This is a genomic window from Variovorax sp. V15 (assembly GCF_041154425.1).
Taxonomy (GTDB): Bacteria; Pseudomonadota; Gammaproteobacteria; order Burkholderiales; family Burkholderiaceae_C; genus Variovorax; species Variovorax guangxiensis.
This window is the reverse complement of sequence record NZ_AP028659.1, coordinates 551,458-607,280: the sequence shown is the minus strand read 5'-3', so window position 1 is coordinate 607,280 and position 55,823 is coordinate 551,458. Positions and strand designations below refer to the sequence as shown.

53 protein-coding genes (2 of these 53 only partly in view) are annotated in these 55,823 nt (G+C 69.0%); 19 read left to right on the top strand and 34 right to left on the bottom strand.

The window, feature by feature from the left end; all coding sequences use genetic code 11:
* A protein-coding gene (locus tag ACAM57_RS03015; protein WP_184642031.1) for a DUF2946 family protein crosses the window boundary here: on the bottom strand, positions 1-289 show its 5' portion. It extends 83 nt beyond the left edge of the window; 289 of the gene's 372 nt are visible here — the first part of the coding sequence; it begins with the start codon at positions 287-289; its stop codon lies beyond the left edge, outside the window.
* Positions 290-300: 11 nt separating this feature from the next.
* Positions 301-1,503, bottom strand: coding sequence for a TraB/GumN family protein (locus ACAM57_RS03010; RefSeq protein WP_369660661.1), 1,203 nt, complete (start codon positions 1,501-1,503; stop codon positions 301-303).
* Between the two features lie 64 nt (positions 1,504-1,567).
* Between ACAM57_RS03010 and ACAM57_RS03005 the strand changes: the two genes are divergently transcribed.
* On the top strand, positions 1,568-1,981 hold the full coding sequence (locus ACAM57_RS03005; protein ID WP_126025831.1) for a VOC family protein: 414 nt from the start codon (positions 1,568-1,570) through the stop codon (positions 1,979-1,981).
* A gap of 4 nt (positions 1,982-1,985) precedes the next feature.
* Entirely contained in the window at positions 1,986-3,158 is a 1,173-nt protein-coding gene (locus ACAM57_RS03000; protein WP_369660660.1) for a toxin-antitoxin system YwqK family antitoxin, read from the top strand.
* Positions 3,159-3,275: 117 nt separating this feature from the next.
* Here ACAM57_RS03000 and ACAM57_RS02995 read toward each other — a convergent pair whose 3' ends face one another.
* The 3 genes from ACAM57_RS02995 to ACAM57_RS02985 are packed head-to-tail and all read right to left on the bottom strand — an operon-like array spanning position 3,276 to position 6,262.
* A complete protein-coding gene (locus ACAM57_RS02995) occupies positions 3,276-4,250 on the bottom strand; it encodes a Bug family tripartite tricarboxylate transporter substrate binding protein (RefSeq protein ID WP_369660659.1) in 975 nt (324 codons plus the stop codon).
* A gap of 42 nt (positions 4,251-4,292) precedes the next feature.
* Positions 4,293-4,514, bottom strand: a complete 222-nt coding sequence (locus tag ACAM57_RS02990; protein ID WP_184642036.1) for a hypothetical protein — start codon at positions 4,512-4,514, stop codon at positions 4,293-4,295.
* Complete coding sequence (locus ACAM57_RS02985; protein ID WP_369660658.1) at positions 4,511-6,262, bottom strand: FAD-dependent monooxygenase; 1,752 nt, start codon at positions 6,260-6,262, stop codon at positions 4,511-4,513. Before ACAM57_RS02985 ends, ACAM57_RS02990 begins: the two co-directional genes overlap by 4 nt.
* A 98-nt stretch (positions 6,263-6,360) precedes the next feature.
* Between ACAM57_RS02985 and ACAM57_RS02980 the strand changes: the two genes are divergently transcribed.
* Positions 6,361-7,143, top strand: coding sequence for a LuxR C-terminal-related transcriptional regulator (locus tag ACAM57_RS02980; protein WP_369660657.1), 783 nt, complete (start codon positions 6,361-6,363; stop codon positions 7,141-7,143).
* A gap of 6 nt (positions 7,144-7,149) precedes the next feature.
* Here the strand turns inward: ACAM57_RS02980 and ACAM57_RS02975 are convergent, their stop codons facing one another.
* A complete protein-coding gene (locus ACAM57_RS02975; protein ID WP_369660656.1) occupies positions 7,150-8,247 on the bottom strand; it encodes a fumarylacetoacetate hydrolase family protein in 1,098 nt (365 codons plus the stop codon).
* A 140-nt stretch (positions 8,248-8,387) separates the two neighbouring features.
* Between ACAM57_RS02975 and ACAM57_RS02970 the strand changes: the two genes are divergently transcribed.
* Both ACAM57_RS02970 and ACAM57_RS02965 read left to right on the top strand, forming a co-directional pair.
* Complete coding sequence (locus ACAM57_RS02970) at positions 8,388-9,596, top strand: DUF3108 domain-containing protein (protein ID WP_369660655.1); 1,209 nt, start codon at positions 8,388-8,390, stop codon at positions 9,594-9,596.
* A 147-nt stretch (positions 9,597-9,743) separates the two neighbouring features.
* The gene (locus ACAM57_RS02965; protein WP_184642041.1) at positions 9,744-10,022 is read left to right on the top strand and encodes a DUF3567 domain-containing protein; all 279 of its coding nucleotides are present in this window, start codon (positions 9,744-9,746) and stop codon (positions 10,020-10,022) included.
* A gap of 87 nt (positions 10,023-10,109) precedes the next feature.
* On the opposite strand, the gene ACAM57_RS02960 is transcribed toward ACAM57_RS02965, so the two are convergent.
* Positions 10,110-11,165, bottom strand: a complete 1,056-nt coding sequence (locus tag ACAM57_RS02960) for an AbrB family transcriptional regulator (RefSeq protein WP_369660654.1) — start codon at positions 11,163-11,165, stop codon at positions 10,110-10,112.
* A 78-nt stretch (positions 11,166-11,243) separates the two neighbouring features.
* Here ACAM57_RS02960 and ACAM57_RS02955 point away from each other — a divergent pair, with 78 nt between their 5' ends.
* Entirely contained in the window at positions 11,244-12,122 is an 879-nt protein-coding gene (locus tag ACAM57_RS02955) for a ChaN family lipoprotein (RefSeq protein ID WP_369660653.1), read from the top strand.
* Positions 12,123-12,163: 41 nt separating this feature from the next.
* Here ACAM57_RS02955 and ACAM57_RS02950 read toward each other — a convergent pair whose 3' ends face one another.
* Positions 12,164-12,745 carry a methylated-DNA--[protein]-cysteine S-methyltransferase gene (locus ACAM57_RS02950; RefSeq protein ID WP_369660652.1) on the bottom strand — a complete coding sequence of 194 codons (582 nt, stop codon included), beginning with the start codon at positions 12,743-12,745 and terminating at the stop codon, positions 12,164-12,166.
* 130 nt (positions 12,746-12,875) lie between these two features.
* Positions 12,876-14,210: an aminotransferase class III-fold pyridoxal phosphate-dependent enzyme gene (locus tag ACAM57_RS02945; protein WP_184642045.1), complete on the bottom strand. Its 1,335-nt coding sequence runs from the start codon at positions 14,208-14,210 to the stop codon at positions 12,876-12,878.
* A gap of 75 nt (positions 14,211-14,285) precedes the next feature.
* On the opposite strand from ACAM57_RS02945, the gene purU reads away from it, so the two are divergent.
* The 3 genes from purU (at position 14,286) to ACAM57_RS02930 (ending at position 17,225) form a co-directional block, all read left to right on the top strand.
* Positions 14,286-15,152: a formyltetrahydrofolate deformylase gene (gene purU / locus ACAM57_RS02940; protein ID WP_126025818.1), complete on the top strand. Its 867-nt coding sequence runs from the start codon at positions 14,286-14,288 to the stop codon at positions 15,150-15,152.
* Between the two features lie 71 nt (positions 15,153-15,223).
* The gene (locus tag ACAM57_RS02935; protein WP_369662516.1) at positions 15,224-15,919 is read left to right on the top strand and encodes a DUF2846 domain-containing protein; all 696 of its coding nucleotides are present in this window, start codon (positions 15,224-15,226) and stop codon (positions 15,917-15,919) included.
* Positions 15,920-15,929: 10 nt separating this feature from the next.
* Positions 15,930-17,225 carry a serine protease gene (locus ACAM57_RS02930; RefSeq protein ID WP_369660651.1) on the top strand — a complete coding sequence of 432 codons (1,296 nt, stop codon included), beginning with the start codon at positions 15,930-15,932 and terminating at the stop codon, positions 17,223-17,225.
* Positions 17,226-17,280: 55 nt separating this feature from the next.
* On the opposite strand, the gene ACAM57_RS02925 is transcribed toward ACAM57_RS02930, so the two are convergent.
* The 4 genes from ACAM57_RS02925 to ACAM57_RS02910 form a co-directional block, all read right to left on the bottom strand.
* A complete protein-coding gene (locus ACAM57_RS02925; RefSeq protein ID WP_184642047.1) occupies positions 17,281-17,655 on the bottom strand; it encodes a YXWGXW repeat-containing protein in 375 nt (124 codons plus the stop codon).
* Positions 17,656-17,818: 163 nt separating this feature from the next.
* A complete protein-coding gene (locus ACAM57_RS02920) occupies positions 17,819-19,138 on the bottom strand; it encodes a GDSL-type esterase/lipase family protein (RefSeq protein ID WP_369660650.1) in 1,320 nt (439 codons plus the stop codon).
* Positions 19,139-19,203: 65 nt separating this feature from the next.
* Positions 19,204-22,500, bottom strand: coding sequence for a carboxyl transferase domain-containing protein (locus tag ACAM57_RS02915; RefSeq protein ID WP_369662515.1), 3,297 nt, complete (start codon positions 22,498-22,500; stop codon positions 19,204-19,206).
* Between the two features lie 13 nt (positions 22,501-22,513).
* The gene (locus ACAM57_RS02910) at positions 22,514-24,127 is read right to left on the bottom strand and encodes an AMP-binding protein (protein WP_369660649.1); all 1,614 of its coding nucleotides are present in this window, start codon (positions 24,125-24,127) and stop codon (positions 22,514-22,516) included.
* A gap of 85 nt (positions 24,128-24,212) precedes the next feature.
* On the opposite strand from ACAM57_RS02910, the gene ACAM57_RS02905 reads away from it, so the two are divergent.
* The 3 genes from ACAM57_RS02905 to ACAM57_RS02895 all read left to right on the top strand — a co-directional run bounded on the left by ACAM57_RS02905 (position 24,213) and on the right by ACAM57_RS02895 (position 29,553).
* Positions 24,213-24,908, top strand: coding sequence for a TetR/AcrR family transcriptional regulator (locus ACAM57_RS02905; protein ID WP_184642050.1), 696 nt, complete (start codon positions 24,213-24,215; stop codon positions 24,906-24,908).
* A gap of 27 nt (positions 24,909-24,935) precedes the next feature.
* A complete protein-coding gene (locus ACAM57_RS02900; RefSeq protein WP_184642051.1) occupies positions 24,936-26,192 on the top strand; it encodes a branched-chain amino acid ABC transporter substrate-binding protein in 1,257 nt (418 codons plus the stop codon).
* A gap of 142 nt (positions 26,193-26,334) precedes the next feature.
* Positions 26,335-29,553 (top strand): bifunctional cytochrome P450/NADPH--P450 reductase, encoded by a 3,219-nt coding sequence (locus ACAM57_RS02895; protein WP_369660648.1) that lies wholly within the window; start codon positions 26,335-26,337, stop codon positions 29,551-29,553.
* A gap of 15 nt (positions 29,554-29,568) precedes the next feature.
* Here the strand turns inward: ACAM57_RS02895 and ACAM57_RS02890 are convergent, their stop codons facing one another.
* Positions 29,569-30,183, bottom strand: a complete 615-nt coding sequence (locus ACAM57_RS02890) for a hypothetical protein (RefSeq protein WP_369660647.1) — start codon at positions 30,181-30,183, stop codon at positions 29,569-29,571.
* Between the two features lie 144 nt (positions 30,184-30,327).
* Here ACAM57_RS02890 and ACAM57_RS02885 point away from each other — a divergent pair, with 144 nt between their 5' ends.
* From ACAM57_RS02885 to ACAM57_RS02865, 5 genes are read left to right on the top strand one after another with little or no spacing between them, the layout of a single operon-like run.
* On the top strand, positions 30,328-32,673 hold the full coding sequence (locus tag ACAM57_RS02885; protein ID WP_369660646.1) for a type VI secretion system Vgr family protein: 2,346 nt from the start codon (positions 30,328-30,330) through the stop codon (positions 32,671-32,673).
* The gene (locus ACAM57_RS02880; RefSeq protein WP_369660645.1) at positions 32,666-33,832 is read left to right on the top strand and encodes a DUF2169 domain-containing protein; all 1,167 of its coding nucleotides are present in this window, start codon (positions 32,666-32,668) and stop codon (positions 33,830-33,832) included. The genes ACAM57_RS02885 and ACAM57_RS02880 overlap by 8 nt, the downstream gene beginning before the upstream one ends.
* A complete protein-coding gene (locus tag ACAM57_RS02875) occupies positions 33,829-34,176 on the top strand; it encodes a PAAR-like domain-containing protein (protein ID WP_369660644.1) in 348 nt (115 codons plus the stop codon). The genes ACAM57_RS02880 and ACAM57_RS02875 overlap by 4 nt, the downstream gene beginning before the upstream one ends.
* Positions 34,176-35,327, top strand: coding sequence for a hypothetical protein (locus tag ACAM57_RS02870; protein ID WP_369660643.1), 1,152 nt, complete (start codon positions 34,176-34,178; stop codon positions 35,325-35,327). Before ACAM57_RS02875 ends, ACAM57_RS02870 begins: the two co-directional genes overlap by 1 nt.
* A gap of 5 nt (positions 35,328-35,332) precedes the next feature.
* Positions 35,333-35,599: a hypothetical protein gene (locus ACAM57_RS02865; RefSeq protein WP_369660642.1), complete on the top strand. Its 267-nt coding sequence runs from the start codon at positions 35,333-35,335 to the stop codon at positions 35,597-35,599.
* 46 nt (positions 35,600-35,645) lie between these two features.
* Here ACAM57_RS02865 and ACAM57_RS02860 read toward each other — a convergent pair whose 3' ends face one another.
* The 5 genes from ACAM57_RS02860 to ACAM57_RS02840 all read right to left on the bottom strand — a co-directional run bounded on the left by ACAM57_RS02860 (position 35,646) and on the right by ACAM57_RS02840 (position 40,130).
* Positions 35,646-36,431, bottom strand: a complete 786-nt coding sequence (locus ACAM57_RS02860; RefSeq protein WP_369660641.1) for an esterase/lipase family protein — start codon at positions 36,429-36,431, stop codon at positions 35,646-35,648.
* Between the two features lie 88 nt (positions 36,432-36,519).
* Positions 36,520-37,155: a TetR/AcrR family transcriptional regulator gene (locus ACAM57_RS02855; protein WP_126025804.1), complete on the bottom strand. Its 636-nt coding sequence runs from the start codon at positions 37,153-37,155 to the stop codon at positions 36,520-36,522.
* A gap of 26 nt (positions 37,156-37,181) precedes the next feature.
* The gene (locus tag ACAM57_RS02850; protein WP_369660640.1) at positions 37,182-37,640 is read right to left on the bottom strand and encodes a phasin family protein; all 459 of its coding nucleotides are present in this window, start codon (positions 37,638-37,640) and stop codon (positions 37,182-37,184) included.
* A gap of 54 nt (positions 37,641-37,694) precedes the next feature.
* Complete coding sequence (locus tag ACAM57_RS02845; RefSeq protein WP_184642062.1) at positions 37,695-38,252, bottom strand: hypothetical protein; 558 nt, start codon at positions 38,250-38,252, stop codon at positions 37,695-37,697.
* A 168-nt stretch (positions 38,253-38,420) separates the two neighbouring features.
* On the bottom strand, positions 38,421-40,130 hold the full coding sequence (locus ACAM57_RS02840; RefSeq protein ID WP_369660639.1) for a wax ester/triacylglycerol synthase family O-acyltransferase: 1,710 nt from the start codon (positions 40,128-40,130) through the stop codon (positions 38,421-38,423).
* 215 nt (positions 40,131-40,345) lie between these two features.
* On the opposite strand from ACAM57_RS02840, the gene ACAM57_RS02835 reads away from it, so the two are divergent.
* Positions 40,346-42,418: a prolyl oligopeptidase family protein gene (locus tag ACAM57_RS02835; RefSeq protein WP_369660638.1), complete on the top strand. Its 2,073-nt coding sequence runs from the start codon at positions 40,346-40,348 to the stop codon at positions 42,416-42,418.
* A gap of 1 nt (position 42,419) precedes the next feature.
* Positions 42,420-43,340 carry an arginase gene (rocF, locus tag ACAM57_RS02830; RefSeq protein WP_184642065.1) on the top strand — a complete coding sequence of 307 codons (921 nt, stop codon included), beginning with the start codon at positions 42,420-42,422 and terminating at the stop codon, positions 43,338-43,340.
* A 6-nt stretch (positions 43,341-43,346) separates the two neighbouring features.
* Here rocF and ACAM57_RS02825 read toward each other — a convergent pair whose 3' ends face one another.
* The 15 genes from ACAM57_RS02825 to ACAM57_RS02755 form a co-directional block, all read right to left on the bottom strand.
* A complete protein-coding gene (locus tag ACAM57_RS02825) occupies positions 43,347-43,910 on the bottom strand; it encodes a DUF805 domain-containing protein (protein WP_126025798.1) in 564 nt (187 codons plus the stop codon).
* Between the two features lie 50 nt (positions 43,911-43,960).
* A complete protein-coding gene (locus ACAM57_RS02820; protein ID WP_369660637.1) occupies positions 43,961-45,346 on the bottom strand; it encodes a DUF58 domain-containing protein in 1,386 nt (461 codons plus the stop codon).
* Between the two features lie 11 nt (positions 45,347-45,357).
* Positions 45,358-46,353 (bottom strand): MoxR family ATPase, encoded by a 996-nt coding sequence (locus tag ACAM57_RS02815; protein ID WP_019657549.1) that lies wholly within the window; start codon positions 46,351-46,353, stop codon positions 45,358-45,360.
* 14 nt (positions 46,354-46,367) lie between these two features.
* Positions 46,368-47,642 carry a DUF4350 domain-containing protein gene (locus tag ACAM57_RS02810; RefSeq protein WP_369660636.1) on the bottom strand — a complete coding sequence of 425 codons (1,275 nt, stop codon included), beginning with the start codon at positions 47,640-47,642 and terminating at the stop codon, positions 46,368-46,370.
* Positions 47,639-48,433 (bottom strand): DUF4129 domain-containing protein, encoded by a 795-nt coding sequence (locus tag ACAM57_RS02805; RefSeq protein WP_369660635.1) that lies wholly within the window; start codon positions 48,431-48,433, stop codon positions 47,639-47,641. Before ACAM57_RS02805 ends, ACAM57_RS02810 begins: the two co-directional genes overlap by 4 nt.
* Entirely contained in the window at positions 48,420-49,151 is a 732-nt protein-coding gene (locus ACAM57_RS02800; protein ID WP_369660634.1) for a hypothetical protein, read from the bottom strand. The genes ACAM57_RS02805 and ACAM57_RS02800 overlap by 14 nt, the downstream gene beginning before the upstream one ends.
* Positions 49,141-50,130: a stage II sporulation protein M gene (locus tag ACAM57_RS02795; RefSeq protein WP_369660633.1), complete on the bottom strand. Its 990-nt coding sequence runs from the start codon at positions 50,128-50,130 to the stop codon at positions 49,141-49,143. The genes ACAM57_RS02800 and ACAM57_RS02795 overlap by 11 nt, the downstream gene beginning before the upstream one ends.
* Complete coding sequence (locus tag ACAM57_RS02790; RefSeq protein WP_369660632.1) at positions 50,127-50,849, bottom strand: RDD family protein; 723 nt, start codon at positions 50,847-50,849, stop codon at positions 50,127-50,129. Before ACAM57_RS02790 ends, ACAM57_RS02795 begins: the two co-directional genes overlap by 4 nt.
* Positions 50,850-50,865: 16 nt before the next feature.
* The gene (locus ACAM57_RS02785; protein ID WP_126025792.1) at positions 50,866-51,384 is read right to left on the bottom strand and encodes an RDD family protein; all 519 of its coding nucleotides are present in this window, start codon (positions 51,382-51,384) and stop codon (positions 50,866-50,868) included.
* Between the two features lie 73 nt (positions 51,385-51,457).
* A complete protein-coding gene (locus ACAM57_RS02780) occupies positions 51,458-52,459 on the bottom strand; it encodes an aromatic acid exporter family protein (RefSeq protein WP_369660631.1) in 1,002 nt (333 codons plus the stop codon).
* On the bottom strand, positions 52,456-52,926 hold the full coding sequence (locus tag ACAM57_RS02775; RefSeq protein WP_369660630.1) for a MarR family winged helix-turn-helix transcriptional regulator: 471 nt from the start codon (positions 52,924-52,926) through the stop codon (positions 52,456-52,458). Before ACAM57_RS02775 ends, ACAM57_RS02780 begins: the two co-directional genes overlap by 4 nt.
* A gap of 43 nt (positions 52,927-52,969) precedes the next feature.
* Positions 52,970-53,707: a DUF2242 domain-containing protein gene (locus tag ACAM57_RS02770; RefSeq protein ID WP_369660629.1), complete on the bottom strand. Its 738-nt coding sequence runs from the start codon at positions 53,705-53,707 to the stop codon at positions 52,970-52,972.
* 86 nt (positions 53,708-53,793) lie between these two features.
* The gene (locus ACAM57_RS02765; protein ID WP_184642075.1) at positions 53,794-54,456 is read right to left on the bottom strand and encodes a nucleoside/nucleotide kinase family protein; all 663 of its coding nucleotides are present in this window, start codon (positions 54,454-54,456) and stop codon (positions 53,794-53,796) included.
* Between the two features lie 90 nt (positions 54,457-54,546).
* Complete coding sequence (locus ACAM57_RS02760; protein ID WP_126025787.1) at positions 54,547-55,068, bottom strand: alpha-ketoglutarate-dependent dioxygenase AlkB; 522 nt, start codon at positions 55,066-55,068, stop codon at positions 54,547-54,549.
* A 34-nt stretch (positions 55,069-55,102) separates the two neighbouring features.
* Positions 55,103-55,823: the 3' portion of a Glu/Leu/Phe/Val dehydrogenase gene (locus ACAM57_RS02755; protein ID WP_184642076.1), read on the bottom strand. The gene runs 554 nt beyond the window's last position; only the last 721 of its 1,275 coding nucleotides appear in the window; its start codon lies off the right edge, out of view — the gene reads right to left on this strand; its stop codon occupies positions 55,103-55,105.

Below are 55,823 nucleotides of genomic sequence, written 5' to 3'. Positions count from 1 at the left end.
CGCGGCCCAGCGGGAGGGGAAGATCGAAAACCGGGGCGGCCATGGCCGGCGGCGGAGCGCCGGTCAGCACACACAGCGGGCAGTCCATGTGCGAGGCGCCCATTTCCTTCACGCCGTCCTCGGTGTGGACCACCACCTTGATGGAACCGGCGCTGGAGCACACCAGCTCCATGGCCTGGGGGTTCACCAGCGGCGACGCCGCCGCCACGCCCAGCGACATCACGAACCACAGCAGCAGCAAACGCCCGGCGAGGGCGATGGAGCGGGTGGATCGGTGCAGCGCGTGCATGGCGGCCGCGATTATCTGCGCACTTTGCCCTTGGCGGCAGGGGCCGGGGCCTTGGAGGCCGTGGTCTTGCCGGCAGCCTTGGCCGGTGCGCGGGCTCCGCCCTTGGCTGCGGCGGGCGCCGCCCTGGCCGACTTTCCACCTCTTGCGGCAGCGGCAGGCGCGGCCCTTGCGCGCTGGCCCTTGACCGCCTTGCCGCCGCGCGCGGCCCTGGGCGCCGGCGACGGCGCCGCGAGCGCGGGCATCGGCTGCGCGGTCTGCTCCTGCGCGTTGGTCAGCACCGGCGTCACGGTGAAGCCGCGCGCCGCCATCAGCGTCGGCAGGCCCTGCGGGCCGATCATGTGCAGCGCACCGACCGCGGCGAACACGCCCTTGCCGCTGGCGTGCAGGCGTTCGATGCCGTCGGCGAGGTTCGGATTGCGGTCGTCGAGCAGGCGCTTGAGCAGCCGCTGCTCGGCGGGCGTGTTGAGGCAGTCGCACCACTCGGGGTAGCGGGCCAGCCGGGCGGCATCGCTGCGGGCCCAGACGTCGGCCAGCTCCTTGATCTGGCCCCGCAGCTTGCCCGATTCGAGTTCGTCGAGGGCCGCGTCGACCTGCTCGGCCTCCTCGGCTTCGGAATTGCCGGTCAGCACCTTGAGCTGGTCTTGCGCATTCTCGAGAGCGACGATGGGCTTGTTGCCGTTGCGCGCGGCGACGGCCAGCGTCTCGTCCACGCCGAATTCAGGATAGAGGCCGTCGGCACGCCCCACCAACCCGGCCAGCGCCGTGACCTGCAGGATCGGCTGCAGCTTCGACAGCGAGCCCGGCGGCACGCAGGCTTCGCTGTTCTGGCGCTCCAGCCGGCGGGCGCGCTCGCCGCTGATCATGCGGGCCAGCAGCTCGGGGTCGGCCGGGCGGGCCATCGTGCGCGCGGTGGCTTCGTCGCGCATGTCGAGTTCGAGGGCGACGGTGTCGCTCTGCGTCAGCGCCTTCTGGATGGTGGGGCCGGGCCGCACCCAGTCGCCACGGCCGATGTGGATGGTTCCGTACAGCCACGAGGTGCGCCCGTCGCGCTCGATGCGCCAGAGCACGCCGCGGTCGACGCCGTTGCGCATGGCGACGCCGGGCTTCTCGAGGCTGGCGATGGCGGAAGGCGGGCAGGCGGCTTGAGCCGCCCCGAAGGTGAAGAGGAAAGCGATGCCGCACAGGGGCGCGGCGAGGATCCGGAGTATCCGCAAGGCTTGCTCCACGATGAAAGAAAGTCCGGCATTCTCACAGCACCGCTGCCCATAATCCGAAACCATGCAAAGCATCTTCCACCTTGCCTTCAATGTCCGCGACCTCGACGGCGCCCGCCGCTTCTATGGCGGCGTACTCGGTTGCGCCGAAGGCCGAAGCACCGACACCTGGGTCGACTTCGACTTCTTCGGCCATCAGATTTCCCTTCATCTGGGCGAACCCTTCGCCACCGCCCGTACCGGCCGCGTCGGCGACGTGATGGTGCCCATGCCGCACTTCGGCCTCGCGCTCGCGCTGCCCGACTGGCAGGCGATGGCGCAGCGGCTGGAGGCCGCCGGCACCGAGTTCGTACTGAAGCCGCAGGTGCGCTTCGAGGGACAGCCCGGCGAGCAGTGGACGATGTTCTTCCACGACCCGTTCGGCAATCCGATCGAGGTCAAGGGCTTCCGTTCCCTGGACTCCCTCTACGACAAGTAAGCAGATGATCCCGCGCCCGGCCGCCGTCATCGCGCCCCTGGCGCTGCTGTGCGCCACCCTCGCGCACGCCCAGCTCGACTGCGAACTCAACGGCCGCCCCGTGAACCCCGACAACGGCAGCAGCACCGCCGGCAAGACCGGCCTGCTGCGCTGCAAGGACCGCGCGAGCGGCGAGCTGCAGCGCGAGGAGCAGATACAGAACGGCGTGTCGATGGGCCTGGTGCGCATCTACGAGAAGGGCAAGCTCGCCAGGGAGCAAAGCGTCAACGCCAAGGGCAACCTGCAGGGCCGCGCCCGGGAGTTCTCGCCCACCGGCCGCGTGCTGCGCGACGCCACCTACGACGATGGCCAGGAGCGCGGCCTGGTGCGCAGCTTCTATCCCGACGGCAAGCTGCGCCGCGCGATCTTCTATCCGACCTCCGACACCGGCGGAGGCAACGAGCGCGCCTCGGTCGAGTTCACCGAGCACGGCCAGCTCTCGGCCCTGCGCTGCGCCGACGCGCCCACGCTGGCGCCGGTGGTCGACGACGCGAAGCTCTGCGGCTTTTCGGGCACCGGCCCCTCGCAGGTCGACCTGTTCGACGCGCGCGGCATCCTGCGCTCGCGCCTCGCGTACGTGTCGGGCAAGCGGGTGCGCGCGCAAAGCTTCTACGACAACGGCAAGACCTCGTCGCTCGACGAGACGGTGGGCAACCAGCGCGTCGAGCAGAGCTTTTCATCGGAAGGCGTCAAGCGCCGCGAGACCGCCTTCCTGCTGGTGGAGCGCACGAGCATCCGCGTGCGCGAGCAGGCCTTCTCCGAAAAGGGAACGCTGGTGCGCGACCAGCGCTGGAACAGCGCGGGCGAACCGATCGTCGACGACAGCTACTACCTCAACGGCCAGCCGCGCAGCAAGTCGGCCTACAGCGGCAACGGCGACGCGCGCGCGGTCGAGATCACCGAGTTCTACGACAGCGGCCAGCGCGCCGCGCAGGGCCGCTACGAGATACAGGGCCGAAACCGGCAGATACCGGTCGGCACCCACCAGCGCTTCAGCGAGAAGGGCACGCTGCTGGCCGAGTCGAGCTTCGACGCCAAGGGCCGCGTCACGCGCGAGCGCGCATGGGACGATAACGGCGAACTGCAGCGCGACGACGAAGTCTTCGAGGACGGCTCGCGCAAGGCATATACAAGGTAACGCCCCCAGGCTCCGCGCACTTCGTGTCGCTGCGCCAACCCCCTACCGGGGGCGACACCTGCGGCCCGGCGAAGCCGGTTCCGCGGTGTCCCGCGAAAAGAGCTGCTCCTGGCGAGCTCAGTCCAGCTTGATTCCCGCCTGCTTGATGATCGGGCCCCAGCGCTTCGACTCGGCACGCGACAGCGCCGCGAACTGCGTCGGCGTGCCCGGCATCGCTTCCATGCCGAAGTCGTCGAAGCGCTTCTGCACGGCCGGCGTGCTGAAAGCCTTGTTCAGGTCGCCGTTGAGCTTGTTCACCACCGCCGCCGGCAGGTTGGCCGGGCCCAGGATGCCCTGGAACGCGAACACTTCCGTGTTGGGCACGCCCACCTCGGCCAGCGTCGGCACGTTGGGCAGCGGCTTGCTGCGCGCGCCCGAGCCGATGGCCAGCACGCGCACCTTGTTGCTCTGCATGATCGGCAGGCCCGAGGCCAGGTCGAGGAACATGCAGGGCACCTGGCCGCCCATCACGTCGGCCATGGCCGGCGCGGCGCCGCGGTACGGGATGTGGGTGATGAAGGTGCCGGTGCGCACCTTGAACATTTCCATCGCCAGGTGGTGCGGCGAGCCGTTGCCGGGCGAGGCGTAGTTGACCTTGCCGGGGTTGGCCTTCACGTAGGCCAGGAAGTCCTTGAAGTTCTTCGCCGGGAAGTCGGGATGCACCACGAGCGCCAGCGGGAACTTGCCGATGGCGCCGATGTAGGTGAAGTCTTTCTCGGGGCTGAAGGGCAGCTTGCTGAACAGGTGCTCGTTGAAGGCCAGCACCGCGTTGTCGGCCGACAGGATCGTGTAGCCGTCGGGCTTGCTCTTGGCGACGATGTCGGCGCCGATGTTGGTCGAGGCGCCGGGGCGGTTGTCCACCACGATCTGCTGGCCCAGCGTCTGGCGCATGGCCTCGGCGAGCACGCGCGCGATCACGTCGGTGCCGCCGCCTGCCGGATAGGGCACGACCCACTTGATGAGCTGCGCGGGGTATTCCTGCGCGCGGGCGAAGGGCGATGCGGCCATCGCGGCGCCGGAGGCGAGCGTGGCGAGAAGGGTGCGGCGATCCATGGAATCAGTCTCCAATCTGCTGGTTGTATGTAGTTCCGGAAATCAGGAAGCGGAAAGCGATGGTACGGGCAGAGCGCGCAGCGCGTCGGCCAGCGCGGCGCGGCAGCGCGCCTCGTCGCCGACCTGCTCGAACAGCAGCAGCGCGAGCCGCGCGAGGAAGAGCGATTCGCGCTCGGCGCCCGCCTCGGTGATGGCGCGCGCGCACTCGGCGTAAAGGCGGTCGCGGGCGTCGGGGTGGAGCTGTGTCGTCGTCGTGTCGGTCATGCTGAAAGCTCCCTGGCCGCACGGGCCAGCGCGGGTTGCAGGGCGCCGGCCGGCAGGCGATGCCAGCGCGCGGCCACGTGGCCGTCGGGGCGCAACAGGTAGACGGCGCCGTCCTTCGCGCCGAGCGCTTCGAACACTGCCGGCGAGGCATGCGCGTCGGCGCCGTCGGTGCCCGGGCTTGCGATGGCACGAACCACGAAAGGCAGCGCGCCTTTGCGTGCCCGCTCGATGTCGTCGGACGGCAGCGCGACGAGGTCTGGCCGCAGCACCAGCAGCGTGAAGCTGGGCGCAATCCAGTCGGTGAGATGGCCGCGTTCGAGCTGCTGCTCGGGCATCGCCTCGCCCGGCAGCGGGCCGGCGGGCAGTTCGTCGCCCTCGCTCGACAGGGGCGATGCGGCATAGCGCACCGCCTGCGTCTGGCGCGGATTGATGAGCTGCGCGATGCCGCGGTGCTCTTCCGACAGCGACAGCGCCGCCTCGCGCAGCAGGTCGAAGCCGCGCGACGGCGGCGACATGAACTCGGTGCTGCGCATCGCGTTCTCGGCGTTCACATGGAAGGCCTCGATGCGCTCCTGCGAGTAGGAGTCGAGCAGTGCCGCGTCCGACAGGCCCCGGGCGACGAAGGCCAGCTTCCACGCGAGGTTGTCCGCGTCGTCGAAGCCGGAGTTGAGCCCGCGCACGCCGAAGATCGGCATCGCGTGCGCCGCGTTGCCCGCGAACACGACGCGGCCGTGGCGATAGCTCTCCAGCGTCATCGCGCCGGCGCGGTAGACCGAAGTCCACACCGTCTTCCACGGCAGGTGGCCTTCGCCGATGGCGTCGAGGTGGCGCTGCACGAACTCGGCAACGGCCGCCGGCTGCAGCGCCTCCTCGGTGCTCTGGCCGGGGCGCAGCTGGTAGTCGATGCGCCAGATGTCGTCGGGCTGGCGGTGCATCAGCACGGTCGAGCCGGGGTTCCAGGGCGGGTCGAACCAGGCGCGGCGCTCGGTGGGGTGGCCGCTCTTCAGTTCGATGTCGATGATCACGTAGCGGCCTTCGTAGCCCGTGCCTTCGAGCGCAAGGCCCATCGCCTTGCGCACGAAGCTCTGGCCGCCGTCGCAGGCCGCGAGCCACTGGCCGCGCAGCCGGTAGGCACCGAGGGCATTGCGCACGTCCAGGATCACGCCCTCCTCGTCCTGCGCGAGGCCGGTGAGCTCGGTGCCCCAGCGGATGTCGATGAGTCCCGGCGTTTGTTCGTTGCGGCGCAGGATCTCCGCGAGCAGGTAGTGCTCGGCGTAGTACTGCTCCAGGTTGATCATCGGCGGCAGCTTCTGCCGCTCGTCGTGCGGCATCTCGAAGCGGAACACCTCGGCGGTCTTGTAGAAGCTGCGACCGCCGGTCCAGGGCAGGCCCTTGTCCATGAAGGCGGGCAACACGCCGAGCCGCTCCATGATCTCCAGGCTGCGCCGCGAGATGCAGGCCGCGCGGCTGCCCACGCACACGGTGTCGTCGGCCTCCAGGATCACGCTGCGCACGCCGTGGTTCGCGAGCCCCAGCGCGAGCGCCATGCCGACCGGCCCGCCGCCCGCGATCACCACGGGGTGGCTGGCTGCTTCGATGCCATCGGGGCCGAGTTCGGGCGTGCGGGGTTCGTAGCGCGTGTAGTGGAAGGCGCCGACCGAAGGCGGCACTCCGGCATCGGCGCCGGGCTTCGGCGGCACGGGGCCGCTGGCGGCATCGCCGAGGGTGGCAGCGGGGGAATTCGTCATCCGGCGGGATTGTCCCGATGCGCGCGGGGCAGCAATGTCATAACTTCGTACGAAGTGTTTACCCTCATGCGCGCCCTTTTTTCCTTCCTTTTCCAGCCATGAGACGCTGGCGCATCCACCCTTCAGAAGACGCCGCGCTGGCCGCGGCCGTGGTCGGCGACGTGCTCTCGGGCGTGGGCACGCCGCTGCTCGCGACCAGCTACCTCAGGGCGATGCAGCGCGTGATGCCGGTGACCTTCTGCACCGTGTTCGTGGTCGATGCCGCCGGCCGCATCGAGCTGGTGTCGGCCGCCAGCAGCTACGGCAGCACGGCCGAGCGCACCTCCGAGCGCTACGTGGCGCAGCGCTTCGACCTGCTCGACCCGAACATGGCCTGGCTCGCCGCGCGCAAGCTGCCCGGACGCGCGCAGCTATGGATGGGCCACCAGCGCGCCGACGAGGTGGCCGACCCGGTGTACCGCGCCGCCTGCTATGGCGACGTGGGCATCCGCGAGCGCGCGTCGGTGCTGTTGCTGCAGCCCACGGGGCAGCGCGTGGCGGTGAGCTTCTACCGCAGCCTCGCGCAGCCGGAGTTCGGCGCGGCGGATTTCGCGCTCATCGAGGCGCACGCCACGCTGCTGGCCGACGCCACCGCGGCGCACGGCCGCAGCGCGGTCGGCGCACGCAAGGCGGTGGAGCCCGACCTCGCCGAGCGGCTGCTGAGGCTGAGCCTGCGCGAGCGCGAAGTCATCGGCCACCTGATGGCGGGCCGCACGGCCAAGGAAGCGGCGCGCGAGATCGGCGTGGAGCTGACTACCGTGCGCACCCACCAGTACCGGGCGTTCCGTCGGCTGGGGATACGGTCGCAGAAGGAGCTGCTGCGCGGCGCGGGGCCGCACTGAGCCGCTTCAGTCTTCCGGGGTTTCCTCTTCGGGCTGCGGCGCCTCGTCGCCGGCCTGCGGCTTGACCAGCGACACCGGCGCATCCTTCGGACGCCCCGCGGTCGACACGATCTCCTGGTCGATCGCGCCGAAGAGAGAGCGACCGTCCAGCCCCTTCATCTCGATGCGGATGGTGTCGCCGAACTTCATGAAGTCGGTATAGGGCTGGCCGGTCTGGATGGTCTCGATGCAGCGCTTCTCGGCAATGCACGAATAGCCCTTGGGCCACTCCATCTGGCCGTCCTTCTTCTCCACGCCCTTGTTGCTCACGGTGCCGCTGCCGACGATGCTGCCGGCGCGCACGTTGCGGGTCTTGGCGATGTGGGCGATGAGCTGGCCGAAGTGGAAGGTCATCTCCGGGCCGGCGTCGCACATGCCGACCTTGCGGCCGTTCCAGCTGCTTTGCAGCGCGAGGTGCACGCGGCCGTGCTGCCAGGCCTCGCCGAGTTCGTCGAGCGTGACGGCCACGGGGCTGAAGGCGGTGGCGGGCTTGCTCTGGAAGAAGCCGAAGCCCTTGGCGAGTTCGGCCGGGATGAGGTTGCGCAGGCTCACGTCGTTGGCCAGCATCACGAGGCGGATGCCGTCGAGCGCCTGGTCGGGCGTGGCGCCCATGCGCACGTCGCCGGTGATGACGGCGATCTCGGCCTCGAAGTCGATGCCCATGGCCTCGCTGGGCACGACCACGTCGTCGGTCGGGCCGAGGAAGTCGTCGCTGCCGCCCTGGTACATCAGCGGGTCGGTGTAGAAGCTCTCGGGCACCTCGGCGTTGCGCGCCTTGCGCACCAGCTCCACATGATTGATGTAGGCCGAGCCGTCGGCCCACTGGTAGGCGCGCGGCAGCGGGGCCATGCACATGGCCGGGTCGAAGGGAAAGGCGTGGCGCGCGCGGCCGGCATTGAGGCTGGCGTACAGGTCCTGCAGCTGCGGGCTCATGAAGCCCCAGTCGTCCAGCACCTGCTGCAGCCGGTTCGCGATGCCGGTGGCGTAGTGGGCGAGCGTGAGGTCGCGCGATACGACGACGAGCTGGCCGTCGCGCGAGCCGTCCTTCAGGGTGGCGAGTTTCATGATGCGGTGCGTGCGTGAGGACTGGAGCGGGCCGCCGGCACGGGCCGGTCGCCGCTCCCACTTAAACTGGTTGAACGGGCGGCAGTTTACCGAGGTGGTCTTTGGTGAACCTCCGGGCCGGCGCCCCACTCCACTTACCGATGCCGACGCTCGTCGCCCCTTCTTCCTCGCCGTCGCTGCCTCCCGGCCTGCCGGGGCGTCCGTCGTGGCGGGTGCTGATCGGGCTGACGCTGCTGGTGGGGCTGATCCACCTGCTGCTGCTCGGGCTCGCGCCGATGGCCATCGGGCCGGAGCCCTCGCCGCTGGCGAACAAGTTCAGCACACGCACCATCGTGATCGCGCCGCCGGCCGCCGAGGCGCCCGCGCCGGCAGCCGCCCCTGCAGAAGCGAAGCCCGCACCACCCCCGAAGCCCAAGCGGCCGCGCGAAGCCTCGGTGCCCAGGCCGAAGCCGGCACCGAAGCCGGCCCCCGCCGAGCCATCGCCCGAACCCGAGACAGCCGCGACACCGACACCGGAAACGCCCGACCTGACAGCCCAGGCTGCTACCGATTCAGGAGCAGCACCACCCGAAGCGGCGGGCGGTGCGCCGGCTGGGGCGCCGGCTGGGGCGACATCGCCTTCCGGCGGCAGCGGAACCGGCACCCAGGCGGCGGCCGGCGGCGAGGCCTCGGGCACCATCGCCGGGACCCAGGCGATGAAGATCCCGGGCTCGGTCACGCTGGACTTCGAGGCCACCGGCCAGAGCGGCGCCTCCCCCCAGCGCGGCGTGTTCGGCGAGCTGGTCTGGCTGCAGGACGGCACCCGCTACGACGGCCGGCTGACGCTCAAGGCAGTGTTCTTCACCCTGCTCAACTGGCACAGCACCGGGCGCATCGGCCCTTCAGGCCTGGAGCCGGAGCGGTACTCCGAAAGCCGCAAGTCCGAAGTGGCCTCGCATTTCGTGCGCGACCAGAACCAGATCGTCTTCAGCAACAACGCGCCCCCGGTGCCGCTGCTGCCGGGCGCGCAGGACCGCATGAGCGTGATGATGCAGCTCGGCGGCCTGCTGGCGGCCAGCCCGCAGCGCTATCCCGCCGGCACCAGGATCTCGGTGCAGACCGTGGGGCCGCGGGACGCCGAAGTCTGGGTCTTCGTGGTCGGCGAGGAGGAAAAGCTCAGCCTGCCCGCCGGCGAATTCATCGCCCGCAAGCTCACCCGCGACCCGCGCAAGGCCTTCGACAGGAAACTGGAACTCTGGCTGGCCCCGGAATACGGGTATCTACCCGTGCGGATCAGGCAAACCGAGGCCAACGGGGACTTCGCTGACGCGCAGTTGCGCAAACCCCTGCCCTCCGGCCCGCCCAATTGAGGAGAAAGTCACGCTAACGAAGCGAAAGGAGCCAGAGATAGGCCAATTAGCCAGTTGGTTTTACAGATAGACAACCTATCTTGAAACTGGCGCGTTGATTGCTATCTAACCCCCATGAACGCCATCGACATTCTCACAGGGCCCGCCATGAACATGCTTTATGACTCGGAGTCTTTCGTCGTCGTCCACGTGCAGCCCAATGAAGGCGAGGAGTCCGCGCAGCCGAACATGCCGGTCCTCGAACGCCATGGCTTCGAGATCGTGGACAAGCGTTCGGGCAAGGAGGTGTACCTCGACGGCTCCTGGGCCGAGCTGTTCCAGCAACAGATCGCCGCCTGGCAGCTCAACACCCCCACGCAGGAAGAGGTGGAAGACACGCTCGAGGGCTACGCCGAACTGGCGCACACCCCGGTCCTGGTGCACTGAACCCGATCCGGCCGGTTTCCCGACAAATCACCAAAAAGCGCCCCTCGGGGCGCTTTTTTCATTCCTTGCCGCTCGCTCGCAGCGCCCTCAGCGGTAGATCCACCGGAACATCGGCCCCACGATCAGCAGCACCGCCACCAGCCGGCAGACCTGAAAGGCCGTGACCACCGGCACGCCCAGCTGCAGCACCTTGGCGGTGATCGACATCTCGGCGATGCCACCCGGCGAGGTGCCCAGGATCATCGTGGCCGGGTGCAGCCCCGTCGCCCACGCCAGCAGCCATGCCACGCCACCGCAGAGCACCAGCATGCCGAAAGTGCCCAGAACCACCGAGCCCAGCCAGCGCGGCGCTGTGTGCAGGAACTCGCGGCTGAAGCGCACGCCCAGGCTCACCGCGATCACCAGTTGCGCCGCGTTCGACATCCACGTGGGCACGGCCGACAGCGACTGGCCCGCGATGGTGAAACCCATCGCCACCAGCAGCGGCCCGATGAACCACGGGTTGGTGCGCTTCAGCGCGCGCATCGCGAGCGCGCCGATGCCGGTCGCCACCGCCAGCAACGCGAGGCCGCCGGGGCTCACTTCGCGCACGCCGGGCGGGTTGATCTCCAGCCCGTGCAGGCCGCTCCACTGCATCGCGAACGGGATGGTCACCGTCACCACCACCAGCCGCAGGCTGTGCGCCGCGGCCACGAGGTCGGTGCGCGCGCCGGCCGACTCGGCCATCAGCGTCATCTCCGAGGCACCGCCGATGGCGCCGGAGAAGTAAGTCGTGGCTCTCATGGATTTCGCCGGCACCTGCGGCATGCGCGACGCATGCATCGCGTGGAGCCAGCGCCCGAATCCCATGCCCAGCAGCAGCGCCCACGCGATCGCCAGCACGATCGCCCACCAGACGCTGGCCACCAGCGCCACCACGTGCGGCGTGAAGTACAGCCCCAGCGCGGTGCCGATGGTCCACTGCCCCGCGTTGCGCAGCGGCGTGTAGCTCGCGGTGGGTGCGCCGGCAATCGAGGCCAGCGACACCGCGAGCAGCGGGCCGATCATCCAGGGCAGCGGCGTGCGCAGCGCCAGGCACGCGCCCGCGGCAGCGAGCGCCAGCAGCAGCGTGGCCAGCACGCGAACGGGATATCGGGAAGACACGGACCGGAAGAAGGGACGACAGGGAAAAGCGGCGGCGGACGGCACCGCGGGCGCGCGCCGGGGGCATAGTATGGCGCGATGCTTCTTCCTCACCGGCCCGCTCGGGCTTCCTGGCTGCCGCTGCTGCTCCCCCTCTTCGCCGCGGCCGCGCTCGCGGGCTGCTCGGCGCTTTCCAGCCTTTCCGCCTCGGGTGCCGATGCGCCCGACGCCCCCGTCGCGCGCCGCGTCGCGGCACTGCAGCCGGTCGATGCCCTGCTGCTCGGCGAGCAGCACGACGCGAGCGAGCACCACGTCATCGAGCGCGAGACCGTCGAGGCGCTGGCCGCGCGCGGCCACCTCGCCGCGCTGGCGCTGGAGATGGCCGAGGAAGGCCGCAGCACCGCGCAGCTCGCGTCCACCGCCACCGAAGCGCAGGTGCAGGCCGCGCTCGACTGGAGCGACAAGGCCTGGCCCTGGGCCAGCTACGGCCCCGCCGTGATGGCCGCCGTGCGCGCCGGCGTGCCGGTGGTCGGCGCCAACCTGCCGCGCTCGCGCATGAAGAACGCGATGGCCGACGTCTCGCTCGACGTGCAGCTCAACGGCGAGGCCTTCACCGCCCAGCAGGACGCCGTGCGCGACGGCCATTGCCGGATGCTTCCCGAATCGCAGATCGTTCCCATGACCCGCATCCAGGTGGGCCGCGACCGCGCGATGGCGCAGGCCATCGTCAAGGCGAGGAAGCCGGGCCAGACGGTGCTGCTCATCGCCGGCGCCGGCCACGTGGTGCGCGCGCTCGGCGTACCGCAGCACCTGCCCGACGACGTGAAGATCGCCACCGTGCGGCTGCTGGCGGCGCCGGCTTCGGCGGCTGGCCCCGAGACCGGCGACTACGACCGCATCTGGCGCACGCCGCCGCTGCCCGAGAAGGACTACTGCGCCGAGTTCAAGCGCCAGGCCCGGCCGCAGCCCAGGACCTGAACGAGGCGAGGCAGAGGCGCGCCGCGCGGCCGGTCCCCCGTTCAGAACGCGAGCTGCATCGTCTCCTGCACCGCCGTTGCGATTGCGGGCCTGCATTCTCCGGCGCCGGGCAGCGCACCTTCATGCTCCAGCAGGCGCCGCTTGCGGAAGACTCCGCCCGCGTAGCCCTTGAGCTCGCCGTTCCTGCCGATCACGCGGTGGCAAGGCACGACGATGCTGACGGGATTCGATCCGTTGGCCGCGCCGACGTCGATGGCCGCGCGCGGATCGTCGAAGCCCAGCTGCTTCGCGAGTTCGCCGTAGCTGGTGGTGCGGCCTGCCGGAATGCGGCGCAGCGCGGCCCACACCTTGCGCTGAAGCGAGTCGCCCAGCGTGGCTACGGGAAGCGCTTCGATGGCGGCGAGATCGCCGTCGAAGTAGCGGCGCAATGCATCGGCCACCGCATGCGGTGCAGCGCTTCCTTCAGCCAGTTCGAACTCGCCTTCGTGCAACTGGCGCAGAAGACGATGCAGGCGGGCGCCATGGTCCGCGTAGTCCAGCGCATGGATCGCGCCGGCGTCATCGACGACGAGAAGGAGCCCGCCCAACGGCGACTCGATGCGGCTCAATTGCAGCTTCAGCATGATCGTGTCCTCGGAAAAGAGAAGGCGGCGGGGCCGCGAACATTCACATGCTGCGCGTTCCCCACCGCCTTTACTCGCCGTATCCGGACATCGATCTGCGGCTGCCGCCGCATGTCCTTTCAGCGCTTGTTCAGGCGTGCGCCTTGATCGAATCGGCCAGCGTGTTCACCAGCGTGTCGATGTGCGACTTCTCCACGATGTACGGCGGCGCGATCACCAACACGTCGCCCGCGGGCCGCACCAGCGCGCCCTTGTGGAAGCAGTCGAGGAAGATCTCGTAGGCGCGCTTGCCCGGCGTGCCCGCGATGGGCGCGAGCTCCACCGCAGCGGCGAGGCCGAGGCTGCGGATGCTGATGACGTTGGGCAGGCCCTTCAAGGTGCTGTGGAAGGCGTCGCCCAGCACCTTGCCCATTTCGCCGGCGCGCGTGAAGAGGTTCTCCTGCCTGAACAGATCGAGCGTGGCGATGGCAGCTGCGCAGGCCACCGGGTGGCCCGAGTAGGTGTAGCCGTGGAAGAACTCGACCACGTGCTCGGGCGCGTCGGTCTTCATCATCGCGTCGTAGAGCTTGTCGCGGCAGATCACGCCGCCCAGCGGGATGACGCCGTTGGTCACGCACTTGGCGAAGTTCAGCATGTCGGGCACCACGCCGAAGTAGTCGGACGCGAAGTTGGTGCCCATGCGGCCGAAGCCGGTGATGACCTCGTCGAAGATCAGCAGGATGCCGTGCTTGTCGCAGATCTCGCGCAGGCGCTTGAGATAGCCCTTGGGCGGCAGGTACCAGCCGGCCGAGCCGGCCACCGGCTCCACGATGATCGCGGCCACGTTGCTCGGGTCGTGCAGCGGCAGGATGCGCGTCTCGAGCTCGACCAGCGGGTCTTCGGCCCACACCGGCTCTTCGTTGTGGATGTAGGCGTGGTTCACCGGATCGTGGATGAAGCGCATGTGGTCCACGCGCGGCAGGAACGCCGAGCCGAACACCTTGCGGTTGCCCGGAATGCCGCCCACAGACATGCCGCCGAAGCCCACGCCGTGGTAGCCCTTCTCGCGGCCGATGAACACATTGCGGTGGCCCTCGCCGCGCGCGCGGTGGTAGGCCAGCGCCACCTTCATCGAGGTGTCGGCGGCTTCCGAGCCCGAATTGCAGAAGAGCACCTTGTTCAGGTCGCCCGGGGCCAGCGAGGCGATCATCTCGGCCGCCTTGAAGGCGCGGTCGTTGCTCACCTGGAAGGCGGTGGCGTAGTCCAGCGTGTCGAGCTGCTGCTTGATCGCCTCGTTGATCGGCTTGCGGTTGTGGCCCGCGCCCACGCACCACAGCGACGAGATGCCGTCGATCACCTTGCGGCCGTCGTGGGTGGTGAACTCCATGCCGTCGGCCGCCACGAACACCCGCGGGTCCTTGCGGAAATGACGGTTGGGGGTGAAGGGCAACCACTGGTTGTCCATGTTGAAGTCCTGGTAGGCCATGTCTCGCTCCTGCGGTTGGGTTATCTGGGAGGGGAAAATCGCGATTCTGGCACCCCTGCCACAATTACGCCCCTGATGACGACCTCTACGCCCACCTCGCCCGCCTACATCCTGAACCTCTACTGCCCCGACCGGACGGGCATCGTGCACGCCGTTTCGGGCTTCCTGCTCGAGCACGGCGCCAACATCGAGGAGGCGGCCCAGTACAACGACCACGACACGGGTCTTTTCTTCATGCGCGTGCGCTTCGCCTGCGGCGCCCACAGCGAGGCCGTGCTGCGCGAGGAACTCAAGGCCTTCGCCACCGGCTTCGGCATGACGCTGCAGCTGCACGCGGCCGCCGAGCCGATGAAGACGGTCATCATGGTCAGCAAGGAAGGCCACTGCCTCAACGACCTGCTGTTCCGCTGGAAGAGCGGCCTGCTCGCCATCGACGTGCGCGCCATCATCTCGAACCACCGCGACTTCTACCAGCTGGCCGCCAGCTACAACGTGCCTTTCCACCACATCCCGGTGACGGCCGCGACCAAGGCGCAGGCCGAGGCAAAGCAGCTGGAGATCATCGAAGCCGAGGGCGCCGAACTCGTGGTGCTCGCGCGCTACATGCAGATCCTGAGCGACAACCTCTGCCGCAGCCTCTCGGGCCGCGCCATCAACATCCACCACTCGTTCCTGCCGAGCTTCAAGGGCGCCAAGCCCTACTACCAGGCCCACGACCGCGGCGTGAAGCTGATCGGCGCCACCGCCCACTATGTGACGGCCGACCTCGACGAAGGCCCGATCATCGAGCAGGACGTGGCCCGCGCCGACCACACCGATACGGTGGAAGACCTCACGGCCCGCGGCCGCGACACCGAAAGCCAGGTGCTGGCGCGCGCGGTGAAGTGGCACAGCGAGCACCGGGTGCTGCTGAACGGGCACCGGACGGTGGTGTTCCGCTAACTTGGACTGAAGCCAAGGCCCGCCGGAAGGCGGGTGTAGCATCTCGCGCCAGAAAAAGAGGAGAAGGCGTGATGTTGCGACGTTGGATTGGCGGGGTGTTGCTGGCCGTGCTTGCGGCCGGCCTGTTCGGGTGCTCGGCCAGCGGCCCCCGGTTCTCGGAGATGGCGGGCAGCATGCCGTCGCTGGGCGAGAACGAAGGGCGAATCTATTTTTATCGCAACTCCATCCTGGGGGCGGCAATCCAGCCCGATGTCGCGGTCAACGGCCAGGTGGTGGGCACGTCGCGACCCAACAGCTTCTTCTACATCGACCGGCCGGCCGGTACCTATCGGGCCACTGCCCGGACCGAGGCTGAAGGCACGATCGACGTCGTGCTGCGGCCGAAGCAGACAGCCTATGTCTTGATGAGCATCAGCATGGGCCTGCTCGTCGGACGACCGGAGTTCCAACGTGTTTCCGAGGCCGAGGGCCGGAAGGAACTTCAGTCGCTGGCCTATGACGACGCCTTTGCTTCCGCCCGGACGGCCAAGGCTTCCGCAGGCAATACGACAGCCTCGGCGCCCTCCGCCCCCGCGGCAGTGAGCAAGCCCGTGCCTCCCGCAGCAACAGTGGCTGTAGCATCTCTCGCACCCGCCCAGTCGCCGACGACAGCAGTGGCCGCACCAACGCCCGCCGCTCGCGCCCCAGCTCCGACAGCGCCCGAAGCCACTCCTTTTGCCAGGACTTCCCTGAACGATCTGCGCTTGCTCCTGCAGGCCAACCGCTGATACGCGTGCGATGAAATACCTGTCTTTCCCGGCGCTTGCAGCGCTCGCCATCGCACTGCCCGTGCTGACGGCCTCCGCGCAGGAGGCGCGCAACACCACCGCACTCGCGCCGGACGCGCTCTTTGCACGCGTCTCGCCCAGCGTCTGGGTGGTGCAGGCCAGCGACGCACAAGGCAAGGTGCTCGCCACCGGCAGCGCAGTCTCCACCGCCGCGGGCACCGCCGTGACCAGCTGTCAGTTGCTCGCGAAGGCCAGTACCGTGACGCTGAAGCGCGACAACGTGAGCTACGGCGCGGCGCTGGCCCTGCCGGACGTGGAGCGCGATCTGTGCCAGTTGCGCATCTCGAACCTGCCCGCTTCGGTCGCCGAAGTGGCCCCAGCCAACGCATTGCAGGTCGGCATGCCGCTCTACGTGATCGGTGCACCGCGCGGCAGGGAACTGACGCTGGGTGTGGGCATGCTAGGGGGCATCCGCCGCAGCGCCGCGGGCGAACTCGAAGCGCTGCAGCTGGCTGGCGCTGCGGAAGTAGGACTCGGCGGTGCCGGAGTGTTCGATGCGCAGGGCCGGCTCGTGGGCCTGCTTCCCGCATCGGCCGCGAGTGCGCCGACCGCGAACCTCGCGATGCCGGCATCGTGGATCGCGCAGTTGCCCGAACGCGGAGGGCGGGCGATCGAGAGGCTTGCTTCGCTGCCTGTCTCCAGTGCGGCCAGCGGCGCCGCCGCAACCGGCACTGGCGGTCCGGCAAGCCTGGGGGCGGGTCGGCCCAGCGTCATCGAATACCAGTTGCACGACCGTCTCACCAACACCTACCGCAAGGTGGTCTACAGGATCGACCCCTCGACGGACGAGCAGATCAGCTTCAACAACGGCGGATGGGTCGAGAAGCCGAACGGCGAAGTCGTCAGCGTCACTTCGGCCATTGCGGGCGAATTCGATTCGGTCATGCCGCCAGGTGGCTGGACCAAGGAAAAGCTCAAGGAAGAAGCTGCCTGGAGGGCCCGCTACAGTTCCACGCTGGGCGGCTCGCGCTCAAACATGGACCTGAACGCGGCGGTGATGGAAGACACCGCGCTGACGATCGGCGGAAGGGAATTCAAGGTCGTGCGCATCGAGTACCGGGGGTACACGCAGCGTTTCCCCAACGCGGGCTCGGTGTTCGGAAACCAGTACGGCCGCTATGTCGCGAACGTCTGGTACTCGCAGGAACTGGGGCGCGTGGTGCGTTTCGAGGCCGAGACGCGCGGCGGCGCGGGCGCGGCCGCCTTTCAGGTACGCGAAACCCTCGAGCTGGTCAGCATCCGCTAGAGGGTTCCCTCGAGCAGGGCTGCTGCATTGCGGCAGCCCTGCTCAACCGGTCGCATCAGTTGCGATTCGGATTGTTCGGCCGACGGTCATAGCGATTCGGCACGCCGTCGCCGTCACGGTCCCAGCGGCCCCTGTCGTAGACCCAGCGGCCGCCGTCCTGGCGCCACTCCGGCGGACGGTAGGCGTAGCCCGGGCGGGCGCGGACCCAGCCGCCGCCGATCCACACGTGGCGGCCACCACGCCACTCGTAATGTCCCGGCGCCCACACGTAGCCGCGGCGCGGCGGGGGAACGCGCTCATAGCGCGGCGGCGGAGGCGGCGTCTGGATGGTGATCACAGGCTGCGCCTGCACGGCCGTCGGAACGGTCAGTGCGCCCACCGACAGAAGCGATGCAGCGCCGACAGAAAGAGCCAATGCAAGTTTTTTCATGAAGAACTCCTCATGAGTTGTTGGAGGAGCCTTCATGCTGCCCAGCCCTTGTGAACCTCCTGTAAGCCGTGCACGAAGTCTTGTGTAAAGCTGTGACGCGCCTTTGGGGTCTTTTTGGCTCTTGCTAGCGCTCACTCACACGCGCAGAAAGCCCGAAAAAGGCTCATTCCTGCAGTTCGCGCAGGTCGATGGCCGCCGCCATCGCCGCATGGCCGGCCTTGTTGGGGTGCAGGTGGTCGCCCGAATCGAACAGCGGGTTCAGCGCCTGCGGGTCGGCCGGGTCGCGCAGCGCGGCGTCGAAGTCGATCACGCCGTCGATGTCCTGCTTGCCGCGGATCCAGCGGTTCACTGCCTCGCGCATGGCCTCGTTCGATTCGCTCCAGTAAGGCGTGTTCCTGAACGGCGGCACGGTGCCTATCAGCACCTTCACGCCCTTGGCGCGCGCCTGCTTCACGAGCTGCTGCAGCCCCTCGGTGATGCGCTCGGCCGTAGGCATGTCGCGCGGCTTCAGTTCAGCGCCCGGCACCTTGGCGAACATCGCGCGGCCGATGTCGTTGGTGCCCAGCAGGATGATCGCGTGCGTCGCGCTGCTCTGCTTCAGCACGTCGAGCTCGAAGCGCGAAAGGCCGCTGGGTCCGATGCCATCGGCCAGCAGGCGGTTGCCTCCGATGCCCAGGTTGAGCACGGCGACGTCCTGTCCGCCAGGCTGGGTATCGCGCAGGCGCGTGGCCAGCATGTCGGGGTAGGCGCCGGTGGTGGCCTCCGTGGTGCCCGCCGTGATCGAATCGCCGAATGCCACGACGGTGCGAACGGACTTGGTGGTGAGTACGTCGAGCCCCGTCACGATCTGGTTGAGTACCAGCGTCGCCGGGCTCCTGAGCTTCGGTGTCATCACCGCGTTGCCGGCCGTCACCCACGTCGTGCCCGACTCCACCATCGACACCGTGGCGAAGGGCGTGGCGCGATCGAAGAAGGCGCTCACCATCACGGTCTGGCCCGCCTGCACCGGCAGGTCGATGCCGTCGCTCCAGGCCTCCGCGCCCGGGGCGATGGTGAGGCTGCTGCGGCCGCCGAAATGAAGCACGCGCAGCGTTGTCGGCGAGAACGCCTCGGCACCGGTGCCGCGCGCAACGCTCGCCGCGGCGATGCGCAGCGGCGTCTTGCCGAAACGATTGGAAAAACGGATGCGGATGCGCTCTCCGTCGAGCGACAGCTCCACCTTCTGGCGAAGCGTCTGCCCGCGCAGGTCATTGCCCGCGGGCGACGAGTAGCTGCCGCCGCCGGGGCTGGCGGCCATCTCGGCGAAGTCGACGGGCGCAACGGCCCAGCTCGCGACCCAGTGCGCCTCGGCAGGCTGGCGCGGACGCCCGTCGGGCGTGACGGCATGCACGCCGACGGCCAGCAGGGCAAGGAAGGAGGCAGCCACCCAGTGTGCGACGGCCACGTCGCGAAGGCGGGCCGCCCATCGGGAAAGCAGGTTCATGCACGCAAAGCGAATCAGTGTACGGAGCCACCGATCCCCCGAACGTGACGAGGTCTAAAGCCCGGTTACCAGGTGTCTACGTAAGCGACGGCCGCTCCTTGCGCCTTCGTCGCGGAAGACAGCCCACGCACCAACCAGGTGCGCGTGTCGGCCGGGTCGATCACTGCGTCGATTTCCAGCGTCTGTGCCATGTGGATGGCCTCGCCGTTCTCGTACTGCTGCGCCACCAGCTTTTTGAACAGCGCATCGCGCTCGGCGCCTTCGGGCGCGGCGGCCAGTTCCTTGCGAAAGCCCAGCCGCACGGCACCTTCCAGCCCCATCGCGCCGAATTCGCCCGTGGGCCAGGCCACCGTGAAAACAGGCGCATCGAAGCCGCCGGCCGTCATCGCCTGCGCGCCCAGGCCATAGCCCTTGCGCAGCACCACGGCGAAGAAGGGCACGCGCAGATGCGAGGCCACCATGAACATGCGGCACACGTGCCGAACCTGCGCCTGCGCCTCGATCTCGGGCCCGACCATGAAGCCGGGCGTGTCGCACAACGAAACAATTGGAAGGCCGTGCGCATTGCACAGCTGCATGAAGCGCGCGGACTTGTCGGCCGCCTCCACGTCGATGGCGCCGCCCAGGTGATGCGGGTTGTTGGCCATCAGCCCGACCGGCCTGCCCTCGATGCGCGCGAGCGCGGTGACGATGCCCGCGCCGAAGCCCGCGCGCAGCTCGAGCAGCGAGCCGGTGTCGGCCACGCCGCGCATCGCGGCGCGCACGTCGTACACGCGCAGGCGGTTCTCGGGCACCACGTGGCGCAGCGTGCGCGGGTCGGCGCACTGCCAGTCGGTGGTCGCGCCCTGGAAGTACGAGAGGTACTGCTTCGCGGCGGCCACGGCCGCGGCCTCGTCTTCCACCAGGATGTCGATCACGCCGTTGCGCGACTGCACGCCGCTCGGCCCGATCTGCTCCGGCGCGAAGGTGCCGAGCCCACCGCCCTCGATCATCGCGGGGCCGCTCATGCCGATGTTGCTGCCCTTGGTGGCGATGATCACGTCGGCGCAGCCCAGCAGCGCCGCATTGCCCGCGAAGCAGCGGCCATGCACGATGCCCACCACCGGCACCTTGCCCGAGAGCGCCGCGAACTGGCTGAAGGTGTGGTTGTTGAGGCCGGCCACGATCGGCATGTCGGTGTCGCCCGGCCGTCCGCCGCCGCCTTCCGCGAACAACACCACCGGCAGCTTCAGCTGGTGCGCCACAGCCAGCAGCCGGTCGGTCTTGTGGTGGTTGCGCATGCCCTGCGTGCCGGCCAGCACGGTGTAGTCGTAGGCCAGTACCGCGCAGCGCGAGGCCTCGGGACCGAACTGCTTCGCGTTGACGCTGCCCAGCCCCGTGACCATGCCATCGGCAGGCGTGTTGGCGATGAGGTCTTCCAGCGTGCGCCGCCGCGTCTGCGCGGCGATGGCGAGCGCGCCGTATTCGATGAAGTTGGCGGGGTCCGAAGCCGTGTCGCACAGGTCCGCGATGTTCTCTCGCGCGGTGCGCCCGCCCTGTGCGTGGCGCTTGTCGACGGCCGCCTTGCGGTTGGCGTCGAGCGTGTAGGCATGGCGGTCGATCACCTTGCGCAGGTCGGGGCGGATCGCGTCGAGGTCATGCTCGGCGCGTGCCTCGGCCTGCACGGCCTGCGCATCGACGGCTTCGAGCTGCACCAGCGACTGCCCTTCGACGAGATAGTCGCCCGGTGCGGCCAGCAGCGCCACCACGCGGCCGGCCACCGGCGCGTGCAGCAGGTGCTCCATCTTCATGGCTTCGAGCACGCCGAGCTGCGCGCCGACCGGCAGCACGTCGCCCACCTCGACCTCGAACTGCACCAGGCGCGCGGGCATAGGTGCTTTGACCGTGAGTTCGTCCGACTCGTCATCGGCAGCGACGGCCGCCTGCCCGGTCGGAGCAGCCACCGTCTTTCGCACCTGCTTCTCCAGCGTCGACGCGGCGGCGAGCAGATCGCCCAGATGCGCCTCCACGAAGCGCGTGTGCACCGCCTGCTTCGCGAACTCCGGCCGCGCCGCGATGGCGCGCAGCAGCGCGAGGTTGGTGGCGATGCCGTCGATGTGGCACTCGTCGAGCGCGCGCAGCGAGCGGCGCAGCGCGTCTTCGAAGCGCGGCGAGGGCGAATGCACGATGAGCTTGGCGAGCAGCGTGTCGTAGTGCGGCGAAGGCGCGAGGCCCGCATAGCCGTGCGTGTCCACGCGCACGCCGGGGCCGGCCGGCAGGTCGAAACGCGCAAGCGTGCCGCCCGAGGGCCGAGCGTTGCCCTGCGCATCGAGCGTCTCGGCGTTGATGCGCCACTGCACAGCGAAGCCGCGCTGCGGCGCCGTGCGGCCGGCCTCCACGCCGAGCTCGGAAAGCGGCTGGCCGGCGGCAACGGCGATCTGCAGCTGCACCAGGTCCAGCCCCGTAACCGCCTCGGTCACCGTGTGCTCGACCTGCAGGCGCGGATTGGCCTCGATGAACACGAAGGGCAGCGTCGCCGATGCCGCATCGACCAAAAACTCGAAGGTGCCGAGCCCGCGGTAGCTCACCGCATTTGCCATGCGCAGCGCGGCCTGCGTGACCTGCGCGCGCAACGCCTCGGGCAGCGACGGGCTGGGCGCGATCTCCACCAGTTTCTGGAAGCGCCGCTGCAGCGTGCATTCGCGCTCGCCGAGGCTGGCCACGGCCTTGCCGTCGCCGATCACCTGCACCTCGATGTGCCGCGCGTTCAACATCAGCCGCTCGACGTACACGCCCTCGATGCCGAAGGCCGCCCTGGCTTCGGACATGCAGCGCGCATGCGCCTCGGGCAGCTCCTGCGCATTGAGCACGGCCCGCATGCCGCGCCCGCCACCGCCGCCGATGGCCTTGACCATGACGCCCGCGCCCTGCGCCTGTTGCTCGGCGAAGAAGTCCTGCGCCTGCGCGAGCGTCACGGCGCCGGCGCTGCCCGGCATCACCGGCACGTCGCATTGCGTGGCGAGTTCGCGCGCGCGTGCCTTGTCGCCGAACAGGCCGAGCTGCTCCGGCGTGGGCCCGATGAAGACCAGGCCCGCATCCGCGCAGGCCTGCGCGAAATCGGCGCGCTCGCTGAGAAAGCCGTAGCCGGGATGCAACGCATCGCAGCCCTGCGCCTTCGCCACGGCGATGAGCGCAGCGACGTCGAGGTATGCGGAAGGGCCGGCGGCATCGAGCGCCACCGCCGTGTCGGCCAGCTGCACATGCAGCGCGGCGGCATCGTCTCGCGCGTGCACCGCCACGCTGGCGATGCCCAGGTCGCGCAGCGCGCGCACCAGGCGCACCGCGATCTCGCCGCGGTTGGCAATCAGAACTTTGGAGAACAGCAAACGGAACCTCTCAGCTTTTGTCTTTGAGCAGGCGGCGCAGCACCTTGCCCGCACCGGTGGTGGGCAGCGCGTCGATGAAGCTCACCGCGCGCGGCGCCTTGTAGCTCGCCATGTTGTCGCGCGCCCAGGCGATGAGCGCATCGGCTTCGAGCACGGCACCGGGCTTGCGCACGATGAAGGCCTTCACCACCTCGCCCTTTTCGGCGTCGGGCTGCGCGACGACGGCCGCCTGCGCCACCGCCGGATGCTTGATGAGAATGGTTTCGACCTCCTCGGGGAACACGCTGTAGCCCGAGACCTTGATCATTTCCTTGAAGCGGCCGATGAAGGTCAGGTAGCCGTCGGCGTCGATCTTGCCCATGTCGCCCGTGTGCACCCAGCCGTCGCGCAGCGTGGCGGCGGTGGCCTCGGGCTTGTTCCAGTAGCCCTTGAAGGTGCCCGGGCTGGTGAGCACGATCTCGCCGACCTCGCCCGCGGGCAAGTCGGCCTGCGTGTCGGCATCGACGATGCGGATCGTCACGCCCGGCACCGGCACGCCCTGCGTGCCCCAGCGCGGCGCATGGTGCGGCGTGTAGGTGTCGCAGGTATGGGTCTCGCTCAGGCCGTAGGCGGCCTCGAAGGACGTGCAGTTGGGCGCATGCGAGCGCCACTGCAGCGCCAGCGGCTCGGTGAAGGCGATGCCGAAGCTGGTCACCGGGTTCATCTTCAGGCTGCACAGGTCGAAGGACGCGATGTCCGGCACCTGCATGCAGGCCACGTTCATCGGCGCGATGCTGTACCACCAGCTCACCTTGTACGCGGCGATGGCCTGCAGCGCCGCGCGCGGATCGAAGCGGTGCAGCAGCACCGAGGCGGCGCCGGTGAGCACCGGCACGTTGACGCCCATCAGCATGCCGGCGATGTGATACAGCGGCGCGATCGAGAGCAGCACGTCGTCGGGCCCCACGCCGTTGCAGTCGGCGGCAGCGCGCGTCTTGAAGAGCGCGTTGCCGTAGCTCAGCATCGCGCCCTTGGGCAGGCCGGTGGTACCGGATGTGTAGGTCATGAGCGCGACGTCGTCCATGCCGATGGCCGCGGGCTGCGGCTTCGCATCGGCGCGCATCACGGCGAGGAAGTCTTCGCAGTCCTCGGGCACGCTGCGTTCCGCCTTGCGTTCGGCGGCGAGTTCGGCCGGAAGGTCGAGCGCAGGATCGGCCGGCAGCAGGTCGGCGTAGTGCACCACGAACACGTGCTCGAGCGAGCTCTCGGGCTGCACCTTGCGCACCACCGGCAGGAGCGGCGCGGCCGCGACGATCACGCGCGCCTTCAGGTCGTTGACCTGGTAGGCCAGCTCGTGCTCCTTGTTGAGCGGCCCGCTCGGGCAGACGATGGCGCCGATCTTCTGGATGCCGAAGTGCGCCACCAGGTACTGCGGGCAGTTGTTGAGGAAGAGCACCACCGGCTCGCCCTTCTCCACGCCCAGCGCCTGCAGCCGCGCGGCGAAGGCGTCGCTGGCGCGGTCGAGCGCGCTCCAGCTCGTCGCGTGGCCGTACCAGATGCAGGCGGGGCTGTCGCCGCGCTCGCGCGCGTGGGTGCGCAGGTACTCGTGCAGGGGCTGCTGCGGGCGATCGGGCAATGTCTCCATGGCGTCACTTTCTCAGGGTTATCGATAGCAGCCCGCAAGGGGCTGGCGCTTGCCAATGGTGCATGGTGCACGAACAATCCTACCCATGGGTATAACTTCCGCGACACGGCAAAAACCCTCTGGCTCCGCAGACCAGAGCGGCGTCACGGCGCAGCCGCACCTGCCCCAGGGCACGGGCCGCCAGCGCGCGGCCACGCAGGGCACCGACACGCAGCGCGAGCGCATCCTGCAGGCGGCCGCGCAGCTCTTCGCGGCACAGGGCTACGCCAACACCACCATGGCGCAAATCGTGCGCGAGCTGGGCATGACCAAGCCCTTCGTGTACTACTACTTCCGCGACAAGCAGGAGATCTTCGAGACGCTGTCGTGGCGCCCCGCGGTCGACTGCTTCACCGCGCTCGACTTCGCCGCAACCGATCCGCGCCGCGCAAGCGAGAAGGTGCTCGACGGCCTGGAGCGGCTGATCCGCGCAACCATCTCGCACCACCCGGTGGCCTTCTTTCCCTACCGCGAGCCGCAGGTGTACCGGCCCGAGTACATCGCCGCGCAGAAGAAGCTGGCGCATCACTTCTACGAGCGGCTGTGCCCGCTGCTCGAAGAGGCGCGCGCCGACGGCGACCTCGACTTCACCGAGACAAAGATCACCGCGCTCGCGGCCTGCAGCCTGCCGGGCTTCCTCTACAGCTGGTACCGCCCGGGCGGGCGCCTCTCGCCCGACGAGGTGGTGGCCGAGCTCACGAAGCTGGCCAGCCGCGTGATCGGGCTGCGAACGAAGAACTGAAGACAACACCTCCGGAGACAAAGCACCATGAAGTTCAGGAAAGCGCCTCTGGCGCGGATCGCCCTTGCCTGCCTGCTGGCCGCGGCCGGCGCATCGCATGCCCAGCAGGCGACCTACAAGATCGCCTACATCGACCCGCTGTCGGGGCCCTTCGCCAACGTGGGCGAGCTGATGCTGATGCACACGCAGTACGCCATCGAGGACATCAACGCGAAGGGCGGCGTGCTCGGCGGCACGAAGCTGCAGCTGCTGCAGTTCGACAGCAAGCTATCGGCCCAGGAAAGCCAGAGCGCGCTGCAGGCGGCGATCGACCAAGGCGCGAAGGCCATCGTGACCGGCGGCTCGGGCTCCTCGGTGGTCACGGCGCTGGTGCAGTCGGTGGCGCGCTGGAACCAGCGCAACCCGGGCAAGGAGCTGATCGTGCTGAACCACTCCTCCATCGATCCCGAGATGACGGGCAAGGCCTGCAGCTTCTGGCACTTCCAGACCGAGGCCAACACCGCGATGAAGATGAAGGCGCTGGCCAACTACATCAAGAAGACGCCCGAGGTGAAGAAGGTCTACCTGCTGAACCAGGACTACGCACACGGCAAGCAGTGGGCGAGCTACGGCCGCCAACTGGTGGGCCTGGCACGGCCGGACATCCAGTTCGTGGGCGAGACGCTGCACCCCATCGGCCGCGTGAAGGACTTCTCCCCCTACATCGCCAACGTGAAGCAAAGCGGCGCCGACTCGGTCATCACCGGCAACTGGGGCCAGGACATGACGCTGCTGCTGAAGGCCGCGGGCGATGCCGGCTACAACCTGCGCTACTTCAACCACAGCGCGGGCTCGGTGCCGGGCACGGTCACGGCCGTGTCGCAGGCCAGGCTGGGCCAGCTGACCTGGGTGGCCGAATGGCACCCGGGCGAGGCCGACACGCCCAAGGTGGACGCGCTGGCCAAGGCCTACAAGGCCAAGACCGGCAAGGACTTCCTCGCGCCCCGTATCGACATGACGCCGCGCCTGCTGGCCGCGGCCATCAACAAGGCCGGCTCCACCGACACGGTGAAGGTCGCGCATGCCCTGGAAGACCTGAACTTCGACTCGGTGGTGGGCCCCGTGCGCATGCGCGCCGAAGACCACCAGCTGCTGCTGCCGCAGGTGGTCAACACCATCGTGCCGGTGGACGGCAAGACGGTGAAGACCGGCTGGGAAGGCACCAACTACGGCTTCCGCACCGACGCGGTCTATACCGGCAACGAGCTCGCGCAAGGCACGGAGTGCAAGATGGTCAGGCCCTGAGCGTGCACTTTCTTCGCGACTGCTGAAGAGGACGGGGGTTGTAAGGGAAACCCCGTCCTGCCTGCCGCCTGTGCCGTCGGGATACTCCGGCTTCGAAGCCCGGATATCAGAGGCGGGTCCATTCCAAAGGCACAACAAGACCATGGCAGGCAAAAACTCGCTCCATCCGATCCCGCATCCGGCGAAGAAACCCTTCGTCGGCAACCTGCTGTCGATCGGCTCCGACTCTCCCGTGCTCGACATGTGGAAGATCGCGCAGGACCTGGGCGGCATCTACTGGCTGGACATGCCGGGTATGCCGGTGATCGTGGTGTCCTCGCCCGCGCTGGTGGACGAGCTCTGCGAGGAAGAGCGCTTCGACAAGAGCACGCGCGGCGCGCTGCGCCGGCTGCGCGCGGCCTCCCACGGCCTCTTCACCTCCGACACGCACGAGGAGACCTGGTCGAAGCCGCACAACATCCTGCTGGCCAACTTCAGCCAGCGTGCGATGCAGGCCTACCACCCGATGATGCTGGACATCGCCGGGCAGCTGGTCACCAAGTGGGAGCGGCTGAACTTCGACGAAGAGGTGGACGTGGTGCGCGACATGACCGCGCTCACGCTCGACACCATCGGCCTGTGCGGCTTCGGCTACCGCTTCAATTCCTTCTACCGCGAAGGCTTCCACCCCTTCGTCGACGCGATGGTGCGCACGCTGGAGACGGTGCAGAACCGCCGCGGCCTGCCGCTGGAAGAGCTGATGCTGAAGAAGGAGCTCGCCCAGCAGCGCAAGGACATCCGCTACATGCACAAGATGGTGGAAGACATCATCGAGGAGCGGCGCGCGAGCGGCGCCGACATCGCCACCAAGCCCGACCTGCTGAGCTACATGATCGCAGGCGTGGACAAGAAGAGCGGCGAGAAGCTCACCGACAAGATGATCCGCGACGAGTGCATCGAATTCCTCATCGCGGGGCACGAGACCACCAGCGGCCTGCTCTCCTTCGCCATCTACTTCCTGCTGAACAATCCCGACGCCATGGCCAAGGCGCAGGCCGAGGTCGACAGCGTGTTCGGCCCTGACACCACGCAGAAGCCCACCTACGCGCAGGTCAACCGCCTGCAGTACGTGATGCAGGTGCTGAAGGAGTCGCTGCGCCTCTACCCCACGGCGCCCGCGATCTCGATGCGCGCAAAGGAAGAAACGAAGATCGGCGGCCAGTACACGATCAAGAAGAACAACATGGTCATCATGCATGCGCTGGCGCTGCATCGTGACAAGGGCATCTGGGGCGAGGACGCCGACCGGTTCAACCCCGACCACTTCAGCCGCGAGGCCGAGCGCGAGCGCCCGGTCAACGCCTTCAAGCCCTTCGGCAACGGCCAGCGCGCCTGCATCGGGCGGCAGTTCGCGCTGCAGGAGGCGGTGCTCACGCTGGGCATGATCCTGCAGCGCTTCAACCTGGTGGACCACACGGGCTACAAGCTGAAGATCAAGGAAGCGCTGACGATCAAGCCCGAGAACTTCAGGATCAAGGCGCTGCTGCGCGACCCGGCCACGCGCCCGCGCGGCAACATGAGCGACGCGGCCGCGGCGCCGGTACAGCCCGCCAAGGCGGCCGAGCGCAAGCCGCAAGCGGCGCGCCATGGCACCTCGCTGCTGGTGCTGCAGGGCTCCAACCTCGGCACCGCCGAAGACCTGGCACGACAGCTCGCCGAGGCCGGCGAGATGCGCGGCTTTTCGACGCAGCTGGCCTCGCTCGACGACTACGCCGAACGGCTGCCGGCCAACGGCGCGGTCGCCATCGTCTGCGCCTCGTACAACGGCGCCGCACCCGACAACGCGGCGGAATTCCACCGCTGGCTCGACAAGGCCGACGATTCGCTCAACGGCGTGCGGTTCAGCGTCTTCGGTTGCGGCAACACCGACTGGGCCTCCACCTACCAGGCCGTGCCGCGCCGCATCGACGAGCGGCTCGAGGCGCTGGGCGCCGCGCGCATCCACTCGCGCGGCGAAGGCGATGCGCGCGAGGACATGGACGGCGCCTTCCAGGACTGGAGCGACGCACTCTGGCCTGCGCTGTCGAAGGCCTTCGGCATCAAGACGGGTGCCGACATGCCCGCGCAGAGCGAGCCGCTCTACACGCTGGAAGAGCTGCCGCCGCCGCAGAAGAACGCGATCGTCGATGCGCTCGGCGCGGTGGCGATGCGCGTCATCGAGAACCGCGAACTGCAAAGCGGTGGCAACGGCGAGGCCGGCCGCTCCACGCGCCACGTCGAGCTGATGCTGCCCGAGGGCCTCGTCTACCGCGCCGGCGACCACCTGAGCGTGGTGCCGCGCAACAGCCCGGCGCAGGTCGAACGCGCGATGGCGCGCTTCGGCTTCGACCGCACGGCCCATGTGCGGTTGCACGCGGCCACGGGCCGCAAGGCGGCGCTGCCGGTGGAGCAGGTGATCGCGGTAGACCGCCTGCTGGGCGACTATGTCGAGCTGCAGGACGTGGCCACGCGCAAGCAGATCGCCACACTGGCGGCGTACACCGAATGCCCGTTCACGAAACCCCGGCTGGAGGCCCTCTCGGGCAGCGACGAGGCCTCGCAGGCCGCTTACAAGGCCGAGGTGCTGCACAAGCGCAAGTCGCTGCTCGACCTGCTGGAAGAGCACCGTGCCTGCCAGGTGCCGTTTGCCGTGTTCCTGGAGATGCTGTCGCCGCTCTCGCCGCGCTACTACTCGATCTCGTCCTCACCCGCGATGACGCCGGGCCGCTGCAGCGTGACGGTGGGCGTGGTGAGCGGGCCCGCCAAGTCGGGCATCGGCACCTTCGAGGGCGTGTGCTCCAACTTCCTGGCGCGCACCGAGGCCGGCGACACGGTGCACGGCGTGGTGCGCGAGACCACGGCCGAAGGCTTCAGGCTGCCGGAGGACGCGACCCGGCCGCTCATCATGATCGGCCCCGGCACCGGGCTCGCCCCGTTCCGCGGCTTCCTGCAGGAGCGCGCGGCGCAGGCCGAGGCGGGCACCGCGCTCGGCGAGGCGCTGCTCTTCTTCGGCTGCCGCCATCCCGAGCAGGACTTCATCTATGCCGATGAACTGCAGGCCTGGGCGCATCGCGGCCTGATGAAGCTGCACACCGCCTTCTCGCGCGCCGGCGAGCGCAAGGTCTACGTGCAGGACCTGATCCGCGAGCAGGCCGCACACGTGTGGAAGCTGCTGGAGGCCGGCGCGGTGGTCTACGTGTGCGGCGACGGCTCGCGCATGGAGCCCGATGTGCGTCGCACGCTGAGCGACCTTGCGCGCGAGCACGGGCACGACAGCACCACGTGGATGGACAAAATGATCGCGGACCAGCGCTACGTGCTGGACGTGTGGGCGGGGAACTGAGGCGGCGGCGGAAGCTCAGGCTTCCAGCGCCGGGGCGAAGGCGTCGAGCGTGCCGCGCACGCACCAGCCATCGGCGGTCAGCGCCATCACCCTGTCGGAGAGCCCTTCGGACCCGGCAGCCGCCCTGAGCTTTTCGGCGGCAGCGCACATGCGGCCCAACGCTTCGGCGCCGCCGCGGCTCTCGGCGAAGTAGACGACGTCGCGACTCGGCACCACCGCGATCAGTTCGCCCTCGAAGCCCTGCGCAAGCTGCTGCCAGAGATCGGGCAGCAGCAGCATGCAGGCCTCGAAGCCGTCGCCCGCGACGAGTGCCTTGTAGCAGCCGAAATCCCGCGTGCGGACGTTGGGCGCCACGAGCCGCAGCATGTTGTCGATGGCCAGTTCGTACATCGACTGCGTGTCGAGCCCTGTCTCCAGCAGCCCCTCGCGGGTCAGCGTGACGAACCGCGCCGAAGTGTCGACCACGAAGCTCACCAGCAGGTCGGAATCCGCGGCAAGGGGAAAGGCCACCGGCTCGTGCGCTTCGCGGTTGCCGCCGAGCGTCTCGATCAGGTCCAGCACCGGCCGCATTGCCTGCTCCACGAAGCCGGCGTGCCTGATGCGGGGGTAGATGGGCGGGAGGCTGTGCATGGTGCGCCATTGTTTTGGGCGGACCAGCGGCGCCACAAGTGACGGAAGTCATGGCTCGCCGCAATCTTGCGCACACGAACGCAAGCACGCCGGAAATGCCCGATCTGTAGCAATCTATCGTCTTACTGGTGTTTCAGGCTCGAATTGCTACGATTTGCTTCGTCAGCCAAGAACCCAAGAACTCCAGGGAGATTCCATGTCTGTCGGCGCAGCGCAGCTTGCGCGTGTCCTTACCGCTTCCTCGTCCGCCATGCCACGCTCGGCAATGCGCCGGCGCTGGAACCCATCGCCATCGCGGGCGACGAGGGCCTGAGCAGCCTGTTTCGCTACACGCTGACGCTGGCCACGCCCGAGCAGCAGGGCTACAACGAGCGGCAGGCGGCCAACGTCGCCATCAAGCAGCTTGTGGGCGAAATGCTGGCCGCGCACATCGTGCTCGACGGCCGCCCGGGCTCCGGGCCGCAGCAGCGCCACATTTCGGGCCTCGTCACACGCGTACGCTTCCTGCGGCTGGAGAACCGGCGCGCGCTCTACGAAGCCGTGATCGAGCCCTGGCTCACGCTCGCTACGCGCGCGAGCGACTACCGCATCTTCCAGAACCAGAACGTGCTGGACATCGTCAGGACGGTGCTCGGCAAGTACAGCCTGCCCTTCGAAGTCCGGGCAACGCGCAGCTATCCGCCGCGCGAGTTCCAGGTGCAGTACGGCGAGAGCGACCACGACTTCATCGCCCGGCTGCTGCACGAATGGGGCCTGTACTACTACTTCGAGCACGAGGAGAGCAGCCACAAGCTGGTCATCGTGGACGAGATGGCCTCGCACCAGCCCTTCGCCCACGAGGGCTACCAGAGCATCCCCTTCCACCCTGCGGACGCGACCGTGCGCGAGGAGCACTGCGACCGCTTCAACGCCTGCGAGGAGCTGCAAAGCGGCCGCTGGGTGACGGACGACTTCGACTTCACGCGCCCCAAGGCCGAGCTGCAGCAGATCAGCGCCATGCCGCGCAAGACCGCGCAGAACACCTGGGAGCGCTACGGCTGGCCGGGCGACTACGTCGTCGAGTCCGAAGGCGAGCAACTGGTGCGCACGCGCATGGAAGAGACCGGCAGCCAGGGCGAACTCGCCAGCGGCTCGGGCAACCTGCGTGCCGTGGTGCCGGGCTGCCTCATGACGCTGGAGCGGCATCCGCAGAACGAATCGAACCGGCAGTACCTGGTCACGCATGCCCATCTGCGGCTGCAGGACGTGGGCGACGCGAGTTCGCAGCAGGAGTTCGAATGCCGCGTCGACTTCGACGTGATTCCGTCGAGCAAGGTCTTCCGCGCGCCGGCGCCGCCGGTGCCCAGGCCGCGCACAACCGGGCCGCAGACCGCCATCGTCACCGGCCCGGCCGGCCGCGAGATCTGGACCGACGAGTACGGCCGCGTGAAGCTCAGCTTCCACTGGAACCGCTACTGCACGAAGGACGAGAACAGCTCGTGCTGGGTGCGCGTGTCATCGCCCTGGGCTGGCACCAACTTCGGCGGCATCCAGATCCCGCGCATCGGGCAGGAGGTGATCGTCGACTTCGAGAACGGCGACCCCGACCGGCCCATCGTCACCGGCCGCGTCTACAACGCCGACAACATGCCGCCGTGGACCCTGCCCGACAACGCCACGCAGAGCGGCCTGCTCACGCGCAGCTCCGAGGGCGGCAGCGAGGCAAACGCCAACGCCTTGCGCTTCGAGGACAGGAAGGGTGCCGAGCAGGTGTGGCTGCACGCAGAGCGCAACCAGGACATCGAGGTCGAGCACGACGAGACCCATTCCGTGGGGCGCGACCGCAGCAAGAAGGTGGGCCGCAACCAGATGGCCACCATCGGCATGGCCTACATGCACAACGTGGGGCTGGCCAAGATGGTGAACATCGGCCTGGCCTACTCCTTCAACGTCGGCATGCTGCGCAACACCGTGGTCGGCATGATGGACAACACCATGGTCGGAAAGACGCAGACCACCAAGGTCGGCGAGAAGTACCTGCTGTCCGTGGGCGGCGACAAGGGCAGCCACATCGAGATGGACGGCAAGACCATCTCGCTGCGCGTGGGCGCATCGGTGGTGCAGCTCAAGGCCGACGGCTCCATCTCGGTCACGGGCAGGAAGATCAACATCACGGCGCAGGGCGACGACGTGACCGTCAACGGCGAGCACATCTGGCTCAACCCCGTGGGCGGCGGCGCGGCGCTGCAGCCGGACGCGGTGCCCACCCCGCCACCGGCCGAGCCTCCGGGCAGCCCGCTGGCGAGCCTGGACGCGCTGATGGGCGGCAACCCGGCCGACCTGCTGGGCAAGGCGGGGCAGCTCGCGTCGATCGCGCAGCAGGTGGCCGGAGGCGCTGGCGGTGGCGGTGGAACGGCAGGCCAGGTGACGCAGGTGCTGGGCACCGTCTCCGCGGCCGTTTCTGCCGGCGTCGGGAAGATGGCTGCAGACAAGGACGACAGCCATGGCTGAGCCCGCGTCGCCGATTCCCGAGCCACGCCTCGCGCAATTGCGCAACGCGACGCCCTTTCCTCACTTCCAGTTCGACAAGATGGGCAAGGGCCGGCGCTTCCACGACGTGGTGGTGGTGTGCGCGAGCTTCGTTCTCGCGCCCGGGCGCCTGGAGCCGGCAGCGTTCCACCGCGGACCGGTCTTCGCCGACGAGCCGTGGGACGCCGACCATGCCATGCTGTCGAGCCTGCGCGCCGCCACCGACGTGCTGCTGCGCAAGCCCGGTGCCGACGTCTACGTGACGGGCACCGCGCACGCCCTCGGCTGGACGCCGTCGAGCGAGTGGCATGCGCAGCTGCTGGTGCGCCGGCAGGAGGAAACGCTGCTGCACAAGGCGCTGCGCCTGACGGGTCCGCGGCACTGGAGCTGGCACGAGGACACCGCACAGCGCGGCCTGTCCGATCCGCAACCCACGCTCGCCGTGCCTCTGCGCTATGAACTCGCCTACGGCGGATGGGGCTTCGACCAGGGAGACGATGAAGCAGCCCAGCCTCGCACGCACGCAGCCAATCCCTGCGGCACCGGATGGTTCGGCAGCGCAGCCCGCGAAGACCACCCCGGAGCGCGCCATGCCGCCGGGCTGCCGTTCTTCGGACCGCAGATCGAATACGCCGGCGCACCGCTGCAGCACGCCAACCAGGAGGACGCGCAGCCCGCCGGCTTCGGCCCCATCGCGCGCTTCTGGCAGCCGCGTTTGGCGCTGGCCGGCACCTACGACGACGCCTGGCTCCAGCGTCATGCCGGACAGCCGTACATGGACTACGCCGACGATTTCGACGAGCGCTTCTTCCAGTACGCGCCCGCCGACCAGGTCGTGGCCGGCGGCCTGCGGGGAGATGAATCGGTGCGCATGAGCGGCTTCTTCGCCTCCGCGCCGCATATCGAGTTCCAGCTGCCGCAGCTGTGGATCGAGGCGCTGTGCAGGGACGGCGGCGGCGCGGAGCGCAGCGAGGCCATGACGCTCGACACGGTTCACGTCGACCTCGACGAGATGCTCGTGCACCTGACCTGGCGGCTCACGCTGGACCAGGAACTCGACACGGTGGCGGTCGACCTGTTCCACCGACCGATCGCCGAGGCTGCCGCGGCAACGGCCGAAGCTCAAGGAGTGGCTATATGAGCGCAGAGAAGCACATCGCCGATGCGGAGTCGGGCTTCATGGTGGTCAACGTCGTGCCCGACTTCTGCATCGTCGGCACGCAGGTCGTTCCCTTCGACATCGTGTCGATCCTCCCGCCCGAGAAGGCCGCCTACTCGCACACCGTGTTCGCGCGCAGCGAGAAGGTGTTGATGGTCGACAGCATCGTCAAGGGCGTGACAGGCAACGCGGGAAGCGGCGTGCGCTCGGGCGTCTCGCTCGGCGCGGGCAACGTGAAGATCATCTCGGGCTCGCAGACGGTCTTCGTCGAAAGCCGTGCCGTTGCCCGCCATGGCGATCTTTGCGAGATGAACGGATCGGCCTGATGAGTTCGACCCCCGACGACAAGAAGACGCTGGGACAGGTGCTGTCCACCTCCTCTTCGTCTTCGTCCCCCTTTTCGACCCCGGCCTTCAACAGCAACGGCACCCTCGGCAGGGTGCTGACCTTCGAGGTGCCCAAGGGGCCGATGCTGCGGCGCCGACCCGGCATCTGCAGCGAACGGTACGAGCGGGAGAAGGCGGCGTTCGAGAAGCTCCCTTGGTACGAGCGGATGTTCATCGGCACCGGCCGCGACGCGCGCCTGGAACCGACCGATGCACTGCAGTCGGCCAAGACCTTCCAGCGCGCATGCGAACAGATGCCCGACGAGATCCCGAAGTCGGCGCTGGACGAGAAGCTGCAGCAGCTGAACGACCATTACAGCGGCAAGAGTCCGCTGCCGCCGGAACAATCGCTGGAGCTCAGGAGAAGAACCTCGTTCCTGCAGGACGTGTACACGCCTGGGCCTCGCTGGGAGAACAACATCTCCGGCGCCGAAAGCGCCTGGCTGAGCGAGCAGAACCTGCGCTTCGGCAATTCGCTGGGCATCGCACTGCTGGGCCCGCTGTTCGGGGCACCCGGTGCGGCCACGCGTGTGCTGGGCGGCTCGGAGCAGCAGGTCGCCGCGGCCAATCAGTTCGGGGCCAGTGCGTTCGAATCTGCGGCCGCCGTCACCGTGCTTGGTGGGAAACCTGCTGCCGAGCCCCTGCCCCGGCCTGGGGGCACCGCGAGGAATGCGCCCCTGGAACCGGTGAGCAGGCCGGTGGAGGGCAAGCCGTCTTCGTCACGGCCGTCCACCGGACAAGCGAAGGAAACGGCTCCGGCGGACGGTGTCGTCGTCACTCAGAAAGCCCCCTTGCGAGCCGAGTACGAAGCCAAGGTCCGCTCCCTGAAGGACAAGGAGGCGGAAATGCGAAACGCCGGCAAGAGCGAAGAGGAAATCGCAAGACAGCTGCATGCCGACAGGCGCGCGCTGGGCGTCCAGTACAAGGACCTCACCCCCAAGGAAATGCTGGACAAGATCTACGAGAGAAATCTGACCAAGTACGGCGACAAACTGGGCCCCACCATCGACTGGCTGCAGCAACGGGGGAAATCATGGAGTCAGATAATTGAATCCGCCACACGAACTGGCGGGAAGGACCTGGGACTTTGATGACCATGAATGAAGGCACCGCCTCTACCGCCATCCTCGGCGACGAATACGACGAGCAGCTGCGCGAGAAGCTTGCGGAGGCCCTGCGGGAGATGGGGGCCGTTCTCGACGGCCACGACTGGTCCGTTGCCGGTTCGCAGGAGATAGACAGCTATTCGGTGACCATCGCCGACCAGCATCTCCTGGTCGAAGCCGAAACCTTCGTCGGCCTGTCGATTTCAGGCTCCAGGGAACTGGTCGACGAGGTCATGGCCCATCTGGCCAAGGCTTGAGAAAGACCTGGGTGACCGCAACGGCGGGGCTGCGGGCGCCCGAAACTCAAGCGCCCCGATCCGGATCCGGATACACCAGCGGCCCCAGCACCCCGCGATTGAAGGGCTTCCACTGTCCCTCCGGCTGCGCCAGCCGGTCCGCCACCGCATAGAGCACCGCCGGGTGCGCGCCCAGTCCAAGGTGGCTGGCGATGACTTCGATGTTCTCCGACTGCGGGCCGGTCTTCTCGATGCTGCAGCGCCATGCGACGACGCCGTCGGTGCGGCTGAAGATCGAGGTGGTGGGCACGGGCGGCGTGGGCTGCACGAACTTCATGCGACGCGGGTCGTGCGAGCTCTGGCCGCTCACGCCTTCGTACACGCGCCATGCGTTGGTGGCGCGCGGGCTGCCCGAGAAGGGGCTGCCCAGGGTGATGACGCCGCGGATCATGTGTGAGTACGACGAGGCCAGCATGCGTGCGTACACGCCGCCGAGGCTCCAGCCGATGATGCTGACCTTCTGGCCGCTCTCACCGTGCAGCTTCTTCAGCAGCTCGACCATGCCCTGCTCCACGCCCTCGCGCGGGCCGAAGTTGCGTCCCTGGCCCCAGCCGTGGGCGTCGTAGCCGCGGCTGCAGAGGTAGCGGCGCAGCAGCAGCGTGGAGCCGTCGCCGGCCACCAGGCCCGGCAGCACCAGCACCGGGTGCCCGTCGCCGCGCGGCGTGAGCTGCAGCAGCGGCCACATGGCGAGGCCCGCCCCGGTCTCCCACAGCGCGCGGCCCTCGGCCAGCAGCAGCAGGCGCGACGGCGGGGTGAGGTCGTCCTTGGCGTAGGTGGCGGTAGCGCTGGTCATGATGGATGGCTCCTTTGTGGTTCTTGTATCTGCTTCAGAACGAAGGTGAGGCCGGCAAAGCGAATGCCCCGTCGGACGGCAGCGACATTTATCCGAGGTATTTGGCCCTCAGGTAATCGAGGTAAGCCCTCGATTCGCCGGAAACATACGGGGAAACCAGCGTGAGCGTGTAGAAGGCCGCAAGGCCCGGGTCGGCCTGCGCCAGCGCCTCGCGCCCAGGCACCAGCCGCTCGAACGAGAGCCAGCAGGTGGTGGTGAACACCATCTGCAGCGCCAGGATGCGGGCCTGCTCGGCACTGGTCTCGATGACGCCCGAGGCCACGAGGCTCTCGCACAGCGTCTGCGCGGCCAGCAGGTTCTGCGCGGTGAGGGCCTGCGCGCGCTGGCCCAGCGCCGGGTACTCGCTGGCCAGGAAGGCCATGTCGCGGTAGATGAAGCGGTATTCGTCGATGGCCTCGAAGCGCAGATGCAGCGCGAGCCAGAGGTCGTCGATGGCCGCGATGGAGGCCGACGAGCCGTTCAAGGCCTCCAGCCGCTGCTCGAAGCGCCGGAACAGCCATTCGACGATGAGCTGCTTGGCCTTGAAGTGGTAGTGCAGGTTGCCCGGGCTGATGCCCAGCTCGGCCGCGATCTTGTGGGTCGACACGGCCGCGAGGCCTTGCGCATTGAAGAGCGCCAGGCTGGCCTGCAGGATGCGGTCGCGCGTGGTGTTGGAGCTGGCCACAGGCGGCTTGCTGCGTTGCCTGCCGTTCAGCGCTTGCCGCGCCCGCGGGATGTGCCTGCGCCCGCGCCCGTGCCGGCTTCGAGCTGCGCCACGCGCTCGCGCAGCCTGGCCACTTCGTCGCGCAGGGCCTGAACCTCGGCCGCGTCGGGCATGCCCAGGCGTTGCATGGCGGTGGCGACGCGCTGGTCGAACACGTCCTCGAACTTGCGGATGCCGAAGCTGTCGAGGCCCAGGCTCGGCACCTTGCCCTGCCCGATGCCGAGCAGGCCTTCGATCACGTTGGCCTGGCGCTTGGCGACGTCGTTGCGCACGTTGTCCAGCGCCTTGAGGCCGGCGCGCAGCAGGCCCTCGGCCTTGCTGCCCGTCTGCTCCGCCGCCTTCTTCGCGGCGGGGGCCTTCTTCTTCGCGGCCGGCGCCGTCCTGGCCGCCTTCGCGGGCGCCGCCCTCTTCTTCAACCTTGCAGTTTCGTCGGGACGGGTGGCCATTCGGTACTCCAGATGCCGGAAGAAAAATGAAAAGGGGCGCCATGCGCCCCAGGATCAGGCCGCCTTGCGGGCAGCAGCGCGGCGAACCGGCTTCTTGGCGGCGGCGGCCTTGGCCTTCACCGTGCGGACCGGCCTGGCGGCTTCTTCGGCGCCGTTCACGCGGGCTTCGATCTGCCTGGTGCCGGCGGCGATGCGGTCGGCGATCTGCACCGAGACGGTGGCCAGCGGTTGGTTCAGCGCGCCGAGGGCATTGATCACCGAGGTGGCGACCGGCGATTCGACGCGGGCCACGCGGCCAGCGACGGCTTCGATGCCGCTGGTGGTGCCGGCGGCGACGCGGTCCATCACCGAGACGATGCGGCCGGTGTCGATATCCACGCGGTTGGCCAGGAAGCCGTTGATCTTCTCCTGCGCGCCGATCAGGTTGGCCTTGACCTGCTCGCTCACCAGCGGGAGCTGGCGGCTGCCGAGGAATTCGCTGTAGCGCGAAGCGGCGCCGCCCAGCAGGCGGTGCACGCCGGCACGGTAGGCACCGACCAGGGTCTTGCCCGCGTCGTTGTACTGGCCGACGACGTGGACGGCAGCGGAGGCGATGGAGGTTTGCGTGGACATGATGAAGATTTCCTTGAAGTTGATGGGCTTCGCGAAGGAAACAGAGGGACTGGATCAGCCGCGATGGGCCTATCTTCTTCCAGGGGGCCTAGGCCTGGAAAACTAGAACGGTCGGAAAACTAGTCCAACTGCCCCAATTTTCTTTCCGGGCCCGCCCCCTTGTGCCGGTCAGGCCGCCGCGGCCCTGGGGGCAGCGCCCGGGGATCGCTTGGCTGGGGCGGCCTTGCGGGCAGGAGCCTTGACCGCAGCCTTCTTGGCAGGGGCCTTGGCCGGTGGCTTGGCGGCCGCCTTGGCAGCCGCTTTCACGGGTGCCTTCTTCGCCGCGACCTTGACCGGGGCCCTCTTGCGAGCGGCTGGCTTCTTCTTTGCGGCGGCAACGGGCATGGCTTCGGCCTCGTCGTCCGAGGGCTCCGCCACCGTCTTCGGCGGCACCGGAGCGGGCGCGGCGCCGGCTGCGGCCGGGTGCTTCTGCGTGAGCTCCATCAGCAGCTTGTGCTCGGCCAGCATGTAGTCGCCGATCTCCGTGATGTCGGGCACGGCGCGGCGGCAGGCGATCAGGCCGTAGTCCATGCGGCCGTTGTAGCTCTGCACCGTCACGTTGAGTGCCGTGCCGTGGCTGGCGATGGACACCGGGTAGTAGCAGGTGACCAGCGCGCCCGCGAAGTACATCGGGAAGGGCGCGCCCGCCACGTTGGAGATGGCGACGTTGGCCGCCGGCGGCAGCAGGTTGACGATGCCCGAGCGCCCCACCATCGACGCGATGCCCGACACCAGCCAGGGCGCGGCGAAGGTCGGAAAGTCGTCGAGGATCACCGCCTTGAAGCGGTTCATGGTCGACTTGGAGCTGGTCGACGAGGCGTTGATGGCCTTCAGCCGCTGGATCGGGTCGGTGATGTCGCTGGCCAGGCTCACCAGGATCATGCTGGCCTGGTTGTTCGCCGTGTCGTCGCCCGCCTCGCGCAGGCTCACCGGCACGCCGGCCACCAGGGGCTTGGCCGGCAGCTCGTTGTTGTCGGCCAGGTAGTGGCGCAGCGCGCCCGACACGGTGGCCAGCACCACGTCGTTGAGCGACACGCCGAAGTGCTTGGCGATGTACTTGGTCTCGGCCAGCGAGATGGTGCGCCCGGCGAAGGTGCGCTGGTTGGTGATCGACACGTTGAGCGAGGTGCGCGGCGCGAAGAGGTTGAACTTCTTCGGCGCGGCGGCCGCGTCCTTCTCGGCCGCCTTCTCGTCGGGCCTGGCAAGTCCGCTGATGGCGCGCGCGATGGCCGGCGCCATCTTGAAGAGCTTCACGTACTGCTGCGCGGTGTTGCGCAGCGCCGCGGTAGCGAGTTCGGCCATGCCCAGCTGGTAGTTGTTGCCGCGCGGGCGCGAGCGCGGCGGCTTCACCACCCGGCCCGTGGCCTCGAGGTCGAAGATGGCCTTGCCCACTTCCACGCCGGCCTGCCCGTCGATGCCCGCGTGGTGCACCTTGGTGTAGAGCGCCACCTGGCCGCTCTTGAGGCCGTCGATGATGTAGAACTCCCACATCGGGCGGCTGCGGTCGATGAGCGACGAATGCAGCCGCGCCACGTACTGCTGCAACTGCCGGTTGGTTCCGGGCTTGGGCAGCGTGATATGGCGCACGTGGTAGTCGAGGTCGATGTCGTTGTCTTCCACCCAGACCGGATTGGTCATGTCGAAGGGCATCAGCGCGAGCTTGCGCGTGAACACGTCGGCCAGGTGGATGCGGCTGGCCATGAACTTCTTGGCGTCCTCGTAGAAGTCGCCCGTGTAGCCCTTGGGCAGGTCGAGCACGTTGAGCGAACCCACGTGCATCGGCATTTCCGGCGTTTCCAGGTGCAGGAAGGTGGCATCAAGACCGCTCAGGTGTTTCATGTGTAGTGTCTCCTTGGTGGGGCATGAGCCGCTTGGCAGGATACCGTGCGCATCGCGTTCCCGGGCCCTCGCTTATTCAGTGTTTCCACCGAGGGCAGGCACCGGCGCGACAGGGGTTTGCCCCAGTAATTCCAAAGTACGGATACTGAAAAAAGCACCGCAACAACTGCTCACAAGACGCGGTGTCTTTCACGGCGCCTCCGTACACTGGGGCCATGACATCCAGCCTCCCCCCGCAGCAGCATCAGCAACAGGACGAAGACGAGAACCTCTGGCTAGAGGACATCGATGGCGAGAAGCAACTGGCCTGGGCGCGTGCCCAGAACGCCATCACGGTTCAGGCCTACGCGCAGTCGCCCGCGTTCGAGGCGCTCCAGCAGGGCATCCTCGAGGTGCTCGACTCCGACGAGCGCATTCCGATGGTCCGCAAGATCGGCCCGCGCTTCTTCTACAACTTCTGGCGCGACAAGGAAAATCCGAAGGGCATCTGGCGCCGCACCACGCTCGACGAGTACCGCAAGCCCCGGCCCGAATGGGAGACCGTGCTCGACATCGACGCGCTGGCAGCGGCCGACGGCGAGAACTGGGTCTGGCACGGCGCCGACTGCCTGGAGCCCGAGTACAGGCGCTGCCTGATCTCGCTGTCGCGCGGCGGCGCCGACGCCGACGTGGTGCGCGAGTTCGACCTGGAGGCCAAGCAGTTCGTCGAAGGCGGCTTCTCGCTTCCGGAGGCCAAGAACCACGTCGGCTGGAAGGACATCGACCACCTCTACGTGGCCACCGACTTCGGCCCCGGCTCCATGACCAGCTCCAGCTACCCGCGCATCGTGAAAGAGTGGCGGCGCGGAACGCCGCTCGAGAGCGCGGTGACGGTCTACGAGGGCCTGCACGAAGACATGTCCGTGAGCGCCTGGCGCGACAACACGCCCGGCTTCGAGCGCGACTTCGTCTCGCGCCAGATGGACTTCTACGAGAGCGAGACCTGGCTGCGCGGCGCCGACGGCAAGCTGGTGAAGATCGACGTGCCCGACGATTGCGACACCGACATCACGCGCGAGTGGCTGCTCGTCGAGCCGCGCGAGGACTGGACCGTGGGCGGCACCACCTACACGGCGGGCTCGCTGCTGGCCGCGAAGTTCGACGACTACATGGCCGGCAGCCGCACGCTCACGGTGCTGTTCGAGCCCGACGACACCACCGCGCTCGACGACTATTCGTGGACGCGCAACCATCTGCTCCTCAACGTGATGCACGATGTGGTGAACCAGCTCGAGGTGCTCACGCCGCCCGCGGACGGCAAGGGCCCGTGGAAGCGCGAGAGCCTGGGCGGCGCGCCCGCGCTCTCGACCATCGCGGCGGGCGGCATCGACGAGGACGAGAACGACGACTACTTCCTCACGGTGAGCGGCTTCCTGCAGCCGACCACGCTCTACATCGGCACCATCGGGCAGGGAGAGCCGCAGGTGATCAAAGACAGCCCCTCCTTCTTCGACGCCTCGCGCCATCGCGTAAGCCAGCACTTCGCCACCTCGAAGGACGGCACGCGCGTGCCCTACTTCGAGATCGCCCCGAAAGACCTGAAGGCCGACGGCACCAACCCGACGCTTCAGTACGCCTACGGCGGCTTCGAGGTGCCCCTGCAGCCCGCGTACAGCGGCAGCATCGGCCGCGCATGGCTGGACCAGGGCGGCGTGTACGTCATTGCCAACATCCGCGGCGGCGGCGAGTACGGCCCGCGCTGGCACCAGGCCGCGCTGCAGGAGAACCGGCTGCGCACCTGCGAGGACTTCGCGGCCGTCTCCGAAGACCTCATCGCCCGCGGGATCACCTCGCCCGCGCACCTGGGCGCCATGGGCGGCAGCAACGGCGGCCTGCTGATGGGCAACATGCTCACGCTGTACCCGCACCTGTACGGCGCCATCGTGAGCGAGGTGGCGCTGCTGGACATGCGCCGCTACACGCACCTGTCGGCGGGCGCCTCATGGATCGCGGAGTACGGCGACCCCGACCAGCCCGAGGAGTGGGAGTTCATCCGCACCTTCTCGCCCTACGAGAACGCGAAGCCGGGGCTGGCCTGTCCGCCAGTGCTCTTCACCACGTCCACGCGCGACGACCGCGTGGGCCCGGTGCATGCACGCAAGATGCACGCGAGGATGAAGGCGCTGGGCTACGACAGCAGCTTCTACGAGAACCTGGAAGGCGGGCACAGCGCGGCCACGGACAACAAGGAATCCGCCTTCATGGATGCGCTGGGCTATGCCTACCTGTGGCGGCACCTGAGGAGTTGAGATGAGCAATGCCAACGTCACCCTCGAACTGATCGGCGCGCCCACCGACGTCGGTGCCAGCGTGCGCGGCGCCGGCATGGGGCCCGACGCGCTGCGCGTGGCGGGCCTGCCCGAGGCGCTCGCGCGGCAGGGCTATGCGGTCGTCGACCGCGGCAACCTCGCGGGGCCGGCCACGCCCTGGACGCAGCCGCCGAGCGGGCTGCGGCATCTCGACGAGGTGATCGCCTGGAACCGCTCGGTCTACCAGGCCATCGACACGGCGCTGGGCGCCGGCCACGTGCCGCTGATGATGGGCGGCGACCACTGCCTGGCCATTGGCTCGATCAGCGCGGTGGCATGGCATGCGCGCAAGCGCGGCAAGAAGCTGCGCGTGCTGTGGCTCGATGCGCACTCCGACGTCAACACCGAGGCCACCAGCCCCAGCGGCAACCTGCACGGCATGCCGGTGTCGTGCCTGCTGGGCCACGGGCCGGCGGTGCTCACGGGGTGGAGCGGCGAGCGCGCGGCGCTGCAGCACGACGCGATCCGCTTCATCGGTATCCGCAGCGTGGACGGCGACGAGAAGGAAGCCATCCGCACGCTGGGCCTGAACGTGTTCGACATGCGCCACATCGACGAGCACGGCATGCGCACCACCATGACCGAGGCGCTGCAGGACGTCGACGAGGACACCCACCTGCACGTGAGCTTCGACCTCGACTGCCTGGACCCCGCCGACGCGCCCGGCGTGGGCACCGGCGTGCGCGGCGGGCCCACCTACCGCGAGATGCAGCTGTGCATGGAAATGATCGCCGACACCGGGCGGCTCGGTTCGCTCGACGTGGTGGAGCTGAACCCGGCGCTCGACGTGCGAAACCAGACGGCCGAGGTGGCCGTGGAGCTCATCGAGAGCCTGTTCGGCAAGTCGACGCTGGTGAGGTAGAAAAGCTCAGGGCCGCTCGACCTGCGCCGCCTTGGCGCGCGTGGTGTAGCCCTGGTAGGCCGGCAGCGCGACGGCAGCGAGGATGCCGAGCACCGTGATCACCGGCAGCAGCCACGCGCCGATCAGCACGCCGATGCCGTTGGGCGGCGGCGGCGCGCCGAAGCGGTTGCGGCCCTTGGTGCCCGACTTGAAGACCCAGATCAAGGCGACGAACGGAATCAGCGCCAGGAACAGCATCCAGCCCGACCAGTCCATGTCGTGCGAGCGCTGGATGCCCGTCAGCACGTAGAAGACCAGGTACGGAATCGCCAGCAGGAAGGTCAGCCCGCCGATCACGCCCTCGGAGCGCGCGAGGCCGGTGAAGCCGAGGATGCCGCCCATCACCGCGGCTGCGATGATGAAGATGATGTACGAAAAAAGCGTGTACGCCAGGAAGCGCGCCCGGCCGATGCGGCCCTTGGCGGACCACAGCTTCACGGGCTGCACGGCATCGGAGCCGCCCTCGTACACGTCGGCCACCGTGGAGCGGGGCGCGGCGTACGGATTGGGATTGGTGAAATCGGTCGTCATGTGCTTCTCTCTCCTCTGATTTATGAAGAACCCATTGTGGGCAAAGACCTTTACAAAAGGCCAGCCCTTTTGACCGCGTGGTACCGATTCACCAACGCCACGGCGAGGTCGGCCGGCTCCACGTCGACCGACAGCGGGTCGTTGCCCACCACGCGCGCAAAGGCATCGCGGCGCGACTGCTCGAACAGGTGCGCCGCCGCCACGTCGACCGCGTCGCGCGCATGCACCAGCGGCTGGCTGGCGATGTGGCCGAGCACGCGTTCGCGCAGGCTCGCGACCAGCACGAGGTGCTTGCGGCGCAGCAGCTTGATGGCGGGGCGCAGCTCGGCCGCGTCCTCGTCGCGGAAGTTGGTCAGCACGATGACCAGCGCGCGCCGCTTCTGCACGCGCAGCAGCTCCTGCGCGGCCAGCAGGTAGTCGGAATGGGTGGCGCCGGGCTGGATGTCGTGCAGCCGGTTCATCAGCGCGTTGAGCGTGGCGCTGCCCTTGCGCGGGGCGAAGTCGCGGCGCTCTTCGGGCGGGCAGCCGAAAGTCATGGCGCCGACCTCGTCGCCCTCCTTCAGCGCGACGTAGCTCAGCAGCATCAGCGCGTTGAGGGCTTCGTCGAAGTGGCTGTTGCTGCTGCTGCTGTTGCTATCGGCCTGCTGCGCCGGCGCGCCTTCGTCGGCGCGCATGCGACGGCCGCAGTCGAGCAGGAACAGCACGCACTGGTCGCGGTCGTCCTGGAACTCGCGCACGATGGGCCGGCGCTGGCGCTGCGTGGCCTTCCAGTCGATGTGGCGCAGCGAGTCGCCGGTCTTGTAGTCGGCCAGCTGCCGGAAGTCGGTGCCCAGCCCGCGCTGCGCGTATGTCTTGATGCCGATCTGCGCCAGCCGCCGGTCGCCCGAGAGCCAGGCATAGCGCGCGAGCGCGGCGAAGTTCGGGTACACGCGCAGCCGGCGCGGCTCGCCGAGCGTCTGCCGCACTTCGAAGCAGCCGAGGCGGGTGCGCCAGCGCAGCTGGGTGGCGCCGAACTGCGCCACGCCGCGCTGTGTGGCGGTGGCCGTGTAGCGGATCGCGACGCGCGAGAGCGCCGGCACCAGGTGCTCCTGCGGCAGGCCCTCGAAGGCGAAGTGCGTGTCGAGCTCGTCGAACACCGACACCCGCCAGGCCTGCGCGCCTTCGTTCACCAGCGTGAGGGTGAGCACCGTGGGCACGCCCAGCGAGAACGCGCCCGGCAGGTTGCGCTCGATGCGCAGCGGCGCGGCGCGCCAAAGCCGCAGGCTCTGCCAGAGATCGGCGCCCGCCAGCACGAAGCCGAGCGCCAGCAGCACCCCCGCCACGACGGCGACGTAGTCCACCGGCACGCCCAGCAGCAGCGCCACCGTGGCGGCGACACCGAGGCCGGCCAGCGCCAGCACGGGCGCGCGCGCGGGGATCGGAATGGCAGCTCGCATCCGCGCTGGGCTTACAGCCTTGGAGCTTCCACGCTGTCTCGCGCGGCACGCAGCAGCGTGTCGACGCTCAGGCCTTCAAGCTGCGCATCGGGCGAGATCATCACGCGGTGCCGCAGCGCCGGCAGCGCCTGGCGCGCCACGTCGTCGGGCGTGATGAAGTCGCGCCCCGCCATCAGCGCGGCGGCGCGGGCGGCACGCACCAGCGCCATGGTGCCGCGCGGGCCGGCACCCGACGAAAGCCCCGGCCAGTCGCGCGTGGCGCGCGCGATGCGCACCGCGTAGTCGATCACGCGCTCGTCGGCCTGCACCAGGCAGGCCAGCCGCTGCAGCTCGAGCACCTGCGCCTCGTCGAGACAGGGGCGCACGGCTTCCAGCGGAAACTGGTTGCCCGCGCGCTGCCGCGTGGTGAGCTGCACGATGGCGTTCTCCTCGCTGTGGCTCGGAAAGCCGATGTCGATCTTCAGCAGGAAGCGGTCGAGCTGCGCTTCCGGCAGCGGATAGGTGCCCTCGGTGTCGATCGGGTTCTGCGTGGCCATCACCATGAAAGGGCGCGGCAGCGCCATGGCCTTGCCTTCGAGCGTGACCTGGTACTCCTGCATGACTTCGAGCAATGCGCTCTGGGTCTTGGCCGGGGCGCGGTTGATTTCGTCGGCCAGCAGCAGGTTGGTGAACACCGGGCCCTGGTGCACCCGCAGGGTGCCGAGGCTGCCGTCGCCGCGCGATGCGATGTCGAGCACCGCGTGGCCGGTGACGTCGGAGGGCATCAGGTCGGGCGTGAACTGCACGCGCGAGTAGCGCAGCGTCATGGCCTGCGCGAGCGCCCGCGCGAGCAGGGTCTTGCCCAGCCCCGGCACGCCCTCGATCAGCACGTGGCCCGAGGCCACCAGCGCCACCAGCGTCTGGTCGACCGCCTCGAGCTGGCCGACCACGGCCTGGCCGACCTCGGCGCGCAGAGTCTGCAGCCACTGGGCCGCACGCGTCAGTTCTTCGGGTTGGATGGCTTGCATGGGCGTCTCTCGGTTCAGGATGAGGATGAGGAGGAGGAAGAAGAAGGTGATGAAGAAGAAGTCCGCGGCGTGAACGGCCCGTTCGCGTCGAGCCGGCGGCGCGCGGTCTCGAGCACTTCCAGCTCGATCGCCATCGCGCCGGCGTGGCGGGTGCGGGCCCCGTCCATCGCGCGCAACAGCATCGCCGGCTCCAGCCCCGTTGCCTGCGCGATGGCGGCTGCTCGCGCCGCCGCATCGCGAAACGCGTAGCCGCGCAGCTGCCGGCGAGCCGATTCGTCGAGCGCGCGCAGCTGCGCAACGTGCAGCGCGCCCGGGCCGTGCGCATGCAGGAAACCGGCGGTGCCGCGCACCTGCTCGGCCATGGAGCGCCGGTGCGTGCCGGCCGAAGGCGCCAGCGGCCCGAAGCGCACGGCCGCGCGCCAGAGCGCGGCGAGCAGCGCCAGCAGCCCCACGACCATTGCCACCCAGCCCTTCTGCCAGAGCCACAGCATGAAGGGCTCGCGCGCCTCCTCGGCGACGAACCAGATCTCGGCACCGCCGCGCGCCTGCACCGCCGCGGCGGCGAACAGCGCGTTGTCGCCGCGCAGGAGGCTGTCGTTGTGCCAGAGGCCCCAGGGCATCACGGTGACGGTGCCGCGCCCGACGCCGACGCGGATCGCCTCGGTGCCGCGCGAGCCGGTCGCGGTCCACAGCGCGGGCGGCTGCCTGTCGGCGGGCCGGTAGCGCGAGGGCGACCACCATGTGCAGAGCCGGTAGCTGCGTCCGCCGGCGAAGCTCGCGGGAACCGTTGCGGGCTCGTTCACCGTGTGGCAGTCCGCGTCCCTGGCGGACGGGTCGGGAATGCGCGGGATGCCCGATTTCCGCCTCTTCTTCGGCTCGGGTGTTTCCTTCTCGTTCTTTTCTTCCGATGCAGGCGGCTTCTCGCGCACCAGCGGCAGCCAGTCTTCGAGCTGGTCGCCGCCGACCAGGTAGCCCGGCATCACGAGGTGCCCGCCCTGCTCGACCCACTGGCGCAGGCGCTGCCCGCGCTCGGGAAACATGTCCCAGTGGCTGGAGCCGAGCACCAGCCGCGCCTGCGCGGGCGGCATAGCGTCGAGGCTGTCGCGCTTGACCACCTTCATGCCGAGCTCGCGCAGCATCGCCTGCGCACCGTAGAAGCGGTTCGTCCTGGCCTCTCCGCTCGCGGGCGTCGACACCTCGGTGTCGGCCCATTCGGTGGCGGAGACCAGCCAGAAGCCGGCCAGCGCCAGCACGAGCACCGTGAGGATGCGGGCCACCCATGCGTTCATGCGGCCGCGCCTTTCATCAGGCTGTCGTTCAGCTCGGCAGCGGCCGCCTTGGCGGACAGGTGCAGGTCGAACTCGCCGCAGATCGCCAGCACCTGCGCGGTGGACGGCAGCCGGCCGCCGTACGCCGCCAGTTGCCACGCCTCGATCAGCCGCACGAAGAAAGCCTGCGCGTCCGGCGACAGCCGGGTCGAGGCGAGCACCACGCACTCGCCCTCGGTGCTCGCGGCGCGAACCGGCACCGCATGCGCGTGCACCAGCCGCGACAGGGCGCCGCGGTACAGCAGCGACAGCGCGGGCCGGTGCTGGCCACGCTGCCAGAGGCCGGCGGCGGCATTGCCGATGTCCTCGGGCAGGCTCTCGGGCCGGATGTCGAGGCTGCCGACGTGGCTGGGCAGCGGCGCCTTGCCGGGCCGCGTGCCGCCGGCGCGCACCCTGATCCATCGATGAAGGCGCACCGCCAGCCAGGCCAGCGCCAATGCGGCCAACCCCCAGATCAGCCAGCGCGCCCCCTCGGCCACGGCCCGCACGAAGTCGCGCAGCCAGTCGAGGCTGTCGGTCTTCTTCTCGGGCTCTTCCTCTTCCTCGTCGCGCTCCTTGAAGCGCAGCTTCTTCTCGGTCCTGGTGCCGGGCATGTTCGGGTCGGCTCGGACCTTGTCGGCGGCGGCCTGCACCTGCTCGCGCGTCAGCACCGTCTCGGCCGCGGTGGAGGTCGCCGGCAGCATCAGGCTGGCAGCCCACACGGCCAGCACCGCTGCCGCGACGCGAAGCCCGCGCATATCAACGGAATCCACGACGGAACTCCTGTTCGATGTCCCAAGCTTCCAGCTCGACCCGGCGGTTCAGGTACATCGCGAACCCGGCCGCCACATAGAACGGCTCCAACACGCCGACGACCAGCGCATACGCGCCTGCCGTCAGCAGGCTCTGCACCGTCGAGTCCGACTGCGTGAGCCAGTTGAAGAGATCGCGCGAGCTGCCTTCGGGCGCGAACCAGAACAGCAGCGACAGCAGGCAGATGTCGAGCGCCATCTCGACGTTGGCGAACACCAGCTGCATGCCGGTGGCCGAACCGCGCCGTCCGCTCAGCAGCTGCGCGCGCCGCTTGCGCCGTGCGCTTCCGCGCTGGCCCTCGAGTTGCTCGATGGCCTGGGTGAACGAGCGCCAGGGCGAGAAGCGCCGCCACAGCAGCGTGCGCAGCAGCTGGCCGCCCCACACTGCCCGGCGGTTGGCCCAGAGGTCGGACCAGCGCGTCTCCTGCCCGAACACGGCGCGCGAATGCACGAAGAGCAGGCTGCGGTCGAGCCAGGGCTTGAGCCAGAAGATCAGTAGGCTGGGCAGCCAGCCGGCGATCTCGACCGTGCCAAGGGCCAGCAGCACCATGACGATGTGCACCGGCAGGAAGGTGCGCCACACCGAGCGCGCGTGGCTGCGCACCAGCTGCGCGCCGAGATCGGCGGCCTCGGCCATGGGCCGCGGCCGCAGCGCGATGGCGAGGCCGTCAACCCGCATGTTCGTCCCCTGTCTTCGCGGCGGCGCTCGGCCGGCCTTTCCAGCCCAGGTAGGCCAGCACCAGCACCCAGCAGGCTCCGCCCACGCCGTACTTCACGGCCGGCGCGATCCATCGCGCCGACGACCAGAAGGCTTCGACCGCGGCGGCGATCAGCAGCAGCCCGATCACCCCGTAGACGATCACCACCGCGTGGCGCGCCGCCAGCCGCAGCGCCTCGAGCCGCGTGTGCCGTCCGGGCGCCACCCACGAATAGCCGAGCCGCAGGCCCGCCGCGCCCGCCAGCACGATGGCGGTGAGTTCGAAGGCCGAGTGCGTGACGACGAAGGAAAGGAAGTTCTGGGCATGCCCCGCCGCGATGAGGTAGCCGCCCACGGCCCCGATCTGCACGCCGTTGAACACCACCACCGCCGCGCTGCCCACGCCGGCGAAGATGCCCGCCGCGAAGCAGCGGAACCCGATGCCGATGTTGTTCATGATGTAGTAGCCGAACATCTGCCAGTCGTCGTCCGCGCTGCGCGTGCGGCCCAGCGACTCGGCGCTGTCGCCGTACATGGAGTCGAACTCCTGCACCGAGCTGGCGTCGAGCAGGTGCAGGATGAAGCCCGGGTCGCGCCAGGCGGCCCAGCCCGCCATCAGCAGCGGCAGCATGAACATCAGCGCCGACACCAGCAGGTAGATGCGGTGCGCGCGCACCGCCTCGGGAAAGTCGACCAGCGCGAGCCGCGCGAAGCGGGCGAGGCCGTAGTCGTGGCGGCGGTAGATCAGCCGGTGCGCGCTCTGCGTGAGGCCCTCCAGGCGCTGCGTGAGATGGATCGGATAGGCGCGCGCCTGCGCCAGCGCGAGGTGCTCGCACACGCGGCGGTACAGCGTGGCGAGCCGGGCGCCGTCGAACTTGCGCTTGGTCTCGGCCGTGCGGATGACGGCTTCGAGCTCGGCCCACAGGGGTGCGTAGGCGGCTTCGAAATCGAGCGGGGTCATCGCACCGCCCTTCCCTGCGCATCGGCACCGGAGCGCCGGCCCAGCACCCACTGCGCCACGCCGAGCAGGCGCTGCGAGGCCGAGGCGCCGGTGGTGTCGGGCCCGAGCACCGGTTCCGCGACGCGGGCAAGCTCGTCGAAGCGCTCGGGCGTGAGGCGGGTGGCGCGCCCGGCCCACGAGACGATGGCCATCTGCTCGCGCGCCGACAGCGGCCGCGCGGGCGCCTGCGGCTCGGCCGGGGGCACGCTGCCGTGCAGGCTCACCTGGTCGCTGAACACCACCAGCGTGCCAGCGGCGAGGTCGCCCAGGCGCTTGCTGTCGTGGCGCCACAGCATCGACACGATGCCCGCGCCGTAGAAGGAAGGCACGAAGTCGGCCGCGCGCAGCAGGTTGCGCGTGAGCGCGGCGGCGGGCGTGACGGGCAGGCCCGAGTCCATCATCACGCGCAGGCCCATCACGCGCTTGCCGGGCGTGGCGGCCGCGCGCGTCAGCTCGAAGACCACAGGGTAGAACCACTCCAGGCAGAAGTAGGCGATCAGCAGGATGCCGAAGCCCATCTTGCCCAGCATGCCGACGCCGATGGAGATCGCGACGAAGATGCCGAGCCGGATCGCGAAGTCGATGAGGTAGGCCAGCCCGCGCGCGACCAGCCCGGCCGGGCGCAGGGAGAGCGCGATGCCTTCAGGGGTCTCGGCGGTGTAGAGCGTGTCGAGGCGCACTGGCGTCGCGCCCGGCTCAGGCTTGCAGCACGACGGTGTCGGCGATCTGGTCGTGCAGGCAGCGGCGCGACGCGCGGAAGATGAAGAGGCAGTCGATCAGCACGTAGATCGGCCCGAGCAGCGGCCAGATGCTGGTGAAGAACATCGGCCCGTCGCGCAGCGCGAGGATGCGGCCGATCTGCGCCTGCGAGCCGTCGGGCCGCGCGATCCGGATCCTGAAAAGCGCCTTGCCGATGGTCTGGCCGCGGGTGGCCAGCAGATAGCCGTGCAGCACGAGATAGAGGACGACGCCGGAGGCCGCGCTGGAGATGCGGGGCTCCCACATGCCGAGGCCGTCGTCTTCCCAGAGATTGATGGGCGTGAACTTCGCGAGGAGCCAGATCGCCACGATGGAGATGCCCGCGTCGAGCATCGCGGCGAGAAAGCGCGTGCCGCGCGATGCGAGCTCGCCCGACTGGCCCCCGCCCGGCTGCACCACGTCTTCCACATGGGATTGCGGAGGCGCGTAGCGCGCGTCCTGCGACTGGTCTTCCATGCCCGTCCCTCTCCGAAACGAATGAATTTTCGGAAGATTCTAGGGCGGTTCGATGCCCGCTCCGGCCGGCCGGCTAGGCCGGCGGGCGCGCGGCGAGCGTGGTTTGCAGGCGCCGCAGGTCGTCGAGCAGCAGGTTCAGCGGCGCCGCCAGCAGCGCGTTCGAAGCGCCTCCGCCCGACGAAGCCTGTGCTGCGCAGCGGGCCAGTTCGTCCAGGTCGGACGGCGCGGGCTTGCCTTCGAGCGCGTCGGCCATGCCCGCGATGGCCGCGCCGGCCGCCTGCGCGGCTTCGGCCTGCGTGCCGGGCGCTAGGCGGAACACGCGGTCGAGCACCGTGGCGTCCTGGAAGATGCGCGCCGCCAGCCGGGCCTTGTCGCGATAGCTGCCGCTCGTGCCGCCCCGGCGCCACCATCGCGCTTCGAGGTCGGCGCTGCCGGCCAGCGCCGCCAGGCGGACCAGCGCGGCGCGCGTACCTGCCTGGATGCGCTCGATCTCCCCGGCATCGATGGGACGGCGCGAGGCGGACATGCGCCTTGCGATGCCGCGCAGCAGCGCCGCGCAGCCCTCGTCGAAACGCGCGCCCGCGTGGTACTCCGACATCACCGTCGAGACCACCAGCGCCACGCCCACGCCGATGCCGATCTGCACCATGCGCAGCAGCGCCACCTGCAGCGGCGAATGGCCGGGAATGCCGCCGGCAGACAGGATGATGAGCGCCGCCACCGGCGCGCTGCGCATGCCCGGCACCGAGGCGCTGGCGAAAGCGAGCAGTACGACGAGGGCCAGCGTGGTCGCGATCGGCTGTGCGCCGTGATGCTGCAGCCAGACGCCCGCCATGCCGACCAGCGCGCCAGCCGCGGTGCCGCGCACGCGGTCCCAGCCGGCGTCGAGCGTGGAACCGGCGCTCGGGCGCATGACGATCAGCACGCTCATCACGGCCCAGAAGCTCTCGGGCAGATGCAGCGCGGTAGCGACGCACCATGCGATAGCCACCGCCGCGGCGAGCTGCACGCCGGGACGCCAGCGGCCGTTGCGCCAGGGGTCGGCGAGGCGTTGCAGCGCGCGCGTGCCGTTCATGGCCCGGGAGGCTTCGCGCCGCCGTCGAGCGCGGCCGAAATGCCGTCGATCAGCCCGCAGGCTTCGAGCAGCAGGGCGCGCTGGCCTTCATCGAGCGTGGCTCCGATCGCCTCGGCCAGCGCCGCCTCGCGCGTGCGCATGATCGCCTTCAGCCGTCGCATGCCCTCGGGGGTGAGCGACAGCAGCCACTGGCGCCCGTCGGCCGGATGCGGCGCGCGGCCGATCCAGCCCTCGGCTTCCAGCTCGGCCAGCAGCCGGGTCAGCGACTGGAGCTTGACGCGCTCGAACCCCGCCAGCGCGGTGGGCGTGCACGGCCCGTGCCGGTGGAGCTGGCCCAGCACGCTGAGCTTGGCCACGCTCGGCCCCTCCGGCGTGGCACTGCCGCCGCGAAGCTGGCGGGAGAGCAACGACACGGAGGAGCGAAGACGCGAGGCGCATTGCGCCGTATCGGGGATGGTGGAAGCCATGCCCGGATTGTAAGACGCGTCTTGGTATTCAGGCCTTTCGGCGTCAGCCCCGGTTGGGCGATGAAGTCACAGGGTAGGTGACGGCCGGCGCCGGCTCGGAGGCCGGAGCGATGGCGGGCGCAGGCATGGGCACCGGGGCCGGCGATGCGACCGGCGTTTCCTCGGGCTTGGTCGCGGCCTCGTCCTCGGCTTCTGCCTCCGGGCCTTCCAGGAAGCGATCGAGCAGCGCGAAGAAGCGGTCGTAGAAGCGCTCGTCGGTCAGCGTCTCGCTCGCCACTTTCACCATCGCGTCGTCGCTGCCCGAGAACGGCAGCGAGAGCGAGCCGATAGCGCCCACGCCGAGGCTCGCCGAGTTGTTCACCTTCTTGAGCCCGTAGCGGTCCTGCAGCGCGGTGGCGAAGGCCACGGTGCTCCTGCTCGTCTTGCCGCCGCGGGTGCTCTCGCGCGCGCAGACCACGCGGAACTCGACTTCCACATGCACCTCGGCTGCAGGCTGGAAGCTCTTGCGCCCGGTCACGAGGTCGGAGTTGGCGGCCGTGATCATGTAGCCCTGGCTCAACAGCGCACGGCGCGCGGCCTCGCAGGTCTGGGCCTCGCTGGCCTCGTAGTCGCGGGTGTGGGTGGTGGTGGAGCCGAAGGCCTCGGGTTCGTAGTTGACCCGGCGGGAGGTACTGCCGCAACCGGCGAGCACGAGAACGGCGCAGAGCAGGCCCAGGGCGAGAACCGGTTTACGGACCGGGGCACGGATGGCGAACAGGGAATTGGAGTGCATGGACGGCATGAAGCGGCGAATGCTAACCGGCGGCCTTGCCGGCAAGCCTTCGAGCGCGCCCGTGCAAGCGCGTTCCCGCCGCAATGCCGAAATTTTCAGGACCAGGGCAGCACGTGATGCGCGCGCACCCGCGTCGCCGCGATCAGCCGCGCGTTCGGCGCATCGGTGCTCTCCACCCAGGCGCGCGCTTCTTCGGCGCTGCGGCCGAACTGCTGGTGGCGGCGCACCAGCCGCGCCTCGCGCACCGCGTCGTCGATGTCCACGTACCAGACCTCGTCGAGCATCGCCGCCGCGCCGGCCCACGGGCCCACGTCGTGCAGCAGGTAGTTGCCTTCGGTGATGACGAGCTGCGTCGAAGGCAGCACCGCGATCGCGCCGGCGATCGGCTCCTCGATCTCGCGGCGAAACTCGGGCGCGTAGACGATGCCCCCGTCGGGCCGCTGCTCGCGCAGGCGCTGCAGCAGCGCGACGTAACCGGCGCTGTCGAAGGTGTCGGGAGCACCCTTGCGGCCGGCGCGGCCGAGCCGTTGCAGCTCGACGTTGGCCAGATGGAAGCCGTCCATGGGAACGACCTGGGCACGCTCCGCGCCCACCGCCTGCAGGAGCGCCGCCGCGAGCGTCGACTTGCCCGCGCCGGGCGCGCCGACGAGCCCCAGCAGCCGCCGCTGCCCGCTGGCCATCAGGGCCTGCAGGCGGGCGGCGCTTTCAGGGGGAAGTGCTGGAAGCGGGGGAAGGTTCTGCGCGGGAGGAGTGCTCATCCCCTGAGCGTAGCTTCTCTGGGCGTCAAGAAATCATCAGCCAGCGGAAAGGCTCTCGAGCGCGACTCGCGCGCTACACGAGCAACGCCGTCATTTCAGGATCGCACGAAACGTCAGGCTGATGCGCTCGCCAACGCCTTCGGCCTTGGGAATGGCGTGGAGCCACTCCCGTTGGACGGCGTCGGACATATAGAGCAGCGAGCCGTGGGAAAGCGGGTAATGGAAGCGCAAGCTGCTGTCGGCCTTGCTGCGGTATGCGATAGACCGGGTGGCCCCGACCGATACGATGGCGACGCCGGTGCCGGGTGCCAATGCCGCGATGTCGTCCGAATGGAAGCCCATCGACGACGCGCCATCGGCATAGTGGTTCAGCAGGCAATTGTTGGGACGGAACCCGAGCGTGGCTTCGATCCTGCCGCACAGGACTTCCAGTTCCGGGGGAATCGGCACCGCCTCATAGGCAATCTGCGAATAGTCGTAGGGCACGCCGAAGCTGGCGGTCTTGCGTGCGCGCATGCGCTCGTCCCACGTCACCGCGGACCGAAGCCATTCAAGAAGGGCATCGGGCGACGCGATGAACGCGGGATCGAGGTGGATGGGCGGGCCGCTCATGGGCCCGCAGGATACAGGGACCGTTGCTTCGCGATCAGGGATACAGGCCGCGCTCCTGGCGAGCCATCAGGATGCGTTCGCAGGCCACCGCGTAAGTTGCGGTGCGCAGCGTGATCTTGTGCTTGTCGGCCGTGTCCCAGATGTGGTTGAGCGCGTTCATCATGATGCGGTCGAGGCGCACGTTGATCTCGTCCTCGTCCCAGAAGAAGGACGAGAAGTCCTGCACCCATTCGAAGTAGCTGACCGTCACGCCGCCGGCGTTGCAGATCACGTCGGGCACCACCAGCACGCCGCGCTCGGCGAGGATGTCGTCGGCCTGCGGCACGGTGGGGCCGTTGGCGCCTTCGAGCACGAGCTTGGCGGTGGTCTTCTGCGCGCGCTCGGCGGTGAGCTGGCCTTCGAGGGCAGCCGGAATGAGGATGTCGCAGGGCGTGTTCCAGAAGTCCTCGTTCGGCACGATGTCGCCGCCGGCCTTGAAGCCGACCACGCCGTCGGTGCGCGAGATGGGCACGAGCTTGGCGAGGTCGAGGCCGTTGCTGTTGACGATGGTGCCGGTGTGGTCCTGCACGGCGACGATCTTGGCGCCGGCTTCGGCGAAGAGTTCGGCCGCAACGGAGCCCACGTTGCCGAAGCCCTGCACCGCGATGCGCGCGCCGCGCAGGTCCATGCCGAGGCGGCGCGCGGCTTCGCGGCCGGTGACGAACACGCCGCGGCCGGTGGCCTTCACGCGGCCCAGCGAGCCGCCCAGGTGCAGG

Coding starts and splice junctions, on each gene's coding strand:
- ACAM57_RS02905 (WP_184642050.1), top strand. CDS start 24,213: ATGGGTATAACTTCCGCGACACGGCAAAAACCCTCTGGCTCCGCAGAC.
- ACAM57_RS02950 (WP_369660652.1), bottom strand. CDS start 12,745: ATGCTGAAGCTGCAATTGAGCCGCATCGAGTCGCCGTTGGGCGGGCTC.
- ACAM57_RS02895 (WP_369660648.1), top strand. CDS start 26,335: ATGGCAGGCAAAAACTCGCTCCATCCGATCCCGCATCCGGCGAAGAAA.
- ACAM57_RS02780 (WP_369660631.1), bottom strand. CDS start 52,459: ATGAACGGCACGCGCGCGCTGCAACGCCTCGCCGACCCCTGGCGCAAC.
- ACAM57_RS02900 (WP_184642051.1), top strand. CDS start 24,936: ATGAAGTTCAGGAAAGCGCCTCTGGCGCGGATCGCCCTTGCCTGCCTG.
- purU (WP_126025818.1), top strand. CDS start 14,286: ATGACGACCTCTACGCCCACCTCGCCCGCCTACATCCTGAACCTCTAC.
- ACAM57_RS02760 (WP_126025787.1), bottom strand. CDS start 55,068: ATGAGCGGCCCGCCCATCCACCTCGATCCCGCGTTCATCGCGTCGCCC.
- ACAM57_RS02875 (WP_369660644.1), top strand. CDS start 33,829: ATGAGCGCAGAGAAGCACATCGCCGATGCGGAGTCGGGCTTCATGGTG.
- ACAM57_RS03000 (WP_369660660.1), top strand. CDS start 1,986: ATGATCCCGCGCCCGGCCGCCGTCATCGCGCCCCTGGCGCTGCTGTGC.
- ACAM57_RS02970 (WP_369660655.1), top strand. CDS start 8,388: ATGCCGACGCTCGTCGCCCCTTCTTCCTCGCCGTCGCTGCCTCCCGGC.
- ACAM57_RS02955 (WP_369660653.1), top strand. CDS start 11,244: ATGCTTCTTCCTCACCGGCCCGCTCGGGCTTCCTGGCTGCCGCTGCTG.
- ACAM57_RS02765 (WP_184642075.1), bottom strand. CDS start 54,456: ATGAGCACTCCTCCCGCGCAGAACCTTCCCCCGCTTCCAGCACTTCCC.
- ACAM57_RS02845 (WP_184642062.1), bottom strand. CDS start 38,252: ATGTCCACGCAAACCTCCATCGCCTCCGCTGCCGTCCACGTCGTCGGC.
- ACAM57_RS02870 (WP_369660643.1), top strand. CDS start 34,176: ATGAGTTCGACCCCCGACGACAAGAAGACGCTGGGACAGGTGCTGTCC.
- ACAM57_RS02880 (WP_369660645.1), top strand. CDS start 32,666: ATGGCTGAGCCCGCGTCGCCGATTCCCGAGCCACGCCTCGCGCAATTG.
- ACAM57_RS02840 (WP_369660639.1), bottom strand. CDS start 40,130: ATGAAACACCTGAGCGGTCTTGATGCCACCTTCCTGCACCTGGAAACG.
- ACAM57_RS03005 (WP_126025831.1), top strand. CDS start 1,568: ATGCAAAGCATCTTCCACCTTGCCTTCAATGTCCGCGACCTCGACGGC.
- ACAM57_RS02995 (WP_369660659.1), bottom strand. CDS start 4,250: ATGGATCGCCGCACCCTTCTCGCCACGCTCGCCTCCGGCGCCGCGATG.
- ACAM57_RS02860 (WP_369660641.1), bottom strand. CDS start 36,431: ATGACCAGCGCTACCGCCACCTACGCCAAGGACGACCTCACCCCGCCG.
- ACAM57_RS02975 (WP_369660656.1), bottom strand. CDS start 8,247: ATGAAACTCGCCACCCTGAAGGACGGCTCGCGCGACGGCCAGCTCGTC.
- ACAM57_RS02770 (WP_369660629.1), bottom strand. CDS start 53,707: ATGCCGTCCATGCACTCCAATTCCCTGTTCGCCATCCGTGCCCCGGTC.
- ACAM57_RS02945 (WP_184642045.1), bottom strand. CDS start 14,210: ATGGCCTACCAGGACTTCAACATGGACAACCAGTGGTTGCCCTTCACC.
- ACAM57_RS02980 (WP_369660657.1), top strand. CDS start 6,361: ATGAGACGCTGGCGCATCCACCCTTCAGAAGACGCCGCGCTGGCCGCG.
- ACAM57_RS02930 (WP_369660651.1), top strand. CDS start 15,930: ATGAAATACCTGTCTTTCCCGGCGCTTGCAGCGCTCGCCATCGCACTG.
- ACAM57_RS02935 (WP_369662516.1), top strand. CDS start 15,224: ATGTTGCGACGTTGGATTGGCGGGGTGTTGCTGGCCGTGCTTGCGGCC.
- ACAM57_RS02985 (WP_369660658.1), bottom strand. CDS start 6,262: ATGACGAATTCCCCCGCTGCCACCCTCGGCGATGCCGCCAGCGGCCCC.
- ACAM57_RS02775 (WP_369660630.1), bottom strand. CDS start 52,926: ATGGCTTCCACCATCCCCGATACGGCGCAATGCGCCTCGCGTCTTCGC.
- ACAM57_RS02965 (WP_184642041.1), top strand. CDS start 9,744: ATGAACATGCTTTATGACTCGGAGTCTTTCGTCGTCGTCCACGTGCAG.
- ACAM57_RS02990 (WP_184642036.1), bottom strand. CDS start 4,514: ATGACCGACACGACGACGACACAGCTCCACCCCGACGCCCGCGACCGC.
- ACAM57_RS02910 (WP_369660649.1), bottom strand. CDS start 24,127: ATGGAGACATTGCCCGATCGCCCGCAGCAGCCCCTGCACGAGTACCTG.
- ACAM57_RS02820 (WP_369660637.1), bottom strand. CDS start 45,346: ATGCGAGCTGCCATTCCGATCCCCGCGCGCGCGCCCGTGCTGGCGCTG.
- ACAM57_RS02785 (WP_126025792.1), bottom strand. CDS start 51,384: ATGGAAGACCAGTCGCAGGACGCGCGCTACGCGCCTCCGCAATCCCAT.
- ACAM57_RS02810 (WP_369660636.1), bottom strand. CDS start 47,642: ATGAACGCATGGGTGGCCCGCATCCTCACGGTGCTCGTGCTGGCGCTG.
- ACAM57_RS02890 (WP_369660647.1), bottom strand. CDS start 30,183: ATGCACAGCCTCCCGCCCATCTACCCCCGCATCAGGCACGCCGGCTTC.
- ACAM57_RS02865 (WP_369660642.1), top strand. CDS start 35,333: ATGAATGAAGGCACCGCCTCTACCGCCATCCTCGGCGACGAATACGAC.
- ACAM57_RS02835 (WP_369660638.1), top strand. CDS start 40,346: ATGACATCCAGCCTCCCCCCGCAGCAGCATCAGCAACAGGACGAAGAC.
- ACAM57_RS02800 (WP_369660634.1), bottom strand. CDS start 49,151: ATGCGGGTTGACGGCCTCGCCATCGCGCTGCGGCCGCGGCCCATGGCC.
- ACAM57_RS02815 (WP_019657549.1), bottom strand. CDS start 46,353: ATGCAAGCCATCCAACCCGAAGAACTGACGCGTGCGGCCCAGTGGCTG.
- ACAM57_RS02850 (WP_369660640.1), bottom strand. CDS start 37,640: ATGGCCACCCGTCCCGACGAAACTGCAAGGTTGAAGAAGAGGGCGGCG.
- ACAM57_RS02920 (WP_369660650.1), bottom strand. CDS start 19,138: ATGAACCTGCTTTCCCGATGGGCGGCCCGCCTTCGCGACGTGGCCGTC.
- ACAM57_RS02925 (WP_184642047.1), bottom strand. CDS start 17,655: ATGAAAAAACTTGCATTGGCTCTTTCTGTCGGCGCTGCATCGCTTCTG.
- ACAM57_RS02825 (WP_126025798.1), bottom strand. CDS start 43,910: ATGACGACCGATTTCACCAATCCCAATCCGTACGCCGCGCCCCGCTCC.
- ACAM57_RS02795 (WP_369660633.1), bottom strand. CDS start 50,130: ATGACCCCGCTCGATTTCGAAGCCGCCTACGCACCCCTGTGGGCCGAG.
- rocF (WP_184642065.1), top strand. CDS start 42,420: ATGAGCAATGCCAACGTCACCCTCGAACTGATCGGCGCGCCCACCGAC.